General features: G+C 38.5%; 60 protein-coding genes (2 of these 60 running past the window's edge). 29 read left to right on the forward strand and 31 right to left on the reverse strand.

From position 1 onward, the window contains the following. The 6 genes from WBF63_RS09495 to WBF63_RS09520 form a co-directional block, all read right to left on the reverse strand. Window positions 1–631 carry the 5' portion of a mevalonate kinase family protein gene (locus WBF63_RS09495; protein ID WP_424369475.1) on the reverse strand. It extends 284 nt beyond the left edge of the window, so 631 of the gene's 915 nt are visible here — the first part of the coding sequence; its start codon is at window positions 629–631; its stop codon lies beyond the left edge, outside the window. 371 nt (window positions 632–1,002) lie between these two features. Then, window positions 1,003–1,293, reverse strand: coding sequence for a hypothetical protein (locus WBF63_RS09500; protein ID WP_424369476.1), 291 nt, complete (start codon window positions 1,291–1,293; stop codon window positions 1,003–1,005). 8 nt (window positions 1,294–1,301) lie between these two features. Then, window positions 1,302–2,270, reverse strand: coding sequence for a type I phosphomannose isomerase catalytic subunit (locus WBF63_RS09505; RefSeq protein ID WP_424369477.1), 969 nt, complete (start codon window positions 2,268–2,270; stop codon window positions 1,302–1,304). Next, window positions 2,267–2,809: a hypothetical protein gene (locus WBF63_RS09510; RefSeq protein WP_424369478.1), complete on the reverse strand. Its 543-nt coding sequence runs from the start codon at window positions 2,807–2,809 to the stop codon at window positions 2,267–2,269. The genes WBF63_RS09505 and WBF63_RS09510 overlap by 4 nt, the downstream gene beginning before the upstream one ends. Then, entirely contained in the window at window positions 2,806–3,747 is a 942-nt protein-coding gene (gene hutG / locus WBF63_RS09515) for a formimidoylglutamase (protein WP_424369479.1), read from the reverse strand. The genes WBF63_RS09510 and hutG overlap by 4 nt, the downstream gene beginning before the upstream one ends. A gap of 2 nt (window positions 3,748–3,749) precedes the next feature. Continuing rightward, complete coding sequence (locus WBF63_RS09520) at window positions 3,750–4,355, reverse strand: trimeric intracellular cation channel family protein (protein ID WP_424369480.1); 606 nt, start codon at window positions 4,353–4,355, stop codon at window positions 3,750–3,752. A gap of 96 nt (window positions 4,356–4,451) precedes the next feature. Between WBF63_RS09520 and WBF63_RS09525 the strand changes: the two genes are divergently transcribed. From WBF63_RS09525 to WBF63_RS09535, 3 genes are all read left to right on the forward strand, one after another. Beyond that, entirely contained in the window at window positions 4,452–5,411 is a 960-nt protein-coding gene (locus tag WBF63_RS09525; RefSeq protein ID WP_424369481.1) for an endonuclease, read from the forward strand. Window positions 5,412–5,436: 25 nt separating this feature from the next. Next, window positions 5,437–6,180 carry a deoxyribose-phosphate aldolase gene (gene deoC / locus WBF63_RS09530; protein WP_424369482.1) on the forward strand — a complete coding sequence of 248 codons (744 nt, stop codon included), beginning with the start codon at window positions 5,437–5,439 and terminating at the stop codon, window positions 6,178–6,180. A gap of 71 nt (window positions 6,181–6,251) precedes the next feature. After that, on the forward strand, window positions 6,252–7,169 hold the full coding sequence (locus WBF63_RS09535) for a hypothetical protein (RefSeq protein ID WP_424369483.1): 918 nt from the start codon (window positions 6,252–6,254) through the stop codon (window positions 7,167–7,169). A 94-nt stretch (window positions 7,170–7,263) separates the two neighbouring features. Here the strand turns inward: WBF63_RS09535 and WBF63_RS09540 are convergent, their stop codons facing one another. The 3 genes from WBF63_RS09540 to WBF63_RS09550 are packed head-to-tail and all read right to left on the reverse strand — an operon-like array spanning window position 7,264 to window position 9,772. After that, window positions 7,264–7,434 (reverse strand): hypothetical protein, encoded by a 171-nt coding sequence (locus tag WBF63_RS09540; protein ID WP_424369484.1) that lies wholly within the window; start codon window positions 7,432–7,434, stop codon window positions 7,264–7,266. A 14-nt stretch (window positions 7,435–7,448) separates the two neighbouring features. Further along, complete coding sequence (gene feoB / locus WBF63_RS09545) at window positions 7,449–9,533, reverse strand: ferrous iron transport protein B (protein ID WP_424369485.1); 2,085 nt, start codon at window positions 9,531–9,533, stop codon at window positions 7,449–7,451. Next, window positions 9,530–9,772, reverse strand: coding sequence for a FeoA family protein (locus WBF63_RS09550; protein ID WP_424369486.1), 243 nt, complete (start codon window positions 9,770–9,772; stop codon window positions 9,530–9,532). Before WBF63_RS09550 ends, feoB begins: the two co-directional genes overlap by 4 nt. A gap of 118 nt (window positions 9,773–9,890) precedes the next feature. Here WBF63_RS09550 and WBF63_RS09555 point away from each other — a divergent pair, with 118 nt between their 5' ends. After that, window positions 9,891–10,274: a DUF423 domain-containing protein gene (locus WBF63_RS09555; protein WP_424369487.1), complete on the forward strand. Its 384-nt coding sequence runs from the start codon at window positions 9,891–9,893 to the stop codon at window positions 10,272–10,274. Between the two features lie 3 nt (window positions 10,275–10,277). Here WBF63_RS09555 and WBF63_RS09560 read toward each other — a convergent pair whose 3' ends face one another. The 5 genes from WBF63_RS09560 to WBF63_RS09580 form a co-directional block, all read right to left on the reverse strand. After that, on the reverse strand, window positions 10,278–10,862 hold the full coding sequence (locus WBF63_RS09560) for an inorganic diphosphatase (protein ID WP_424369488.1): 585 nt from the start codon (window positions 10,860–10,862) through the stop codon (window positions 10,278–10,280). 53 nt (window positions 10,863–10,915) lie between these two features. Next, window positions 10,916–11,362 carry a GNAT family N-acetyltransferase gene (locus WBF63_RS09565; protein ID WP_424369489.1) on the reverse strand — a complete coding sequence of 149 codons (447 nt, stop codon included), beginning with the start codon at window positions 11,360–11,362 and terminating at the stop codon, window positions 10,916–10,918. Continuing rightward, the gene (locus tag WBF63_RS09570; protein ID WP_424369490.1) at window positions 11,363–12,160 is read right to left on the reverse strand and encodes an SDR family NAD(P)-dependent oxidoreductase; all 798 of its coding nucleotides are present in this window, start codon (window positions 12,158–12,160) and stop codon (window positions 11,363–11,365) included. It lies immediately after the preceding gene. 96 nt (window positions 12,161–12,256) lie between these two features. Continuing rightward, window positions 12,257–12,505, reverse strand: a complete 249-nt coding sequence (locus tag WBF63_RS09575) for a hypothetical protein (RefSeq protein WP_424369491.1) — start codon at window positions 12,503–12,505, stop codon at window positions 12,257–12,259. Window positions 12,506–12,545: 40 nt separating this feature from the next. Further along, window positions 12,546–14,132: an ArnT family glycosyltransferase gene (locus WBF63_RS09580; RefSeq protein ID WP_424369492.1), complete on the reverse strand. Its 1,587-nt coding sequence runs from the start codon at window positions 14,130–14,132 to the stop codon at window positions 12,546–12,548. Window positions 14,133–14,187: 55 nt separating this feature from the next. On the opposite strand from WBF63_RS09580, the gene WBF63_RS09585 reads away from it, so the two are divergent. The 3 genes from WBF63_RS09585 (at window position 14,188) to WBF63_RS09595 (ending at window position 17,151) form a co-directional block, all read left to right on the forward strand. Continuing rightward, window positions 14,188–15,174: a glycosyltransferase family 2 protein gene (locus tag WBF63_RS09585; RefSeq protein WP_424369493.1), complete on the forward strand. Its 987-nt coding sequence runs from the start codon at window positions 14,188–14,190 to the stop codon at window positions 15,172–15,174. Continuing rightward, window positions 15,134–15,994, forward strand: a complete 861-nt coding sequence (locus WBF63_RS09590) for a lysylphosphatidylglycerol synthase transmembrane domain-containing protein (protein ID WP_424369494.1) — start codon at window positions 15,134–15,136, stop codon at window positions 15,992–15,994. Before WBF63_RS09585 ends, WBF63_RS09590 begins: the two co-directional genes overlap by 41 nt. A gap of 245 nt (window positions 15,995–16,239) precedes the next feature. Next, window positions 16,240–17,151, forward strand: a complete 912-nt coding sequence (locus WBF63_RS09595; protein WP_424369495.1) for a DMT family transporter — start codon at window positions 16,240–16,242, stop codon at window positions 17,149–17,151. A gap of 15 nt (window positions 17,152–17,166) precedes the next feature. On the opposite strand, the gene WBF63_RS09600 is transcribed toward WBF63_RS09595, so the two are convergent. Continuing rightward, on the reverse strand, window positions 17,167–18,789 hold the full coding sequence (locus WBF63_RS09600) for an ABC-F family ATP-binding cassette domain-containing protein (protein WP_424369496.1): 1,623 nt from the start codon (window positions 18,787–18,789) through the stop codon (window positions 17,167–17,169). A 57-nt stretch (window positions 18,790–18,846) separates the two neighbouring features. On the opposite strand from WBF63_RS09600, the gene smpB reads away from it, so the two are divergent. Then, entirely contained in the window at window positions 18,847–19,302 is a 456-nt protein-coding gene (gene smpB / locus WBF63_RS09605; RefSeq protein ID WP_424369497.1) for an SsrA-binding protein SmpB, read from the forward strand. Between the two features lie 56 nt (window positions 19,303–19,358). Further along, entirely contained in the window at window positions 19,359–21,152 is a 1,794-nt protein-coding gene (locus WBF63_RS09610) for an OmpA family protein (protein ID WP_424369498.1), read from the forward strand. A 107-nt stretch (window positions 21,153–21,259) separates the two neighbouring features. On the opposite strand, the gene WBF63_RS09615 is transcribed toward WBF63_RS09610, so the two are convergent. Continuing rightward, window positions 21,260–21,904, reverse strand: a complete 645-nt coding sequence (locus tag WBF63_RS09615) for a protein-L-isoaspartate(D-aspartate) O-methyltransferase (protein ID WP_424369499.1) — start codon at window positions 21,902–21,904, stop codon at window positions 21,260–21,262. Window positions 21,905–21,976: 72 nt separating this feature from the next. On the opposite strand from WBF63_RS09615, the gene WBF63_RS09620 reads away from it, so the two are divergent. The 3 genes from WBF63_RS09620 to WBF63_RS09630 all read left to right on the forward strand — a co-directional run bounded on the left by WBF63_RS09620 (window position 21,977) and on the right by WBF63_RS09630 (window position 25,183). Beyond that, window positions 21,977–22,942 carry a Gfo/Idh/MocA family protein gene (locus WBF63_RS09620; protein ID WP_424369500.1) on the forward strand — a complete coding sequence of 322 codons (966 nt, stop codon included), beginning with the start codon at window positions 21,977–21,979 and terminating at the stop codon, window positions 22,940–22,942. A gap of 17 nt (window positions 22,943–22,959) precedes the next feature. After that, window positions 22,960–23,847: a 3-hydroxybutyryl-CoA dehydrogenase gene (locus tag WBF63_RS09625; RefSeq protein WP_424369501.1), complete on the forward strand. Its 888-nt coding sequence runs from the start codon at window positions 22,960–22,962 to the stop codon at window positions 23,845–23,847. Window positions 23,848–23,926: 79 nt separating this feature from the next. Continuing rightward, window positions 23,927–25,183, forward strand: coding sequence for an OmpA family protein (locus WBF63_RS09630; protein ID WP_424369502.1), 1,257 nt, complete (start codon window positions 23,927–23,929; stop codon window positions 25,181–25,183). A 63-nt stretch (window positions 25,184–25,246) separates the two neighbouring features. On the opposite strand, the gene WBF63_RS09635 is transcribed toward WBF63_RS09630, so the two are convergent. Together WBF63_RS09635 and tpx are read right to left on the reverse strand one after the other, a co-directional pair. After that, a complete protein-coding gene (locus WBF63_RS09635) occupies window positions 25,247–26,959 on the reverse strand; it encodes a T9SS type A sorting domain-containing protein (protein WP_424369503.1) in 1,713 nt (570 codons plus the stop codon). Between the two features lie 138 nt (window positions 26,960–27,097). Then, window positions 27,098–27,598, reverse strand: coding sequence for a thiol peroxidase (gene tpx / locus WBF63_RS09640; RefSeq protein ID WP_424369504.1), 501 nt, complete (start codon window positions 27,596–27,598; stop codon window positions 27,098–27,100). A gap of 149 nt (window positions 27,599–27,747) precedes the next feature. Between tpx and WBF63_RS09645 the strand changes: the two genes are divergently transcribed. The 5 genes from WBF63_RS09645 to WBF63_RS09665 all read left to right on the forward strand — a co-directional run bounded on the left by WBF63_RS09645 (window position 27,748) and on the right by WBF63_RS09665 (window position 34,142). Beyond that, window positions 27,748–28,932, forward strand: coding sequence for a pyridoxal phosphate-dependent aminotransferase (locus WBF63_RS09645; protein WP_424369505.1), 1,185 nt, complete (start codon window positions 27,748–27,750; stop codon window positions 28,930–28,932). A 97-nt stretch (window positions 28,933–29,029) separates the two neighbouring features. Beyond that, entirely contained in the window at window positions 29,030–30,082 is a 1,053-nt protein-coding gene (locus tag WBF63_RS09650; protein ID WP_424369506.1) for an NAD(P)/FAD-dependent oxidoreductase, read from the forward strand. A gap of 87 nt (window positions 30,083–30,169) precedes the next feature. Further along, the gene (locus tag WBF63_RS09655; RefSeq protein ID WP_424369507.1) at window positions 30,170–31,093 is read left to right on the forward strand and encodes a PfkB family carbohydrate kinase; all 924 of its coding nucleotides are present in this window, start codon (window positions 30,170–30,172) and stop codon (window positions 31,091–31,093) included. Between the two features lie 205 nt (window positions 31,094–31,298). Then, on the forward strand, window positions 31,299–31,874 hold the full coding sequence (locus tag WBF63_RS09660) for a hypothetical protein (RefSeq protein WP_424369508.1): 576 nt from the start codon (window positions 31,299–31,301) through the stop codon (window positions 31,872–31,874). A gap of 204 nt (window positions 31,875–32,078) precedes the next feature. Beyond that, a complete protein-coding gene (locus tag WBF63_RS09665) occupies window positions 32,079–34,142 on the forward strand; it encodes a T9SS type A sorting domain-containing protein (RefSeq protein WP_424369509.1) in 2,064 nt (687 codons plus the stop codon). Window positions 34,143–34,192: 50 nt separating this feature from the next. Here the strand turns inward: WBF63_RS09665 and WBF63_RS09670 are convergent, their stop codons facing one another. From WBF63_RS09670 to recQ, 6 genes are all read right to left on the reverse strand, one after another. Beyond that, window positions 34,193–34,966, reverse strand: coding sequence for a class I SAM-dependent methyltransferase (locus tag WBF63_RS09670; RefSeq protein WP_424369510.1), 774 nt, complete (start codon window positions 34,964–34,966; stop codon window positions 34,193–34,195). Further along, a complete protein-coding gene (locus WBF63_RS09675) occupies window positions 34,950–35,318 on the reverse strand; it encodes a diacylglycerol kinase (protein ID WP_424369511.1) in 369 nt (122 codons plus the stop codon). The genes WBF63_RS09670 and WBF63_RS09675 overlap by 17 nt, the downstream gene beginning before the upstream one ends. After that, window positions 35,319–36,134, reverse strand: coding sequence for a type I methionyl aminopeptidase (gene map / locus WBF63_RS09680; RefSeq protein WP_424369512.1), 816 nt, complete (start codon window positions 36,132–36,134; stop codon window positions 35,319–35,321). Then, window positions 36,131–36,553: a BT0820 family HAD-type phosphatase gene (locus WBF63_RS09685; protein ID WP_424369513.1), complete on the reverse strand. Its 423-nt coding sequence runs from the start codon at window positions 36,551–36,553 to the stop codon at window positions 36,131–36,133. The genes map and WBF63_RS09685 overlap by 4 nt, the downstream gene beginning before the upstream one ends. 39 nt (window positions 36,554–36,592) lie before the next feature. Beyond that, window positions 36,593–38,113 carry a 2,3-bisphosphoglycerate-independent phosphoglycerate mutase gene (gene gpmI, locus WBF63_RS09690; protein WP_424369514.1) on the reverse strand — a complete coding sequence of 507 codons (1,521 nt, stop codon included), beginning with the start codon at window positions 38,111–38,113 and terminating at the stop codon, window positions 36,593–36,595. 62 nt (window positions 38,114–38,175) lie between these two features. Then, the gene (gene recQ / locus WBF63_RS09695; protein ID WP_424369515.1) at window positions 38,176–40,368 is read right to left on the reverse strand and encodes a DNA helicase RecQ; all 2,193 of its coding nucleotides are present in this window, start codon (window positions 40,366–40,368) and stop codon (window positions 38,176–38,178) included. Between the two features lie 146 nt (window positions 40,369–40,514). On the opposite strand from recQ, the gene WBF63_RS09700 reads away from it, so the two are divergent. The 8 genes from WBF63_RS09700 (at window position 40,515) to WBF63_RS09735 (ending at window position 47,174) form a co-directional block, all read left to right on the forward strand. Then, window positions 40,515–41,483: a KpsF/GutQ family sugar-phosphate isomerase gene (locus WBF63_RS09700; protein WP_424369516.1), complete on the forward strand. Its 969-nt coding sequence runs from the start codon at window positions 40,515–40,517 to the stop codon at window positions 41,481–41,483. Further along, window positions 41,483–42,319, forward strand: coding sequence for a twin-arginine translocase subunit TatC (tatC, locus tag WBF63_RS09705; protein ID WP_424369517.1), 837 nt, complete (start codon window positions 41,483–41,485; stop codon window positions 42,317–42,319). The genes WBF63_RS09700 and tatC overlap by 1 nt, the downstream gene beginning before the upstream one ends. A gap of 82 nt (window positions 42,320–42,401) precedes the next feature. Next, window positions 42,402–43,148: an electron transfer flavoprotein subunit beta/FixA family protein gene (locus tag WBF63_RS09710; protein ID WP_424369518.1), complete on the forward strand. Its 747-nt coding sequence runs from the start codon at window positions 42,402–42,404 to the stop codon at window positions 43,146–43,148. A 23-nt stretch (window positions 43,149–43,171) separates the two neighbouring features. Next, window positions 43,172–44,134, forward strand: coding sequence for an electron transfer flavoprotein subunit alpha/FixB family protein (locus WBF63_RS09715; protein WP_424369519.1), 963 nt, complete (start codon window positions 43,172–43,174; stop codon window positions 44,132–44,134). A gap of 271 nt (window positions 44,135–44,405) precedes the next feature. Then, a complete protein-coding gene (locus WBF63_RS09720; RefSeq protein WP_424369520.1) occupies window positions 44,406–45,014 on the forward strand; it encodes a bifunctional nuclease domain-containing protein in 609 nt (202 codons plus the stop codon). Between the two features lie 17 nt (window positions 45,015–45,031). Further along, window positions 45,032–46,363 (forward strand): MFS transporter, encoded by a 1,332-nt coding sequence (locus tag WBF63_RS09725; protein ID WP_424369521.1) that lies wholly within the window; start codon window positions 45,032–45,034, stop codon window positions 46,361–46,363. Window positions 46,364–46,457: 94 nt separating this feature from the next. Further along, window positions 46,458–46,763: a CD225/dispanin family protein gene (locus WBF63_RS09730; protein ID WP_424369522.1), complete on the forward strand. Its 306-nt coding sequence runs from the start codon at window positions 46,458–46,460 to the stop codon at window positions 46,761–46,763. Window positions 46,764–46,766: 3 nt separating this feature from the next. Next, window positions 46,767–47,174: a DUF2752 domain-containing protein gene (locus tag WBF63_RS09735; RefSeq protein WP_424369523.1), complete on the forward strand. Its 408-nt coding sequence runs from the start codon at window positions 46,767–46,769 to the stop codon at window positions 47,172–47,174. Here WBF63_RS09735 and WBF63_RS09740 read toward each other — a convergent pair. From WBF63_RS09740 to WBF63_RS09765, 6 genes are all read right to left on the reverse strand, one after another. Then, a complete protein-coding gene (locus tag WBF63_RS09740; protein ID WP_424369524.1) occupies window positions 47,171–47,668 on the reverse strand; it encodes a dihydrofolate reductase in 498 nt (165 codons plus the stop codon). The genes WBF63_RS09735 and WBF63_RS09740 overlap by 4 nt on opposite strands. A 75-nt stretch (window positions 47,669–47,743) precedes the next feature. Then, window positions 47,744–50,284: a M1 family aminopeptidase gene (locus tag WBF63_RS09745; protein WP_424369525.1), complete on the reverse strand. Its 2,541-nt coding sequence runs from the start codon at window positions 50,282–50,284 to the stop codon at window positions 47,744–47,746. 123 nt (window positions 50,285–50,407) lie between these two features. Beyond that, window positions 50,408–51,148 (reverse strand): subclass B1 metallo-beta-lactamase, encoded by a 741-nt coding sequence (gene bla, locus WBF63_RS09750; protein ID WP_424369526.1) that lies wholly within the window; start codon window positions 51,146–51,148, stop codon window positions 50,408–50,410. 29 nt (window positions 51,149–51,177) lie between these two features. After that, complete coding sequence (locus WBF63_RS09755) at window positions 51,178–51,972, reverse strand: thymidylate synthase (protein ID WP_424369527.1); 795 nt, start codon at window positions 51,970–51,972, stop codon at window positions 51,178–51,180. 97 nt (window positions 51,973–52,069) lie between these two features. Next, on the reverse strand, window positions 52,070–52,399 hold the full coding sequence (locus WBF63_RS09760) for a toxin (protein WP_424369528.1): 330 nt from the start codon (window positions 52,397–52,399) through the stop codon (window positions 52,070–52,072). Further along, window positions 52,389–52,616, reverse strand: coding sequence for a hypothetical protein (locus WBF63_RS09765; protein ID WP_424369529.1), 228 nt, complete (start codon window positions 52,614–52,616; stop codon window positions 52,389–52,391). Before WBF63_RS09765 ends, WBF63_RS09760 begins: the two co-directional genes overlap by 11 nt. Before the next feature lie 97 nt (window positions 52,617–52,713). On the opposite strand from WBF63_RS09765, the gene rlmB reads away from it, so the two are divergent. The 4 genes from rlmB (at window position 52,714) to WBF63_RS09785 (ending at window position 57,023) form a co-directional block, all read left to right on the forward strand. Further along, a complete protein-coding gene (gene rlmB / locus WBF63_RS09770; RefSeq protein ID WP_424369530.1) occupies window positions 52,714–53,457 on the forward strand; it encodes a 23S rRNA (guanosine(2251)-2'-O)-methyltransferase RlmB in 744 nt (247 codons plus the stop codon). 62 nt (window positions 53,458–53,519) lie between these two features. After that, window positions 53,520–53,903: a hypothetical protein gene (locus WBF63_RS09775; RefSeq protein ID WP_424369531.1), complete on the forward strand. Its 384-nt coding sequence runs from the start codon at window positions 53,520–53,522 to the stop codon at window positions 53,901–53,903. Window positions 53,904–53,983: 80 nt separating this feature from the next. Further along, window positions 53,984–56,644 (forward strand): TonB-dependent receptor domain-containing protein, encoded by a 2,661-nt coding sequence (locus WBF63_RS09780; RefSeq protein ID WP_424369532.1) that lies wholly within the window; start codon window positions 53,984–53,986, stop codon window positions 56,642–56,644. A gap of 142 nt (window positions 56,645–56,786) precedes the next feature. After that, window positions 56,787–57,023 carry a hypothetical protein gene (locus WBF63_RS09785; protein WP_424369533.1) on the forward strand — a complete coding sequence of 79 codons (237 nt, stop codon included), beginning with the start codon at window positions 56,787–56,789 and terminating at the stop codon, window positions 57,021–57,023. Here WBF63_RS09785 and WBF63_RS09790 read toward each other — a convergent pair. Next, on the reverse strand, window positions 57,020–57,247 hold the 3' portion of the coding sequence (locus tag WBF63_RS09790; RefSeq protein WP_424369534.1) for an exosortase F system-associated membrane protein. Its footprint extends 222 nt past the window's final position; the window shows 228 of its 450 coding nt (coding positions 223–450); the start codon falls outside the window, past its right edge; the stop codon is at window positions 57,020–57,022. The genes WBF63_RS09785 and WBF63_RS09790 overlap by 4 nt on opposite strands.

Consider the following 57,247-nt stretch of genomic DNA (forward strand, 5'->3'; position numbering starts at 1 on the left):
ATTCTTCTTTCAATGTTTTGCGGAAACCTTCCTGTTTCAGTTTCTCAAAGAAAATCTGAACCATGGGAGCCGTTTCGCCGGGTGCGCCTGAGTTCACCAAGAAAATAGCGCCTTTTCCTTCTTTTTGCTCCGGAATTCCCACCGTTGAAATATCGGTTTTGGAATTAATCAGCAAAGGTAAGTTGAGGTAACAAATCAAAGGATCAATACCCGAACTTTTGCCGTGAAAGAAAGATTCCATTTTGGAGAACGTTTCTTTCAATTGTGCAATGATTTCTTTGGAGATTCCATCTTCCGTATCGATTTTGTTGAGCGCATAGCGTTCGTAAATCGCCGCTACCAAAGCGCCGGAGCTTCCTACGCCATATCCTTGAGGAATGGTGGAATCAAAATGCATTCCGGCCTCTAAATCGGATTTCATTTGTGTAAAATCAAATTCGTCCTGAAAATTTTCTTCCAGATAAACCGAGAATTTGCGGATGCTTTCGTTGGAAATTTTGCCTTTGGAATTTTTGTCGAAGGTCAAAGTTCCTTTGTAAGAATTATAAGGAATGGTCAATCCTTTGGAATCTTCGATGATACCGTATTCTCCAAACAATAGGATTTTTGCGTAGAACAATGGGTTTCTCATTGGCTTAATTTGCGTTACAAAGATACGAATTATTTGTTTCTCAAGCTTGTGAAAAGCAATTTATGTGCCAAGGGGATTTTGAAGAATGATTATGGCAATAACCAAAATCTCCATCCCAACCAGTATTTTTTATAATTTTCTCGAAAGGACTTTAGCTCATAATTTGAAAGACCAAACTCTAAAAGATAATGTCTGAATTCAATTTCAGATGAAAATAAAATAAGTTTATTATTTTTTAAGTTCCAGAAAAAATATGGAGGTGGTATGTCGACAGGACTGCTATCTGTTTCACCAATAATGAAATGTTTTTGTTTAGAAAAGTTTTTTACTGGAAGACTTCCATAATTATATTCATTCGATTCAATATAGGCTTAGGTTCCGTTAATTTCGGATACTTCTTTACCATATCCCACCGGAATTCTAGCATAATCACCTAGGCCATGATTTCCCCAATAAGAAAACATATAAGTAAAAAGTGAAACTGAAATTAAAAATCCAAATACAACCCAAGTTTTAAATTTACTGTTTAAAATTTTTGTCAGAAATTCATTTGACATTCTTTTATTTAAGAATGATAAAATGCTTACCAAAATTATTGCATATGCTGAACTCAATATAGCAATTTTAAGTAATTCAAACACAAAATGAAATATTGCTTCCATATCAAATTTTAAGGTGACTTCACTTCTATCAATGTGGAATTCGTTTCCGGAATGATTTTGTAGGAATCAATTTCTGCCGGCATCAACAAAGTCTGGTGTTTTTCCAATTGGGTTCCGCCGTTTTGGGTTTGAAATTTACAACTTCCTTCGGTACAAATATAAATCCGCATTTCGTCATTTTCTGTGATGGAAACTTCTTGGTTTCCGGTAAAAATTTCCGTTGTGAAATAAGGCGATTTGATTAATGCATTCAATTGGTTATCAGTTGAATCGTATTTTGTTTTGATTTCTTCAATCGGATTAAAATCAATAGCATTCAGTGCTAAATTAGTATGGAGTTCGCGCTTTTTACCGTCTTTATCAATTCGATTGTAATCATAAATCCGATAGGTAACATCTGAAGTCTGCTGGATTTCTGCCAATACAATTCCCGCTCCGATGGCATGAACTCTTCCTGCCGGAATATAAACCGCATCGCCTTTCTCAACTGGAATTTTGCCCAATATTTCTTCCAAAGTTTCAGTTTTCAAATGCTTTTCGTAATCCGATTTTCCAATTCCTTCTTTAAATCCGATTATTAATTCTGAATCTTTTTCGGCCTCCATGATGTACCACATTTCCGATTTTCCAAAGGAATTATGCAATTTCTTGGCTTGTTCATCATTGGGATGAACTTGAACCGAAAGCGGTTGGGCAGCATCGATGAATTTTATCAGCAATGGAAATTCATTTCCGAATTTTTTCCAAACTTTCTTTCCAACTAATTTTTCTTGATAAATTTCGATGAGTTCCTGCAAATTTTTTCCGGTCAATACACCGTTTTCAACGATGCTTATGTTTTCCGCAACCCCCGAAATGCTCCATATTTCGCCTAAATTATCCATTTGAAGTTCCGCCGAAACAGCCTGATTGAGTTTGTTTCCACCCCAAATTCGGTAGTGTGCAATGGGTCTGAATTTTAATGGGTATAAATTCATGGCTGGATAAATTTAGAGTTCAACAAGGCATTTTCCAGTGCAAATCCGTCTTCGTCGTTGTCGTACAAGATCATAAGATTGAATTCTCTGTCATCAATTTCAGCAATGTAAACACTCGCCATAAAGCGCTCTTCATTGTGGGGATCTAATACATCGGAATGAATCACAAAAAATGAAACTCCATCAATTTCTATTTTGTCAAGGTAGACATCGGCTTCCAGATTTTCATTTCGGAAGTTGTTTTTCATGGAATTCAACAAAGAATTTGCATAAACGCCTGCCGTCATGGATTTGAGATTGAAATTGGAATAAGTCGTGACACTCATGATATTCATTTCAGGCGAATTTGGTTTGGAGACTTCCAAAAAAAATGCCGAATCTCCTTCAAATTCAGAACTTTCGACTACGTCATTCCGAACGAAATTTTCGGGCAGTTCAAATTCCCAAAGCGTGGAATTTATCTCAAACTTTTCTTGGCTAAAAGTCTGAAAACAGCTGAATACGAAAGTAAATGCGAAGAATATTTTTCGGTTAATCATAAATTTATTTCCTGAATAAAATAAGCGGCTAATTTAGCGGTTCTATTGTCCTGATCAAAGTTAGGATTGAGTTCAACAACATCAAATAATTTAAGTTTTTTAGTTTGAACGACTTTTTGAATGATGGATTTTACCTGAAAAGGAGTCAATCCATTGACCGAAGGAGCGCTCACGCCTGGTGCAAATGCTCCGTCAAGTACATCCAGATCGAGACTTAAGTAAATGGCATCAAATTCTTTTGCGAAATCTTCTATGCGACGTAAAACATGATTTAGGTCGATATGAACTTCATCGGCGCGAATGATTTCTGTGTTTAATTCATTTGCCCTTTTGAACAAGGCTTGGGTATTTCCATTTTCCTGAATTCCGATGGTGAAATAATGAAATTCACGTCCGATTTCGGCAGAAAAATGCGCCATTTCAAAAAAGGGCGTTCCTGATGTGCTATTTTCCACCGGAATTCGCAAATCAAAATGCGCATCGATATTGATAATTCCGATTTTTTCAAATTTTTGCGTCAGACCTAAATAATTCCCCAGTGCCGTTTCATGTCCACCACCCAAAACAATGGGTAAATAATGGTGTTTTAAAAGGTCGGAAACGCATTCTATTTGAAGTTTTCGTGCGGCTTCCAAATCATCGTTTTCCAATAAAATGTCTCCAAAATCAAATATTTTTTTTTGTTTTTCTTTGTCAAAGGGAAGATTGGCCAATGCTTTTCGGATTTGATCGGGAGCCTCTTTGGCACCGATTCTTCCTTTGTTTCTTCGGACTCCTTCGTCAGAACAAAATCCAAGCAATGCGATTTTTTCGTCAGAATTTGCACTTAGTTCAGAAAATATACCTGTTTTAACTACTTGGTGCCATCGAAGCCCCAATTCGCCGTCTTCGTCGTCCAGCCTTCCGCTCCAAATATTTTTATCGGGAAACTTTAACATAATTATTTAAATTTTGGAATGCTCCATTTGTAGTAAACCGCCAACAATCGGATGGTGATAATCAATGCCCCCGAAATGATGAAATTGAGGGTTCTATGTACATCAAAACTATACAAAATCAAAAACAAAATCGCTCCTGCCAGACAGGCCGTAGCATAAATTTCTTTTCGGAAAATCACCGGTGTTTCGTTGGTGAGTGTATCGCGAATCACACCGCCCATCACGGCAGAAAACATGCCCATGATGGCCGCAATTACCGGATGAAAGCCGAGTTCGATGGTTTTTTCTGTTCCAAGAACCGTGAAAAGTGCAATTCCCATGGTATCAAAAAGCGATAATTCTCTTCGGTATTTGTCGAGTGAATTATAGGAAAACCGCATAATCAGAATTCCGGTGATGATGGCGTAAATGAAATTTACATCATTGACCCAAACGAGCGGATAGCTTCCCAACAACATATCGCGCAGACTACCGCCACCGATCGCGGTGATAAATCCAACAAAAGTTACTCCAAACCAATCTTTCCCCGAATTGTGGTCAGCCGCTAAAGCTCCCGATATTGCAAATACCACGGTTCCAAGGATTTCAAAAATATACTGAATGGCCATAATCAGCAGTAAAATTCGAATGTAAAAGTAAAGAAAGAAAACGAAACCTGATTTTCTAAAAGGTTTTTTCTATTTTTAAATTTTTTATATCTGATTATGAATTCTGCAGCGATAGCTTTTTACAATACCGAGAATTTTTTTGATACGATTGATGATCCTGAAAAATACGAAAACGAATATACGCCCGAGGGAAGTCGGAAATGGACGCAAAAACGATACGAGAACAAAGTTTGGAAAATCAGCAGTGTTATCAGTGAAATCGGGATGAAGGAAACCGGAGCGCCACCATTGTTCATCGGTTTGGCTGAAATTGAAAACGATACGGTTTTGAAAGATTTGATCAATTCGGAGCATCTGGCAGAATACAATTATGATTTTATTCATTTTGATTCGCTGGACGAAAGAGGAATTGACAATGCACTTTTGTACAGAAAAGATTTGATTCAAGAGATAAAATCAGAACCCATTCGGCTTACATACCTCAAACCGCCCGATTTTTTAGCAACTGATTTTTCAAGGGACATACTTTACACAAAATTTCAGGCAGGGAATCAGCAGCTTCATGTTTTTGTGGTTCATCTTCCTTCGCGTAGAGATGTTGATGTAAACCGAGAGTTTAGAAATAATTTTCTGGCTGAAATCAGAATGAAAGTAAATGAAATTCTGGTGGTCAATCCGGATGCTCAGATTTTGGTAATGGGTGATTTCAACGGAAATCCGAACGATGTGGATGCTCAGGAAATTTTGAAAACGACTTTGGACAAAGAGTTTTATAATGACGAATTGTTTAATCCAATGCTGGGAATGCTTTATAAAACGGGAAGTCTGAAGCACGAAGGAAGGTGGATTTTGTTTGACCAGTTATTATTTTCGAAATCTTTTTTGGGAGAAAAAGAAGGTAATTTCCGTTTTCAATCGGCGCATATTTACAATGACCATTCTGTGCAAGAATGGAATAGGAGGTTTAAAGGTTCACCATTCCGAACTTATGCCGGCACAAAATACCTTGGCGGATATAGTGATCATTTTCCCGTTTATGCCATTTTAAATTATTAATTTTGGGGGCTAAAATTAACTTAAAATGAAGTTAGGAGATTATTTAGATTCAACTTATTTAAAAACATCCAAACAAAGCGGTCTTTCTGATTCACAGACACTTGAAGAAGTGCATAAATTGACTCGTGAAGCAATTGAGAACGATTTCTTTGCGGTTATGGTTCGCCCTGATTATCTTCATTCGCTGCGTATGTTGATCAATGAATTGAAATCTGATGTAAAACTAGGAACAGTTATAGATTTCCCGGAAGGAAATGGTGGGCTGAACGCCAAAATTTTTGAAGCACAGAAGGCAATTGCAGATGGTGCTGATGAACTTGATTTTGTAGTAGATTATCGGGCATATAAAACTGGAAATCTTGAAAAAGTTTCGGAAGAAATCGAAACCTGTTCTAGAATTTGTCTGAAAAATGAAAAAATTGTCAAATGGATTATTGAAACTGTAGCTTTGACTGATGAGGAAATAATAGGGCTTACAAGTTTGATCCGTGAGATAGTTGAAAATAAATTGTCGGAATATCCTTCTGAAAATGTATTTGTGAAATCTTCAACCGGATTTTTTGAAACGCCCAATGGCGAACCCAATGGTGCCAATGAGCATGTCATTGGATTGATGGTGAAAAACGCAGGTTCTTTATCGGTGAAAGCTTCGGGTGGAGTTCGAACAAAAGAAGAGGCCGAGAAAATGATTGAATTGGGTGTGAAAAGAATTGGAACTTCCTCAGCCAAGCAAATTGTTTCAGGAAAGATTGGAGAAGGCGGTTATTGATACAATACTTTTTTCTAATTTGCGTTGATTTTAATTGAAGTTATTTCTCTAATTTTATCAAAAATTATAAAATGAATAAATATTTTTTGCTCTCGTTTCTGTTGCTGGGATTTTTCTGGAGTTGTTCAGACAGCGAGTTGATTACTCCAGGCGATGAGTTTTCCATACCCACTGAAGCAGGAACTTATACTATGGAACTTAACGGAGTTTTTACAGATTTCAGTGATATAACATCTGCCACTTCTTCGGCTGAAAACAGTCAGGTCAGAGGTCAGAATGCTTCCAATCAATCTAGTGTAATTACCATACAGGAAGCATTGTCGGTCGGTGTTTTCACTCAGGAACAAGGAGCTACAATTATAATCAATCTTGGAACTTCAGGCGTATTTACCAATGTTGATGCAAATAATCAATTATTGCCGTTTAATGTGACCATTACTTCCGTTAATTCAGCTCAGGGACTTGTTACCGGTGTTTTTTCCGGGACAGTTTACAACCCGGTATCAGATGAAACGCGTACTTTGACCAACGGTAAATTTGTGCAGATTCAGTTTCAGCCGACACCTCAGTCTGATGCCTTGCTAAAGGCAAATTTCAACGATACGGCTTTTGATTTCAGTAATGGTGCAAATGCAATGGGAATTCAGACTGCAGCGGTAATTCAGGGAGAAAACATAGATCAGATTCAGACTTTATCTATTACTGTTCCGGGCGGAATAGGAATTGGTAGTTATACAGAAGAAAACAATGTGATTTTCCAAGTAAATCTGGGAACTTCAAACAATCCTACTGATGTCTACACAAACTACAATGCTGTTACGGATACATATCTCCCCGTAACACTAAATATTACAGCGGTAACGACGGGAGAAAATGCGAGAGTATTGGGAACTTTCAGCGGCACCATTACCAAATTTACAAATGGTGTTCCGGGTGAAGAAATTACAGTTTCTCAGGGACAAATAAATGTTCCCGTGGTAATTCCTTAAGTTTAAATGAAAATAAATTAAGATAGAAAGGACGACTTTGGGGTCGTCCTTTTTTATCGGGTAAAATTATTTAGAATTAATTCTGAAGTGTAAATTATTTTTTCTTTTCCAGAGAAGTTTCTGCGGTCGAAGGTTCGTCACATCCGCAACCTTTGGCACAGGATTTTTTGGAACCCAACGAATCCCTTGTCATTTTTATGATGTAGGCAATCGCAACTACAAATACGATAGCGATAAATAAATATTGAATAATGGTCCAGAACATACTGCAAAGTTAAGTTATTTCAAAAACTGATAAGCAATCAGCGCCGCAAAATACGCCAGGCCGGTCATGAAAATCATTTGAATAAACGTCCATTTCCATGAATCGGTTTCTTTTCTTACAATCGCAATTGTTGCCATACATTGCATAGCAAAGGCATAGAAAAGCAAAAGTGAAATTCCCGAAGCAAAATTATAGGAAGACTCTCCTGTATTGGGATTTACCTCTTTTGCCATCCGTTCTCTGATGGTTAGTTCGTCGTCGGTTTCGCCCAGTGAATAAACCGTGGCCATGGTACTTACGAAAACTTCTCTTGCCGCAAAAGATGAAATCAGCCCGATTCCCATTTTCCAGTCATAACCCAATGGCTTTATCACGGGTTCAATCGCTTGTCCCATATACCCTAGGAAAGAATATTCGAGTTTATAAGCCGTTATTTCGTTTTTTAGTTCATCTTCGCTCAGACCGGGATTTTCTGTCATTACGATTTCTTCCGCATTATTGAATTTTTCTCCAACCCCAAAAGTTCCCAAAACCCAAAGAACGACACTCATGGCAAGAATGATTTTTCCTGCACCAATCAGGAATCCCGATGATTTCTCCCATACTGTCAACAGTACATTTCGCCAAACCGGCATTTTATAAGTCGGAAGTTCCAGAACCAAATAACTTTTGAATGAGGATTTTATAATTTTTTTCAAAACCCATGCACTTCCCAAAGCACCAAAAATTCCAAGTAGGTACATTCCAAAAAGTACAATGCCCTGAAGATTGAATCCTAAAAATTTCTGTTCGGGAATAATCAGCCCGATGATGACCACATAAATCGGTAGGCGGGCAGAACAAGTCATAAAAGGCGTTACCAAAATGGTAATCAGACGTTCTTTATCGTTTTCAATATTTCTAGCCGACATCACCGCTGGAATGGCACATGCGGCACCGGACATCAAAGGCACAGCGCTTTTTCCGCTTAAACCAAATGGTTTCAGCCACCGATCCATCAGATACACAACACGGCTCATATAGCCTGATTCTTCCATAATTGAAATGAAGAAAAAAAGAATCAGAATCTGCGGTATAAAAATCACGATTCCACCGATTCCGGCGATGATTCCGTCGGTGAGCAAACCGTTGATAGGACCGTCAGGGAGCCAAGTGCCCACCTTTTTGGAAATCCAGAGAAACCCTTCTTCAATATAATCCATAAAAGGACCTGACCAGGCAAAAATCGCTTGAAAAATCAACAGTAAAAGGGCAAAGAAAATCAGATAGCCCAAAACCGGGTGAATCAGAATTTTGTCCAGTTTTTCGGTAAATGAAGTCTTTTCAGGTTTTGCTTGTGTCACTGTTTTATCGAGAATTTCATCGATGGTTTCGTATCGGCTGAGAATTTCTTTTACCTGAAGTCTTCTCGAAATGATTTTATGTTCCGTTTTTAACTTTTCAATCTCAGATTTTTGTTGTTCGCTCAGGTGTTTTAGGCCTTTCTGGCTGAGGTATTGCCAGTTTTGGTAATCGTTTTGGACACCCGAAATCTCCTTGATTTTTTCCAAGGATTGAACGAATTCGCGTGGCGTTTCAAAATATTTAAATTCGTCAGAAATCACAAATTCCAACGCATCTTTCAACTCCCTGATTCCTTTTCCGCTTCGCGCATCGGTCTGAATAATTTGGGTCTGAAGTTTTTCTTCTAATTTTTTAATGTTGATTTTAATACCGAGTTTCTCGGATTCATCCATCATATTTATCACCAAAATGCCCGGAATTCCCAAATCCCGAACTTGTTGGAACAGCAAAATGGCTCTTTTCAAAGTTCCGGGTTCGGCTACTACAACGGCAAGAGACGGATGTTGAGGATGATTGGGATTGGTGAGAATGTCGGTTACCACTTGTTCGTCTAGGGAATTGGCGTAAATGCCATACGTGCCCGGTAAGTCGGTTATTTCATATTTGATTTCGTTATGGGAAAAAAAACCTGATTTTTTCTCGACAGTCATTCCCGGATAATTCCCGATTTTCTGCCTGAGCCCTGTCAGCAAATTAAACAAAGTGGATTTTCCCACATTTGGATTCCCAATTAAGGCAATTTTCTTTGGATTCATAGGAATTTATCGATTAATATGGAACGTGCTTCTGTATTGCGCAGCGCAATCATATTGGAAGATTCCAAAAGCTGAATACAAACGGGACCGCCAAAAGGGAGGCGTTTTTTTAAAGTTACAAAAGAACCGGGAATCAATCCCAGCTCATAAAATTTCATAGGAACTTCTTCCGAAGAAAAACCGGAAATTCTTCCCGAATCGCCCGGTTTCAAATCAAAAATCGTTTGTATGCTTTTCATCCGTTTTCTTTATCGTAATTTTGCAAATATATTTAATTAAATTAAATCTAAATAAGCGTGATAATGGTCAGGGATTATTTCCTGAAACCGCATTATATTTCGGAATAAAACTAAAAAGATGAAACAACTTGTATTGATTTTCGGGACTTTGTACGGCGCCACTTCTGTGATTTTAGGAGCTTTTGGCGCGCATGCTTTCAAGAAGATTCTGCCTGCAGAAAAACTGATGAGTTTTGAAACCGGCGTTAAGTATCAGATGTATCACGCATTGCTTTTGGTGGGAATCGGTTTGTTCCTCGAATTCCAGTCGGGATTGGAGAAAGGAGCTGCCTGGAGTATAATTCTGGGAACTTTTATTTTTTCGGTAAGTATTTACTTTTTATCCTTTGCCGACCATTGGGGCATCAACCTGAAATGGTTAGGTCCCATCACGCCGATTGGTGGATTGCTGATGATTGTGGGTTGGTTTCTTTTGCTATTTTATTTCCTGAAAAGAAATTAATTTTCAAATCGAATTCTCCAAAATATATTTTTCAGTCTCAACTTCATTGAGCCAACCTTCTATTTCAAGGGAGTCTGAATCATAATTCGTAAGCCAGATTTCCATGATTTGGATAACGCTAGGGTATTTTGATTTTAACTCATTCAGCGTTTTTACTTTCAAAACATTTAGCTGTTCATCCGCCGGAACGGCTATGATCTTATAATCCAATTCTCCGTTGTCCATTAACTTGATTGTTCCCAATATAATCACCTGAATTATAGTTCCCTGCGGAACAGATTCGCTCAAAACAATGATGTCCAAAGGATCGCCGTCGCCACCTTTTGTTTCTGCTGAGAGTGTAGAAGGAATAAATCCGTAGTTGCCAAAATAGGGCAGATACTGAATGATGCGGTCTTTACCGTTGCGCTGATCAATTTCGTAAGTAATTGTTTCAGCATCAAATTCATATTTGGTATTGGTTCCGGCCGGAATTTCAATTACCGCATGGTAAAATCCGTCTTCCGATTTCATGGGATAAGTTTCCACATTTTTACTTTCGCAAGAAATCAGAATGATAAATAAAAAAAGAATGGAGATAAATTTCATACGCAGGATTTTGCTTCTGTAAATTTACATAAATCTTTATTTCTGATGAATTTCTAAGTTCGGCTCATTTCCATATGCGGTAGATTGTCTTCCAAATATTCTTCTGAAGTCTGCACAAATCCATACTGAGCATAAAAATTTTTCAAATACGACTGCGCACTGATTTTGATGGAATTGGTTTTGAAATGGTTTTCGATGATTTGAATGGCGTGTCTCATCAGGCTATGTCCGAGTTTTAAATGTCGGAATTCGGGATGGCTGACTACGCGACCGATAGAGGGTTCTTCATAGGAAACGCCCGGCGGAACGATGCGGCAATACGCGAGAATTTTCCCGTCCGCTTCACACCACAAATGCGAACATTTCACATCCTTTCCGTCCACTTCGTTGTAAACGCAATTTTGTTCCACCACAAAAACCATCATCCGAAGGTGGAAAATAGCATAAAGCTCCTGTGGATTTAACTCGTCAAATTCTTTATAGTGCCAAGTGAGGTTCATTTACTCCAATTTAGAATACCTTGCCAGCATTCGTTCAAACATTCTTTGTCCGATGACCCTTTTCAGGGTTACCGAAAATTTCTGAATTCCTTTCCCGATGTTGTAATGCGGTTTCAGGTTTTTCTTGTTCATCAGTCTTTCAATGATGGGGATTAATTTTTCAGGCGTTAATCCGTGATCTACTTCTTCGTCGATGATTTGCACCAGTTTTTCATAACTTTTTTTGTAAAAAGGCGAAACCGTGCTTTGGATCCGGCTTTCGGCAATCGGTGTTTTGATGTCGCCAAAGTTTACGGTTATAATTTCAATTCCCATATTCAGATTTTCCAAACGAGCCGACTCGGTAATCCGGTCAATGGCACTTTTGGAAGCCGAATAATAGCCACGGAACGGTAATCCGTGGTTACTTGCTATGGAAGAAACGTTTAAAATATGCCCCGATTTTTGTCCGCGCATAAGTGGCAAAACGGCCTGCATCATATAAATCACACCATAAATATTGACGTTGATCAATTTGTCGAAATCTTCTTTGGTCACGTCTTCAATAGCGCCGAGCATTCCCACTCCGGCATTGTTGATCAGCACGTCAATTCGTCCGGCTTCGTTGATGATTTGTTGCACCGATTGCAAAACGTTTTCCTTGTTTGTAACATCGGTGGCGATATGTTGAAATCGGCCTTTTTCTTTTCTGGAACGGGAAAGCCCGTAAACTGTATGTCCTTTATCGACGAAATGATTGGCAAGCGTTTCTCCGATTCCGGAAGAGCTACCCGTGATGACGATTACTTTTTTGTTCATTTTAAAATGGATGTGAAGATCGGTTGTCTGTTAGTGTGACTATAAAAATTGATTGAGAGTCGAAGTTTCTTTTTGCGGTAGCAGACCAAATAATTTTCATTTCTTTTTGGACTTGATATATTGAGACATTTCTTCCATAACGAAATCCTGCGTGTAAGTTTTTCCGTCTTTAATGTCTTGCATACCTTGCTCAATGGATTTTTTCTGGTTCGAGTCCAAAGAGTCGTACCAATCTTTATCTTTTTTGTAAAGAAGAAAATCAATATATTCAGAAAGTTCTTCCATCAGGAAATCAGGAAGTTGACTTATTTTTTCTTTTATTTCTTTATGAATAATTGTTTCCATAAACCATTATTTAATTCAAACAAAATTACGAAAATAAAGCTCATTTCAATTTAAAAATCACAATTGTATAATTTTCAAAAATAGCTTTTTGCTTTAAAACAACTTCAGACTGAAACTCATTCCAATCCGACTCATAAAACTTTTCTTTGGTAATAATCGTAGCATCGGGATTTTCTTTTACAAAATTTAAAACCTGCTCTTTATTGTCTGCAAAAGGAAAAATCCGCTGGAAATTAAACAAAAAAGCCGGATCGTATCCTTTGTATAAAATAGTCGGAGAATCCTGACTGATAATGCCTTTGGAAAGCGTAACCGGACTTTGTGAGACAATCGCCGGATACACAAATTGGAACAATTGCAAAGTTAACAACATTGCACTCAGTCCAATTGCAATGATGCTTTCCTTGAGTTTTCCACGATATAAATAAAAAAGTCCCAGAAAAGTTCCGCAAGGTAAAATCGCCAGCATAATGCTTGAAAATCTGGTGCTGTAAAGTTGAGGTTCGGCATAAGCCAATGCAATATAACCCGCAATCGGCATCAAAATCGTGATGACTAGCAAAACCCAAAGACTGATTTTAAAACCTTTCAAAGGAATTGATTTTCTGATAATTCCATCGAAATAAACCGCAATCAAGACAGCTATGAAAGCATAAGAGGGCATCGGATAATTGGGAAGTTTGGTCATCGAAATGCTGAAAAATCCCACAAAAACCGTTGAGACAATGAATGAAAATAAAATGAAATCATTGGTTTTTCTCTGCTTCCAACCCTGAATAAATCCCTGAATGATAAAAAAGGAAAAAGGCAATAAGCCCAATAAAACGAAAGCCCAAGTGACGAAAGGCAATCCGCCGTGGCCTTCCATTTCTCCGCTGAATCTTTGAATGTTGTGCTGAAGAAAAAAACCTTCGGTATAAGCACCGTTTGTGGTTTTATGAACCAAATAAAACCAAGGAACTGAGATGGCCAAAGTTAAAATTCCACCTAAAAAAGGATTGATTTTTTTGATGGTTTGCCAATTGAAATCTTTTTTCATCAAAAGGAAAATCAGAACGATCAATCCCGGTAAAGCAATTGCCACCGGCCCTTTTGACAGAACGCCCAATCCCAGCGAAATATAAAAAAGTAACCAACTACTTTTCTTTTGGTTTTTATAAAAATCGTAAAAGATGAATAATGCAAATGTGATAAAGAAAATCAGGTAAGGATCGGGAACGGCCAGGTGAAATTCCTGCATAAAAAATATGGCTGCGCAAAGCACGAAAACTGTAATCGCGGCAATTCTTTTATGGATGAATTTCTTGGTGAAATGATAAGTTGAAATGATGGTAAGAACGCCAAAAAATGCTGAGAAAAACCTTGCGGCAAATGCGCTGACGCCAAATAATTTGTAAGCAATCATCATAAACCAATAATGAAGCGGTGGTTTGTCGGTGCGTAATTCTCCATTAAAAGTCGGAACGATCCAGTTATTCGCAACAAACATTTCACGTGCTGCTTCGGCGTTTTTGGCTTCGTCCAAAATGTAAATCGGATGAGTTCCCAGATTGGCGAAGCATAAAAATCCACCCGCAATTAAAATCAGGACGTAATAGAAATATTCGTTTTGGGAATACGGGTTCATTGATTTTATTTATATTCGCTTTGGTATTTGCTTCTGGCGAAATTAAGAATTAAAAATGATTCAAAATCCGGTTTCTGAAAAGTTATCAGTAGTTGTTCCCGTTTACAACGAAGAGGAAAATGTAGGGCTTTTAGTTAGCCGAATTGAAAATGCCTTGGCAGGAAAATTTTTTGAAATCATTTTGGTGGATGATGGTTCAACTGATCTTACACGACAGGAAATTAAAAAGCTTAATAATCCGAAGGTCGCCTTGGTCGAACTGAAAAAAAATTACGGCCAAAGCCTAGCGTTGGCTGCGGGAATTGACTATGCTTCAGGTGATTACATAATCACAATGGATGGTGATTTGCAAAATGATCCAGATGATGTTTTGATGATGTACAATAAAGCTAAATCAGAAGATTGGGATGTGGTGACTGGGATTCGGCAGAAAAGACAAGATAATCTTGTACGAACTTTTCCTTCCAAAATTGCCAATTGGATCATCAGAAAAACCACAAAACTTGACATCAAAGATCATGGCTGCGCGCTGAAAGTCTTCAACCGCGAAACCGCAAAAAGCCTGAATTTATATGGTGAAATGCATCGGTACATTACGTTGTTGGCATTTTTGAATGGTGCGAGAATTACAGAAGTAAATGTCAAACACCATCAACGACAGTTCGGGAAATCAAAATATGGTTTGGGAAGAACAACCAAAGTGGTTAACGATTTGATTTTGTTGCTTTTCCAGCGAAAATATCTGCAGAGGCCGATTCACCTTTTTGGAAATATAGGCGCACTTTCCTTTACCATTGGCGGACTGATTTTACTGTATTTGATAATTGTTAAAATAGGATTTGGAGAAGATATCGGAAACCGGCCTTTGTTGATTTTGGGTATTATGCTGTTGTTTGTGGGGGTTCAGTTTTTTACCACGGGAATTATCATAGATTTGCAGATGCGGACTTATTTTGAATCTCAGCAAAAACGTCCGTACAACATCAGAAAAATTTTTATCGGTGAAACCGAAACTCAAAAAGCAGTTCGTTACAACAATTAAAATCCTTGTAAGTCTTGGATTGATAGCCTTGGTTTTCAGTAAACTGGACTGGTCGGGCGTCAGATTAATTCTGAAATCAGCCAATCCTATTTATTTTGCAGGAGCTGTTATCTTTTTTCTTATTTCTCAGTTAATTTCCATTTTTAGATTTAATATTTTCATGCGAAAAGTAGGAGTTCGGCTGAGTTTTGAGGCCAATTCCAAATTGTATTTATTGGGTATGTTTTATAATTTTTTCCTTCCGGGAGGCGTTGGAGGAGATGCATACAAAGCTTTTGCATTGAGCAAATCGCATAAAAAATCACTTAAAAAAATAGGGCAAGTAGTTTTTGTGGAAAGATTTCTGGGAATTGTCGCAATCGGATTCGTATTAGGTCTGCTGATTCTTTTTCTCAAAACCGAATATTCCTATTTCTGGAACCTCGGAATTGCATTTTGTGGAATTATTTCAACAATTATTATTCTGAAATTAATTATCCGCTTCCTTCATACCTATAAAAAGCGAGTTTACATTGGTTTTTTTTACTCTGTCCTAATTCAAATTGCACAATTAATCTGTATTTTTTGTATTCTAAAATCATTTGGAATTGATGATAATTATCTGATTTACATATTGTTGTTTTTGACATCAAGTATTCTTTCTGTAATTTCTTTTGCCGGATTAGGGATCAGAGAAGCCGTGTTTTTCTATGGGGCACATTTGTTTAATTTCGATCCGGATATTTCGGCAACGGTAGCATTGGCTTTCTCAATTATTACGGCGATTGTTTCGTTTGTGGGGATTATTTATCTTTTTAAACCGATAAAAATGAAGAAATAATTCAGCCTATTAAGAATCACGGAAACTTGAGATTTTATTTTTTTTTTGATTTTTTTTCATTCCTCACGCAACCTTTTCATTTTTATTCATCTATTAATTAAATCAAGAAATCCTTCATTTAAATTGGATAATTGTTTTGATTAGTTTTTCGCTTTTTGCTACCCTTTATTAGAAAGTTGCTTCTTCCCAAATACGGAGCAACTTTTTTTTATGAATTATTTTGAAATCTTTCTCACATTTGCGTGATGAAATTTCTCTCAAATAAATGGGTTTTATTGGCGGTCTTATCGCTCACTTGGGGCAGTTCTTTTATACTCATAAAACAAAGTCTGGTGGCTTATTCGCCCATGGAAGTTGGAGCGCTTCGCCTTACCATAGCGGGTTTGGTGCTTGTCGGATTTGGAGTGAGAAATTTTAAACACATCCCTAAAAAGCTTATGCCATGGGTAATTGTGGGCGGATGTATGGGTAATTTTATCCCAATGTTTTTGTTTCCGATTGCGCAGCAAAAAGTCAGTAGTTCTATGGCGGGAATATTGGATTCCCTTGTCCCGATTTTTGTATTGATTTTTGGGTATTTGCTGTTTGGGATCAAAAGTCGAGGAACTCAGGTTTTGGGTGCGTTGGTCGGGTTTGCAGGTGCGGCAATTCTCATCAGCGATGATGGAAACGGTGCGTCCAGTGATTTGTTTAATTCGCTTTTAATCGTTTTGGCCACTATTTTATATGGTATGAACGGACTGATAGTCAGTCGTTATTTGTCCGGAATTCCTTCCTTTAAACTTTCTTCTGTAGTTTTCAGTATTTGGTTGGCGCCGGCGCTGATTATATTGGGAACTACCGGTTTTTTTACAAAATTTCAGGGAACTCCCGAACAGCTAAAAGGACTGGGGTTTGTAGCTATTTTAGGTTTATTCGGTACGGCTCTCGCTATGATTTTATTTTATAAACTGATTCAGCAGACGTCTGCGATTTTTGCCTCTGTAGTAACCTATTTAATGCCTGTCGTTGCGGTTTTTTGGGGAATTCTTGATGGCGAAAAATTGGCTTTGGTTCATGTTTTTGGCGGTTTGTTGATTTTGTTTGGAGTTTATCTGATTCAGAAAAAGCCAAATCCAGTTAAACAAAAAGGGCACAATACTGCGCCCTCCGTATAAATTTATCAGGAAATCTTAAGCATACATTTCTGCTTTTAGTTCTTTAACCTTTTTGTCTTCCAAAAATTCGTCATAAGTCATATAGCGGTCGATGATTCCTTTTGGTGTTAGTTCGATGATTCGGTTACATACCGTTTCGATCAATTCATGGTCATGGGAAGCCATCAATACAGTCCCTTTGAAATTCTGTAAAGAATTGTTCAATGCTGTAATTGATTCCAAATCCAGGTGACCCGTTGGTTCGTCCATCAAAAGAACATTGGCTCTCAATAACATCATTCGTGAAAACATACAACGCATTTTTTCTCCTCCGGAAAGAACTGAAGACTTTTTCAAGGCTTCTTCACCGGAGAACAGCATTTTCCCTAAGAATCCGCGCATGTATTCCTCATGACGTTCTTCATCATTTTCAGTATATTGACGTAACCAATCCACTAAATTAATGTCATCTTTAAAAAATTCGGTATTATCCAAAGGCAAATAAGCTTGGGTTGTTGTAATTCCCCAATTGTATTCACCTGAATCCGGTTGGGCATTTCCCGATATAATTTCAAAGAATTGGGAAACGGCTTTGGAGTTTTTAGAGAACACCCCGATTTTGTCTCCTTTTTTCAAGTTCAAGTTTACGTCTTTGAACAAAACTTCTCCATCAACAGAAGCTGACAAATCAGTAATATCCAAAATTTGATCTCCTGCTTCACGGGATTGTTCCCAGATGATAGCCGGGTAACGACGTGATGAGGGTTTGATTTCTTCAATGTTCAATTTGTCAATCATCTTTTTACGTGCCGTAGCCTGTTTTGCTTTAGCGACGTTGGAAGAGAATCTTGCGATAAATTCTTGTAATTCTTTCTTTTTCTCTTCAGCTTTCTTATTTTGCTGTGCTCTTTGTTTTGCTGCCAGTTGGGAAGATTGGTACCAGAAAGTATAGTTTCCTGAATAAAGATTAATTTTTCCAAAATCCAAATCGGCAATATTTGTACAAACCGCATCTAAAAAGTGACGGTCGTGTGATACAACTATAACTGTGTTTTCATAATCGGCCAGGAAATCTTCCAGCCATGAAATGGTATAAACGTCCAATTCGTTGGTAGGCTCATCAAGAATCAGTACATCTGGATTTCCAAACAAGGCTTGCGCAAGTAAGATCCTCACTTTTGCTTTGTTGTCCAAATCACCCATTAAGGTATAATGCATGTCAGGCTCGATTCCCACATTGGACAATAAGGTAGAAGCGTCTGACTCGGCATTCCATCCGCCCATTTCTTCATATAAAACGCCTAGTTCTCCCGCTTTAATTCCGTCCTCTTCAGAAAAGTCAGGTTTAGCATAAAGCGCATCCATTTTTTCTTTGATGTCATACAGTACTTTATTTCCGCGCAAAACGGTATCTAAAACTGTGAATTCATCAAATTTAAAGTGATTTTGTTCCAGGAATGACATACGTTTACCTTTTTCAAGGGAAACTTGTCCGGAAGTTGGCTCAATTTCACCGGTTAAAATCTTTAAAAAAGTAGATTTTCCGGCCCCGTTGGCACCAATTATACCATAACAGTTGCCGTTTGTAAATTTTATATTAACTTCGTCGAATAAAACTCGTTTTCCGAATTGCAACGATAGGTTTGAAACTGTTAACATTATTGCGTGTATTAAATTTATAAAAATCGGTGCAAAGGTAGGAATTTTAATCGGTTTATGCAGCAAAGAGAAATCAACATAAAAAACAAAAAAGCTCGTTATGAATATGAGTTGATGGATGATTATGATGCAGGAATTCAATTGTTTGGAACCGAGATTAAATCAATCCGGATGGGTAAGGCGAGTATAACGGAAAGCTTCTGTCAGTTCAAGGATGGCGAACTTTACATCATCAATATGTTTATAGATGAATATGATTGGGGGACGTACTTTAACCATAAAACAAGGAGGGACAGAAAATTATTATTAAAAAAAAATGAGCTCAAAAAATTGGAACGAAAGACCAAAGAAACGGGCAATACAATTGTAGCTACAAACCTGTATATCAACAAGAAAGGTCTGGCTAAGTTAAAGATTCATTTGGCAAAAGGGAAGAAGTTATATGATAAAAGAGAAACGATTAAAGGAAAAGATTTAAAAAGAGATTTGGATAGAATCATAAAGAATTCTTAAATTTGCATTTGGATTGTGTTACATATAAATAAAAGTAAAACACTAAATATTTGATAATGAAAAAGTTTAATCTATTATTAACCGCTCTAATGGTGCTGTTTTTGAGCAGTACTGTTTTGAATGCTCAAAATCAGAGAGATCCTTGGGCAGTTACGGTAGGTGCTCACGCAGTTGACTATACGTCAGTTCGTGGAGTTGGTAACGAGTTTTTTAACTACAACAACTACAGCATTGTACCTCCTTTATCTAAATTATCGATCATCAGAAACGTTGGACGTTTCTTCGATGTGGATTTAACCGCTTCTGTTGGGGAAATCGACAACGACCGTCTACGTATTCAAGATGAGTTTTTCGTAAACGCAGGTTTAGGTTTGCGTTTCAAAATTTTGCAAGGTGAAGGTTGGTTTGACCCATACTTACGTATCGGTGCCAACTATAACCGTTACGACTTTACAAGCATAGCTGATGCAGATGGAAACATTCCTGCAGGTTATCCTGTTTATGGAAACCACGAAGGTGATGCTACTGATGAAGTACTTGACTTATTGTGGCAACAGCCGGAAGCTACTAAAGATCACTTTGGTCTTTCAGGGGGTGCCGGTATCAACTTTTGGTTCACTAAAAACTTCGGTTTGAATATTGCGTCTGATTATAACTGGATTCCAGCGACAAAAACAGACTATTTTGACTTCTTCCAGCACACAGTTGGGGTTACTTTCCGTTTTGGAAACAAAGACCGTGATGGTGACGGAATCGAAGATGACGTAGATGCATGTCCTGACACTCCTGGTGTTCCTTCAGACAACCCAGACTGCCACGGATGTCCTGATACTGACGGTGATGGAATCTGTGACAACCAAGATGCTTGTCCTGAAGAAGCTGGTCCAGCTGAAAACAACGGATGTCCTATTCTTGACAGAGACGGTGACGGTATCCTTGACGTAGATGATGACTGTCCTGATACTCCAGGTGTTGCTTCTTCGATTGAAGGATGTAACGGTTGTCCTGACAGAGACGGTGACGGTGTATGTGACGGAAAAGATCAGTGTCCAGATGAATTCGGAACTGTTGAAAACAACGGATGTCCTGAAATTGCTGACAACTGTACAGATATCCAGGCTATTAAAGATGCATTGAAAAACGTATTGTTCGAGTACAACTCTGACAAATTAACTGCAACTTCAATGACTACTCTTGACGGTATCGCTCCAATTCTGGTTTCTGACAAAATCAAAAACGCTTACTGGTTGGTAGAAGGTCATACTGATAACAAAGGTAGCCAGAATTACAACCTGCCATTGTCTGAAAGACGTGCAGCTTCTGTAAAAGCTTACTTGGAAAGCAAAGGTGTTCCTGCTGCAAGAATGAAATCTGTAGGTTATGGATTGTCATTACCTATCACTACAAATGATACGGATGAGGGTAGAGCAAGAAACAGACGTGTTGAATTGAAATTTGCTGACGCTAACTTCCAGCCTGCGGCTATTGAAGTTACTGGAGACTGTGCAAACGTTCAAATCGCTGACCTTGCAAAAATGATTTACTTCCAGACAGGTAAAGATGTATTAGTTGAAGCTTCTAAACAAAGCTTGGATGTAATTGCTCAATACCTGAACGCTACAGAAGGCAACTATGAAATTCAAGGTCATACTGACGATGTTGGTAGCGACGCAAACAACTTGGTACTTTCTCAAAAACGTGCACAAACTGTATTTGACTACTTAGTTGCTAAGGGAGTTAATGGAAGCAGATTGAAAGCTGTTGGATATGGAGAATCTCAACCGAAATACGACAACAAAACTGCTGACGGTAGAGCTCAGAACAGAAGAATTGAAATTGTAAAACAATAATTTCATATTCAAATATTTAATAAGAAAGCCGCTCAATGAGCGGCTTTCCTTTTTTTAGTCTCTAAATAAAAAATGCCCGTAACTTCGGGCATAATCAATGAGTATTGTCATTTTTCTGTCCTTTCCAACATCGGCACAAATTGGCAATCTCCAAATTCCATCCTCTCAAAATCACGCTCACCGACTCTCAGAAAAGTTGTCATCATCTGATTTTTGGCACCAATCGGAATTACCATAATGCCCCCTATTTTTAATTGTTTTAATAAAGTTTTGGGGATAGTAGAGGATCCGGCAGTCACAATAATTCTGTCAAACGGAGCAAATGAGGGTAAGCCTTTGTAGCCGTCACCATAAGTGGCGTATTTAGGGCGAATTTTAATTTTTTTGAAAATACGTTGTGAAAAATCAAAAAGTTCCTTTTGACGTTCAACCGTATAAACATCTGCTCCCATTTCAACTAAAACCGCCGCTTGGTAACCACTGCCTGTGCCAACTTCCAGTACTTTATCACCATGGTTAATATGTAATAAGGAAGATTGTTTGGCTACTGTAAATGGATGTGAAATGGTTTGACCCGCCGCAATCGGAAATGCCTGGTCTTTATAGGCAAATTCTTCAAAAGCACTGTCCATAAATAAATGCCTTGGGACTTTGTTTATGGCTTGTAATACGTTTTCATCTTCAATACCTTTTTGTCTTAATAATTTTACTAACTGTTCTCTTTTACCTTTGTGTTTAAATTCGTCTATCACATCTACAAGTTTTTTACAAAATTGAGCAATTTTAAAGGTATTCTATGTATTTTTAAACTCAAATTTGAAAGCATGATGAAAATAGGTGTGTTAGGGGCAGGACACTTAGGTAAAATTCATTTAAAATTAGCTCACCAATCAGAAAAGTTAGATTTGGTAGGCTTTTTTGACCCCAATGAAGAAAATGCAAAAAAGATAGAATCTGAATTAGGTTATAAATCATTTTCCAATATCAAAGAACTTATCGAGCATTCCGATATCGTGGACATAGTAACTCCCACTCTTTCACACTATGAGTGCGCAAAAATGGCTATTGAAGCGGGAAAACATATATTTCTGGAAAAGCCTATAGCAAACTCCGTAGAGGAAGCGGAAGAAATCATTGAACTGGCCAAAAAGTACAATGTTAAAGGACAGGTGGGACATGTTGAGCGGTTTAACCCGGCTTTTAAAGCGGTTAAAGATATAATTGTTAATCCCATGTTTATCGAAACTCATCGACTGGCGGAGTTTAATCCCCGCGGAACTGATGTTCCGGTTGTACTGGATCTGATGATTCATGACATTGATGCCATTTTAAGTGTTGTGAAGTCTGAAGTGAAGGAAGTTTACGCAAGTGGGGTAGCGGTCATCAGTGATTCACCCGACATTGCAAACGCAAGGCTTGTTTTTGAAAACGGATGTGTGGCTAACATCACATCCAGCAGAATTTCATTAAAAAATATGCGCAAATCAAGGTTCTTCCAAAAAGATGCCTATATTTCGGTCGATTATCTGGAAAAAACATGTGAAGTCGTAAAAATGAAAGAAGCACCGGAAAATCCGGGTGAGTGGGATATGATTCTTCAAAATGCAGAAGGGGTAAAAAAACAAATTTATTTTGACAATCCCGATGTGAAAACCAGTAATGCTATTTTGGATGAACTGGAAAGCTTCGCTGATGCAATTGAAAATAATACAGAACCGCCGGTCTCACTTCAAGACGGAACCAATGCTTTGAGAATTGCTTATCAGATTATTGAGGCATTTAATAAATAATAAAACACATTAATTGAATGAAAAATATTGCAGTTATAGGTGCAGGCACAATGGGAAATGGAATTGCCCATGTATTTGCTCAAAATGGTTTTAATGTTAATCTAATCGATTTATCTGAAAAATCCTTGGAAAGAGGGGTTCATACAATTTCCTCAAATCTCGATCGGATGGTTTCCAAACAAACCATTACCGAAGAAGATAAAAATTCAACTTTAAATAATATTTCGACTTTTACAGACACTGCTGAGGGTGTAAAAAACGTGGATTTGGTGGTGGAAGCTGCTACAGAAAACACAGATTTAAAGTTGAAAATTTTTAAACAGTTGGACGAAATCACTTCGCCGGAAACAATTTTGGCAACCAATACTTCGTCTATTTCTATTACCCAAATCGCAGCTTCAACAAATCGCCCTGACAAGGTAATCGGGATGCATTTTATGAATCCGGTTCCTATTATGAAACTGGTTGAGATCATCAAAGGTTACAGCACCTCTGAACAAGTAACGAAAACCATCATGGATCTTTCAGTTACGCTGGGTAAAGTTCCGGTGGAAGTAAATGATTATCCCGGATTTGTGGCCAACAGAATTTTGATGCCGATGATCAATGAATCAATCGAAACACTTTACAATGGAGTAGCCGGAGTTCAGGAAATTGATACGGTAATGAAACTGGGAATGGCTCATCCGATGGGACCTTTACAGTTAGCCGATTTCATTGGTTTAGATGTTTGTTTATCCATTCTGAATGTAATGTATGATGGATTTAAAAATCCAAAATACGCACCTTGTCCTTTACTTGTAAATATGGTAAGGGCCGGAAAACTTGGTGTTAAATCCGGAGAAGGTTTTTATGATTATTCTGAAAGTAAAAAGGCTGAAAAAGTTTCCCTTTTCTTTCAATAAATAATATAATTGTTAATAATTTTAAGATTTAATAAAATTGTTTATATATTAGTGAGTCAAATTTATCTAATAACTATTTATGAAAAAACTTTCTATATTCTTTACCCTTCTCTTTTTACTGCTCTCGGCTGAATCTTACGCCCAGAATACGTTAAAAAAATGGTACATAAGCGGAGGTGTACATGCCGTAAACCACCCAAGTGCCAGAGGATTTGGGGAAGGTCTTTTTGAAGGAGATAACTGGTCTTTTGTGCCGCCTCTTTCTCAAATATCAGTCGCCAGAACTTTAAACCGTTCATTTGCAGTAGATTTGCAGGCTTCTGTAGGAGAGATAGACAATAAACGACTGATGATCGACAATGAATACATGGTTTTAATCGGAATGGGATTGAGATATCGTTTTGCAAACGGTTACATCCTGAAAGAAACTTCATGGTTTGATCCCTACATTCGTTTTGGCGCAAATTATCACAGAATGCCTTACCGCGGACTTGAATTTGCGCCTGCAGAATACGATAATGCAGGAAATATGATCAGTGGAATCGTTGACAATGATGGAGATGTTCTGGAAAACGGTGCTATTGTTGACAATGACCATTTTGCCTTATCGGGCGGGTTGGGTATGAATTTCTGGATATGGTCAAAAATAGGTTTGAATCTGGAAGCCCAGTATGTTGCTGTCCCTGCAGTGAAATCTGATTATATTGATTTCTTTCAGGCTAAAGCAGGGCTTGCATTCCGATTTGGGAAAAGCGATCGTGATAAAGACGGAATTCCTGATGAGGAAGACGAATGCCCGGATGTGCCAGGTTTAAAAGAATACAACGGATGTCCTGACACTGATGGTGATAAAATCGAAGATCGCTTGGATGAATGCCCTCTTGAGCCATGTCCGAATGGAGAAAGTACAGACGAATATGACTGTGTGAACGGATGTAAGGTAATGAAGGAAATTCCGGTAGAAGAAGAACCTGTAGAACCAGTTACACCAGATCCGGTGAAAGAAATATCTTTCGAAGATGTGTTATTTGAGTTTGATAGTTATACACTTACTGCAGATGGAGCCCAGAAAGTGAAAGACGCAGCGGAAATAATTAATTCACAGGAAGGTAACTATTTCGTTGACGGATTTGCAGACAGTGTAGGATCTGATGCCTACAACCTCAAGCTTTCTAAAAACCGTGCACAAGCTGTAAAAGATGGACTTGTTGCAGAAGGTGTTGACGGAAACCGATTGGAAGTAAGAGGATTTGGAGAGCAATATCCGAAATGTACAAATGATACACCTGAAGGTAGAGCTTGCAACAGAAGAGTTGTGGTTCTGGAACGATACTAATAATTATACTTTAATAATAAAAAAGGCGGGAAGTCCCGCCTTTTTTATTTTCAGATACTTGAATTATCTTACCATAAGCTTTTTGCTTACCCATGAATTACCTATTTGGATTTTCAATACGTAAACACCACTAGGAAGTTGCTTCACATTGATTTGATCATGATTCAATTCTAAATTCAAACGCTGACCATTGACATTATAAATTTCTACAGAATCAATTTTTTTACTTGTTTTAATGTAAACAAAGTCCTTTGCCGGATTTGGATAGATTTGAACTTCTTCCGCAAAATTTACTTCAGAACTAGATAATTCACCTTCTTCAGAAGCATCTGAATATAATTTTGAAGCATCTATAGATTTTACACTCCAATAAAGATTGGCAGGAACCTCATCAAAATCCAAAAACCAAAATGGAGTTGTCACGACATACTTGGCAATATCTCCTTCTCCGCTATTGGAACCAACAGTGATTTCATATCGTAAAGACTCAGTTGGAGTTTTGTCATCAGAAGCACCACTCCATGAAAAAATCAGACGATTATCCTCTTGTTGCAATGATAATTCTGTTGGAGCCGTCGGTTTGAGGTTGGCATCAGTTGATAAATTGCGGAATAATTTGGTCAACGAAGGCATATCAGGATCCGCCCAGTCAAAACCGGAAATCAAAATGTCAAGCTGGCTGTCATTATCATAATCAAACAATTTCAGGGTTCCCTGACTTCCTAAATTATAAATTCCGGTATCAAGAGCTAATTCAAAGTTTTCTTCTGCGGGCTTATACAAAAAGACCTTCACTTGTCCGTCATAATTATCATCATCACCATTTATAATAAAATCATAATATCCATCATTGTTAAGGTCGCCAACCTCAACATTGCCTCCTTCGAGTCCTTCATTTTCAATTTGATTTACTTCAAAATTCCCATTACCATCATTGATGTAATAAGCCAGATAAACTTCATAATCAGAATCCTGACCTACCGCCACCATGTCCAGAAATCCATCTGCGTTGAAATCTGCGAAATTTATTTTCCCGCTGTTCACAGCCGGAAGTTCTTGCGTCAGTTCAAAAACTCCGTCATTATTCATGTAAATATGAAAAACAGCTTCCATATCTGAATTGAATCCGGTGATAATCGCATCCAGATGCGCATCATTATTTAAATCGATAATTTTAAAACTCCCGTTTTGTGTACCAGGCAGCCAGGCTGTTTGGGCTTCGAAACCATTTCCCGTATTTTGATAAAAATCAAGATCATAAGTGAATCCCACACCCTCAACATATTGGGTTCCGTTTAGCGCATAATCAACCTTTCCATCATGGTTGAAGTCAAAAACTTCCATAGAGCCAAAAATTTTTCCTGCTAAATTACCGTCTAGTTCAAAACCGGTTCCTGTATTCTTGAACCGATATTGCTGATAATTCACGATGTCATTGTAACTCAGTCCGGTTGAGATTATGTCGGCCAAACCATCATTATTGTAATCAATAAATTTAATGTCGCCCAAATGCGTTGAGTTTGATCCAAGGTCAGCATAAAATTCAAGCGTTCCGTTGTTGTTTTTATAAATTTCATTGTGCGTTAGATAAACATTTCCATCGCCGTTATTGTCAATCGCACCATTCATTACCACATCGGTGAAACCATCGCCGTCAAAATCAGCCAAATCACCGGCGGAATAATAAAATCCTTTCATCACGGTTTCGACCTCCTCAAAATTTTGAGCATTTAATACGAAGGGAATTAATCCCAACAAAAAAGTAATCTTTTTCATATTATTTTTATTTAGTCTAAATTAAATAGCAAATTAAAAGGTATTAATTGGCTGCTAAAAATTTATTTGGCTAATTTTTATCATAAAAAAATCCCGCTTTTTCAAGCAGGATTCAATTTAGAAAGTAATATGATCTAATTATCTCAAACTCGCAAGCGCAGCTTCATAATCGGGTTCCTGTCCGATTTCCGGAACCTGCTCTGTATATTTGACATTTCCGTCTTCTCCGATAACTACCACTGCACGGCTCATCAATCCTGCAAGCGGACCATCTGTCATTCCCACCTGATAGGTATCTGAAAATTCAGAATTTTTAAATTCAGACAAACTCACCACATTTTCCAAACCTTCTGCTGCGCAAAAGCGATTGTGAGCAAAAGGAAGATCTTTAGAAATACATAGAACTTTGGTGTTTTCCAAACCGGAAGCAGACTCATTGAAATGTCTTACAGAAGCAGCGCAGACACCGGTGTCCACACTTGGAAATATATTCAATACAAGCTTTTTTCCTTGGTAATCCGACAAGCTTTTTTCAGATAAATCAGTTGCCGTCAGTTTAAAATCAGGAGCTTTGGAACCAACAGAAGGTAAATTTCCTTTTGTGTTTACAGGACTTCCTTTAAATGTAATTGTAGCCATAATTTTTTATTTGCAATTTACTACATAAATCCCTGAAATCCGTCCTTAGTACTCGAAAATCCTTATCGGTTTATTTAATCAATTGATAGATAAAACACTGTAAAAAATCAAAATTAACTATCTTCGCACCGAAATTTAATTTCATTATTATGGTACTTTCTTCGAAGCTTCAAATGCTTCAGCCGCCTGCGACGATTGCGATGACGCAAAAAGCAAGGGATCTAAAACAACAGGGAAATGATGTTATCAGTCTGAGTATTGGTGAACCCGATTTTGATACCCCCGATTTTATAAAAGAAGCAGCCAAACAGGCCATTGATCAGAATTATTCTCATTATCCACCGATCGCTGGCTATCCCGAACTCAGAGAAGCAATTGCCAGAAAGTTCAAAAGAGACAATAATATTGAATATAAACCATCGCAGATTGTTGTTTCCACCGGAGCAAAACAATCTATTTACAATGTATTTCAATGTATTTTGAACGAAGGTGATGAAGTCCTGATTCCGGTTCCATATTGGGTAACTTATGCAGATATTGTTCGCCTCGCCGGCGGAACTCCGGTTATAATCCAGACAACAATTGAAGAGGATTTCAAAGCAAACGCTGCGAAACTAGAAAGTTATATCACGGCAAAAACCAAAGCACTTATTTACAGTTCTCCTTGTAACCCGAGCGGAAGTGTATATTTGAATACTGAGCTAAAAGAAATCGCCGCCATTGCACAGAAACATGATTTGATCATTATTTCAGATGAAATTTACGAGCATATTGTGTATGGAGAGAAGGCAGTCAGTATTGCATCTTTTCCTGAAGCCTATGACCGTACCGTAACCATCAACGGACTATCAAAAGCTTATGCAATGACCGGATGGCGAATCGGCTACATCGGCGCACCGGAGTGGATTGCAAAAGCCTGCGAAACCCTTCAAAGTCAAATTACATCAGGAGCAAATTCCATTGCCCAAAGAGCTGCGATTGTTGCTTTGGATGCCGACTTATCTGAAACACATTATATGGTCGAAGCTTTTGAAAAAAGAAAAAACCTGATGATGGAAAAAGCAGCTGAAATTCCCGCTTTTAAAGTAAGCGAACCCAAAGGTGCTTTTTATTTATTTCCAGATGTTTCTGCTACTTTCGGTAAGACCTATCGTGGGAAATTAATCAAAGACGCTGATGACCTTGCCATGTTCCTGCTGGAAGAAGTGCATGTTTCAACGGTTTCGGGTACTGCTTTCGGAATGGATAATTGTTTGAGAATTTCCTTTGCTGCATCGGAAAAACAACTCGAAGAAGCAATGAACCGAATCAAAGATGTACTTCAGGAAGCTTAATTCATACTGACAGAAATCACGGAAAAATTAAGGTTTCGGTCGTACTTTTGTAGAACAACTTGAATTTCAATTTGATTCAAGTCAATTATTTAATCAAATGATTCAAACAGACATACTTATCATTGGAGCCGGACCAACCGGATTATTCATGGTTTTTGAAGCGGGATTGCTCAAAATGCGTTGTCACATTATCGACGCTTTACCACAACCGGGCGGTCAGCTGGCTGAACTCTATCCCAAAAAACCGATTTTTGATATTCCGGGATTTCCCTCAATTCTTGCAGGAGAACTGGTGGATAATTTGATGGAACAAACCAAACAATTTGAACCCGGATTCACACTCAATGAAGTGGCCGAAACCATTGAAAAACAAGAAGACGGTTCGTTCATTGTAACAGGAAGCCGTGGGACGAAACATCATGCAAAAGCCATCGCCATTGCAGGCGGACTGGGAAGTTTTGAGCCTCGCAAACCTGAACTGGAAAACCTTGGGCAATTTGAAGAAAAAGGAATCGAATATTTCATCAGAGACCCTGAATTATTCCGCGACAAAAGAGTCGTGATTGCAGGTGGTGGGGATTCAGCACTTGACTGGTCGATTTTTCTGACCGATGTCGCTTCTGAAGTAAGTTTAATTCACCGCAGAAATGAGTTTCGAGGGGCGCTGGATTCGGTAGAAAAAGTCAGAGAATTAAAAAATCTTGGTAAAATCAATCTGATTACGCCGGCCGAAGTAGTAGAACTTCATGGTGATGAAAATCTGTCTGCCATTACGGTAGAAAGAGAAGGCGAGCAACAGATTATTGAAACAGATTATTTTGTTCCATTATTCGGACTTTCTCCAAAACTCGGCCCGATTGGAAATTGGGGACTTGAAATTGAGAAAAACGCCATCAAAGTAAACAATGCGCTGGACTATCAGACCAATATTCCGGGGATTTATGCGGTGGGTGACATCAACACATATCCTGGAAAACTAAAACTGATTCTTTGCGGATTTCATGAAGCAACTATGGCTTGTCAAAGCATTTATCAGCGCTTGAACCCGGGTAAAAAATTCATTCTGAAATACACCACAGTTTCCGGTGTGGACGGATTTGACGGAACACGAAAAGAAGCAGAAAAAGCGGTTGTGAAATCAATCGATTAATTTTCAAATCATTCAGAAATATTTAATTGCCCCGTTGTCAGTTTTGACTTCGGGCAAAAAACATATCTTTGCCAAAAATTTTAAAACATGAGTTTATTAGTTGTCGGAACTGTCGCATTTGATCAAATCGAAACACCTTTTGGAAAGACCGATAAAATCCTCGGAGGAGCTGCCACATTTATAGGAATGGCCGCTTCCATGCTGGATGTCAGAGCCGGAATTGTTTCGGTAATCGGAGATGATTTTCCACAAGAATATATGGATTTGATGTCTTCCAAAAACATCGATTTATCGGGAATTGAAAAAGTAGAAGGCGGAAAAACCTTTTTCTGGGCCGGACGTTACCGCAACGATATGAACACCCGCGATACTTTGACGACTGAACTTAACGTATTGGAAAACTTTCAACCGGCTGTCCCGACAGGTTGGAAAAATCCCGATGTGCTGATGCTGGGGAACCTTCATCCGCTGGTTCAGAAATCCGTTCTGAATCAATTGGACGCACGTCCAAAACTGGTAATTCTTGACACCATGAATTTCTGGATGGATCATACCTGGAACGAACTCATGGACGTTTTAAAAGATGTTGACGTTTTGACGATCAATGACGAAGAAGCACGACAAATGAGTAAAGAATACAGTTTGGTAAAGGCAGCCAAGAAAATTCTGGAAATGGGGCCACACACGCTGATTATCAAAAAAGGTGAACACGGAGCTTTGTTATTCCATGAAAACAATGTGTTTTTCGCGCCTGCACTGCCTTTGGAAGATGTATTTGACCCTACGGGAGCAGGCGATACTTTCGCGGGTGGATTTTCCGGATTCCTTGCCAAAACACAGAACTATTCGTTTGAAAATATGAAACGCGCCATTATATACGGAAGCGCATTAGCTTCTTTTACAGTAGAAAAATTCGGAACCGACAGACTTTCAGAACTTACCGAAGAAGAGATGGTGGAGCGTCTGGATGTTTTTAAAAGCCTGACAAATTTTGACATTGAACTGGATTAAATTTTAATCCACATGATATAGAAAGGTGCAGTATTGCGCCTTTTTTAATTTGGTCGCTTCCCGATGCGATTCAAAATAATAAAAAATAAAAATGAAGATGTGACTCCTCTGGAGTCGAACAAAAAAAGAATGGATTTTTCTATAAATATTTGACCTTTCCAAGGTCAGTCGAACCTCTCTGTCGGATTTTTAATAACTTTAGTTTATGAAAAATATTTTCCTTTATATTTTACTGATTTTTCTTTTGCTTCAATGTCAAAGTAAACCCTATGCAGAAAAAGAAATTTCACCCAAACGAATTCATAATTCAACTTTAATCAATACACTCCCGGAATTGGTGAAATTAAGAAATGAAACAATCGAAGATCGGGAATTCAACAAAGGTTCTTTATACATTTATGTTCTTACGACGGAAAATCATGTGTATGTTCATACTTCTGTGATGGATTGTGTGGAGGCTTCATTTTATTCTATCTCAGAAAATATTGAAAATAAAAATTATGAAATATGGGTTGACGCAAGAAGCATTCGCCCCGAAAGATATTTTGATTTGAAAGATGCGAAATTGATTGAAAGAGATAATGAAGCACAGATTTGTGATGATTGGTATTGGGTGAAAGGGAAATATAAAGTTGTAAATGACGAATTAAAATTGATTAAAATTTCCAGTTTCTATGATAATTCTTATTCTAGAAAATCATTCTACGATAAAGAGGACTCAATCTTTCTTCATCAAACCGAAGTTTTAATGGTCGAACCCAGTCCGGAACCGGAACCGTAACCTACTCCCTCCAATTAAAGTATGAAATGACAATAGGGTGATTATCCCCTGAATTAAAAGTTGAAATCACTTGCTCCAAAAGGGTTTAAATACGCATGATGGGGTGGGTGATGTTTTAGAGATTTGTGATGTTCAAAACTGTATTGGACAGGAAGATGCTGAAAATCCAACATCAGAGTAAGCAAATTTTTAAAACAAATTATCATGAAAATCAAATTTACTTTATTTCAATTCTTAATTCTATTTTGTGCTACACTATATGCGCAATCAGAGAGATGTGGAAGTCCCAATCCGGAATTTTGTCCCGGAAATTATTTCCAAAATGGAAATTTTGAAACTGTTACCGGTGATCCGGAAGCTGTTTTAGATAATGATATAGATTTGGCAACAGGCTGGTTTCGTATATGGGGCGGTTTTAACAGTTTGGCCGATATTTATTGTAATAACTCTACGGCTTTGGCCAATCATCCGGTATTGATTAACCCAACAAATCCTGATGGTATTTTTTCGGGAATGTGGATTCAAAATTCAGACAATACATCCCCGGCATTTAGAGAAGGTATGTACAATCAATTAAGTACGCCGGTGCCTTCAAATTCAGGTATTTATACATTTAATTTTGATGCTGCCGACCTTACGCGATCTTCCAATGGCGATATGGATGTAGTAGTAGGAATATTTGGTGTTTATAATCCCGGAAATATTTTATCCAACCCTCCGATTCAAATGTTTTTACCGACAGATTTTAACCTTTGGCCTACGGGAAATGGAGTTGTGGTTTATAAATTGGGTTCTGTTACCATACCTCAAAATGTAGTCAATACATTTCAACCATTTTCTTTGACATTTGATTCAAATCTTATCAATGCAAGTCCGAATATTTCGCATATTATGATTACTCGAGATGATGTGCCAATCCCAGGTGCTTATAGAAGAAGGTACATCGGTTTTGATAATTTCTGTATGCGGTTTGAAGAGCCTTCCACTTCAACAGCCGGCGCTTATTGTTGTGAAAAAAATGAAAACCTGTTGGAAAATGCCAATTTCGAAGCGGGTAATACAGGATTCACCAGTGATTATGATCAAAATTCTGCGACTTTGCCAGGACAATACCATGTGACGAATTCGGCTGCCAATTTCGGAGCAACTATCACTGATCATTCGTATTGTGTGGATTCCGATTTGTATTCGGACAATGAAAATTATTTGTTGGTCAATGGATTAACGAACCAACCGGCCGGTTCAAGCTCAGTAATTTATTCGCAAACACTTGGGTTAACTCAAGGAAAAGAATATAATTTCTGTGTAAATTTAAAAAATATGCCACAATGTACTTTTGACGTACTGCCGGAAATTCAAATCGAAATTAATGGAACCATAGTCGTGCCTTATACTCAAATCAATACAGATCCAAACGATCCTTGTGACTGGATGTTACTTTCCGGCTGTTTTACGGCGACAGGTCAAAAGAACAGAATTTCCATTCGTCTGAAAGAAGATGGTTTGGGCGATGGAAATGATATTGCCATTGATGATATCTCCCTTCAGGAAAAACAAGATCCTGACTATAATCTGACGGTTACACACAATGGTGGAAACAATACCATTTCAGCTACCATAGATCCTTATCCTTTTCTAAATGAAAACTGCGGAATGGAATCAGATTATGCTTGGTTTGTTTACGAAACGACCAATCCTACCGGACCGCTATTTGGTTCTATGGTTCCGGGAACATTTGCTTGGAGTGATGATAGCGGAAGCTATGGAGCGGTAACTTCAGGAGCATCTTGGGGCGTTCCTTCTACCAATTTTGCTACCTATAACGGTTTCCAAAACAATAAGTTTTATGTAATCGGGATGTATGTTCCAAGTTGTTGTGAGAGCTGTTTTTCAGATGGTTGGGCGTATCAGATTACTTATAATTATCAAGGAAAAACAGATTTGAATTTTGAATTGACATACGAAATGAAAGAAGAAATTAAAGCTTTATTTATCAAAACACGTCCATCAGACATTGCAGAAACGATTGCCGATAAATTACAGGTTTACCCCAATCCATCCACCGGAATTTTTGAAATTAAAACAGAAAATTTCGATTCGGGGCAACTCAAAGTTTATTCGGTCAATGGAGAACTTGTTTATGAGGATGAATTCAATCAAAAAAATCAATTACAAATCAATTTGATAAATCAACCAAAAGGAGTATATATTTTGAAAATCCAAATGGAAGACGGAGCGGTTCAAACCAAAAAATTAGTATTAAAATAAATTGAAATCTTTAATCATGAATCTGCAATTGTTTTACAGTTGCAGATTTTTTATTTTCCGACTTTCCTCACCACCGGTAAAATCTCATTTTTTTCTAAAGCGAAACGTTTGACTTCCTCGTCTGATAATTTTTGCGAAAGATTTACTTTTTCTACTTCAAATCCAGCGTTTTCAAGCGTTCGATAATAATCCATTCCATAAACACGAACGTGATCATATTGCCCGAATTTTTCAATCCGTTCTTTTCGGTCGGTAATCGTCGGATCTTCAAAAGTTTTGTCCAATTGATAACGAATCGGAACCTGGAAAATTCCCCAACCGCCCGGTTTCATCACGCGGAATAATTCCGACAAAGCTTTTTGATCATCTTCCACATGTTCCAAAACATGGTTGCAAAAAATCACATCAAAAGAATTTTCCTCAAATGGTAAATCTTGAATATCCGCTTTCACATCGGCAATCGGTGAATCCAAATCACAAGTGGTATAATCCAAATTCTTCATCGCCCGAAATCGTTTGTAGAAAGATTGTTCCGGTGCCATGTGCAAAACTTTTAAATTCGAAGTGAAAAAATCGGTTTCCTTCTGAAGATATAACCACATCAACCGATGTCTTTCCAACGATAAAGTTCCCGGTGAAAGCACATTTTGACGTTGTTTTTCATAACCGTAGGGAAGAAAACTTTTATAATTCTTTCCGTCAATCGGATCGGTAAAATTATCGCCGTGATACATCCAAACCAAAATAGGTCTTGCCCAAATGCTCAGCCGAATGAGCCATGGACGCGGAATGATATTGATGATTTTTTTAAAGATGGATTTCAAATTTTTCCAGAATTTTCGGAACAAAGATAATCAACCCCGAAATAATCGCGCCGATGGATGCCACAAAAGTCGCACCGGCCGCAATGTCTTTTACATGCTTGATTTGTTCGTCATGTTCGAGTGTTATGCGATCCGATAATTTTTCAATTGCGGTGTTCAGGTATTCAGAAGTTCCGATAATGGACATCCAAAGGATAATGATTAATAATTCGGTTTTTGAAACTTTCATCCAAATTGAAAACACCAAAGTCAGAACGGCAATGCCAAACCAGATCTGAACGTTTCTTTCCGTTCGAAGTGCATAAAACAATCCGTTTAAGGCAAATCTGATCGAACGGAAATAACGGAACATTTAGGCGTATGTTTTATAAAGAAAAGGTGCTTCTTCGTCAGATTCGATGCCCAATGCTTCATAGATAAATTGATAAGTGGAAAGCAGAGTAGGTTTTCCATCGATGATTGCGGCATCATGTTCGAAATGCGCGGAAACTTTGTTGTCCCGGGTTGTTACGGTCCATCCGTCTTTATGAAAACGAACTTTATCGGTTCCCAAATTGATCATCGGTTCGATTGCAAGTGTAATTCCTTCTTTCAACACTTTTCCGGTTCCTTTTCGACCATAATTTGGCACCTGAGGATCTTCGTGCATCGTTCTTCCGACACCATGTCCGACCAATTCCTTTACCACACCGTAACCTTCTTTTTCACAATAGGTTTGAATGGCATTTGAAATGTCACCTACACGATTTCCGGGCAGCATTTGCTCAATTCCTTTGTACAAAGATTCTTTGGTGATTTTTAATAATTTTTTGATTTCGGGAGCGACCTCGCCGATTTCAAATGTATAAGCATGATCCCCTACAAATCCATTCATGAAAACACCACAATCTACAGAAAGTACATCTCCTTCTTCCAGATAATCTTCATTTGGAAAACCATGTACGACTTGTTCATTGGGCGAAATACAAAGCGAATAAGGAAATCCTCCATAACCCAAAAATGCCGGTTCGGCTCCATGATCTTTGATGAATTCATGGGCGAGTTTGTCCAGCTTTATCGTTTGGATGCCGGGTTTGATTTCTTTGGCCAACATACCCAGTGTTTTGGAAACCAATTGGGCGCTTTGGCGCATTAATTCTAATTCTTCTTTGTTTTTATAATGAATCATAATCTAAAAAATCCTCGTTTTTTCTTTTTTCTTTCTTTCGTTCTTCCATGTTCACCTATGGTAAATTCAATTCGTTTTTCAATGATTTGAACGACTTCACCCCAACCCGGAAAACCACCTAAATTTCTGTCGTCAATAAATACATCGGCATGAATTTTCCTGCTTTGTTTCTCCATTTCGTAGGTTTCTTCTTCAAAACTGGAGTTGACTGCATAAAATTCAATTCCGTTTTCACGACAAAATTCAACCGCTTCTTCCAGTGCTTTTCCGTGGCGATACGTCCAAAGAACCAATCGGTGTCCCTGGGCTTGTAATTGTTTGAGAGAATCAAATGCAAAAAGCATAGGTTTCCCTATTTTTGGATAGGCATCTTCTACGATGGTGCCGTCAAAATCCACTGCAATTATGTAACTTTTCATCTTATCTTTTTCATTTGTCTGAAAAGAGTTGCAAAGGTATTAATTATTTCGCAGTAATACATTTCCGGTCATTTCTTCCGGAATGCCAACGCCCATTAAATTCAAAATGGTGGGCGCAATATCACCCAGTTTTCCATTGGTTATTTCAAATTTTCTTTCGTTTTGAACCAAAATAACCGGAACCAAATTCGTGCTGTGTTGGGTATTGGGACTTCCATCCGGATTGATCATGATATCTGCATTTCCGTGGTCTGCCAAAATAATCACCGAATAATCATTTTCCAATGCGGTTTTCACGATGGATTCCGCGCATTGATCTACGGTTTCTGCAGCTTTAACAGCGGCTTGAAAAACGCCCGTGTGCCCGACCATGTCAGTATTGGCAAAATTTAGACAAATAAAATCGGCTGATTGGTTTTGGATTTCGGGAATGATGTTTTTTGTGATTTCGTAAGCGGACATTTCCGGTTTTAAATCATAAGTCGGAACTTCTTTGGGCGAGGGGCAGAGAATTCGTTTTTCCCCTTCAAAAGGTTTTTCGCGTCCACCGGAAAAGAAAAATGTAACGTGCGGATATTTTTCTGTTTCGGCAATCCGAATCTGAGTTTTTCCGGCTTTTTCCAAAACTTCTCCCAACGTATTGGGGATTTCATTTTCATCATAAACGACCTGAATGCCTTTGAAAGTTTTATCATAATTGGTCAACGTGATATATCGCAAGGACAACTTCCGCATTCCAAATTCAGGAAAGTCATTTTGGGTCAGAACTTCTGTAATTTCGCGTCCGCGATCTGTTCGGAAATTAAAATTAATCACCACATCTCCTTCTTCAATCAAACCGTTTTTATCCAGAATAATTGGATTTAAAAATTCGTCGGTGATGCCTTCTTCATAAGATTCTTCAATCGATTTGATCGGATCAATAGTGTTTTTTCCAACTCCTTTGACCAATAAATCATAGGCCAATTTTACTCTTTCCCAGCGTTTGTCGCGATCCATGGCATAATACCGGCCAATGATAGAAGCCAGTTTTCCGGTGCTGTGCTGCATATGTTCCTGCAATTCGCTGATGAATTTTTTTCCGCTGTGCGGATCGCAATCCCGACCGTCAGTAAAAGCATGAACATAAACATTTTCCTTTAATCCGTATTCGGAAGCGGCTTCCAATAAACCGTACAAATGGTTGATATGGGAATGAACACCGCCGTTGGAAGTGAGCCCGATGAAATGTACTTTTTTATTGTTATCACGCGCAAATTGGAATTGTGAATTTAAAACATTTTCTTTCAGAAAAGATTTGTCCTGAACGGCCATATTAATCCGAACCAAATTCTGATAAACCACGCGTCCTGCTCCTAAATTCATATGCCCGACTTCGGAATTTCCCATTTGTCCTTCGGGCAGCCCTACATCCAGGCCATAAGTGATAAGCGTCGCATTTGGATAATTTCTGAAACAAGAATCGATAAACGGGGTTTTGGCTGCTGCAATAGCTGAAACATTGGGATCGGGATTGATTCCCCATCCGTCCAAAATCATCAGCATGACTTTTTGGTTCATTTATTAATTTTTTCTTCTATTAAAGATTATAAATTTCTCCCCAATGGGGGAGGTTAGGAGGGTTAATTCGCAATATCATTAATGAATTTAATTCGCATCAATCTTAATTCTTCTTCATCATAATCATCCCCGAATTCTTTCAGAAGATTGGACATGGAGTCGTTTTCTGCTTCCATCAGGAAATCATGAATTTCTTCCTGCTGATCTTCATCGAGAATATCATTTATATAATAGGTAATATCCAATTTGGTTCCTTGGTAAACGATGCTTTCCATTTCGGATAATAAATCGTCCATGGACAAACTTTTTGCGTCTGCCATATCTTCCAGATCCAGTTTCCGATCTACACTCTGAATGATGTAAACTTTGTGGCTTGACTTATCGGCAACACCTTTGAAAATCATTTCATCGGGGCGTTCAATGTCATTTTCTTCTACGTAATTCGCGATGAATTCAACAAATGGTTTCCCGAATTTATTGGCTTTTCCTTCGCCCACACCAAAAACATTGGTCAGTTCTTTAATCGTGGTCGGATATTGCATTGTCATATCGTCCAAACTTGGATCCTGAAAAACTGCAAAGGGCGGAATTCCGTGTTGTTTGGCGATTTTTTTCCTTAGATCTTTCAGGTGTTTCAATAAAGTGTCGTCAAAAGCGGTAGGCGCTTGCTGAGCCGGTTCGGACGAAGCTTCGGATAATAACTTTTTCAAATCTACATCCTCTGCAATCAGGAATTCTTCCGGTTTTTTGAGGAATTTGTTTGCTTTTTCAGTTAGTTTAATGATTCCGTAAGTTTCGATTTCTTTTTCTAGGTAATCCCGCACAATCAACTGACGAATGATACTTTTCCAGTAATAATCCTCGTGGTCTTTTCCTTTTCCGAAGAAACCTTCTGATTGTAAGTTATAAGATTTGGTAATGGAGCTTTCTTTGCCCGTCAGTATATTTACCAAATCGTTAAGTTTTAAAATTTCTTTGGTTTTCAGAACGACTTCCAGTACGAGTTTCGCATCGTCTCTTACGTCAATCATCTTTTTCGGATTGCGCATATTATCGTCCATATTGGCGCCCAATCCATTGATTTCGTCAAATTCTTCTCCGAAATAATGAAGAAGGAATTTTCTTCTTGACATAGACGTTTCGGCATAAGCCACTACTTCTCCCAGAAGCTGCAATCCTACTTCTCGTTCCGCAACTGGTTTGGCTGCAAGGAATTTCTCGAGCTTTTCAATGTCTTTGTAATCATAGAATGCGAGGCAATATCCTTCGCCCCCATCACGTCCTGCGCGACCGGTTTCCTGGTAATAGCTTTCCAAACTTTTCGGCATATCGTAATGAATGACAAAACGAACATCGGGTTTGTCAATTCCCATTCCGAACGCAATGGTTGCGACTACAACATCGGCTTCTTCCATCAAAAACATATCCTGATGTTTTGAACGGGTTTTGGTGTCGAGTCCGGCGTGATAAGGAATGGCTTTTATTCCGTTTACCTGTAGCAATTGAGCGAAATCTTCTACTTTTTTTCGACTCAGGCAATATATAACGCCTGATTTGCCTGCATATTTGTGAATGAATTTCACGATTTCTTTGTCCTGATTAATTTTTGGACGTACCTCATAAAAAAGATTCGGGCGGTTGAACGAAGCTTTGAAAACCTTTGCATTTTGCATTCCCAAAGTTTTTTGAATGTCTTCCTGAACTTTCGGGGTTGCTGTAGCGGTAAGTGCAATTACAGGTGCATCACCTATTTTGTTAATGATGTTTTTCAGATTTCGGTATTCGGGTCGGAAGTCATGACCCCATTCAGAAATACAGTGAGCTTCGTCAATGGCGAAAAATGAAATTTTCACCGTTTTGAAAAAGTCGGTGTATTCATCTTTGGTAAGGGATTCCGGCGCGACATACAGCATTTTTGTAGTGCCGTTTCGTATATCGTCCATCACCTTTTTGGTCTGGGTTTTATTGAGAGACGAATTCAATACATGCGCTACGTCGTTGTCCGAAGAAATACCTCGCACTGCATCTACTTGATTTTTCATTAAAGCAATCAAAGGAGAAACGATGATTGCTACTCCGTCTGATATCAAAGCAGGTAACTGATAACAAAGTGATTTTCCACCACCTGTTGGCATCAATACAAACACATCCTCTCCTGCCAGAAGGCTTTTTATGATCTCTTCCTGTTCGCCTTTAAATTGGCTGAAGCCAAAATGTTTTTTTAAATGGGAAGATAATTCTGTTAAACTACTCATCTTAACAAAAAGACTATTTATAAATTTTTTCTACTTTTCAAAGTTCCTATATTTGACCAATCAATTCAAAAGAATTGAAAAACCAGTTTTTATGGTCGAATGACCTAAGATACAAATAAAAATATTACACGCAAAATCTTTTAGATTTGAAAAATCAAGACATTATAGAAACAGCCAAAGTAGTTTTTCTAGACGAAATTACAGAACTTTCCCGTATTGCTCAAAATTTAGGAGATGAGTTTGCTCAGTCCGTCAAAATTCTTGATGAGGTAAAAGGAAAGGTGGTAGTTGTGGGCATAGGGAAAAGTGCTCATATTGCCAATAAAATGGTCGCTACTTTTAATTCAACCGGAACAAAAAGTCAGTTTTTGCATGCGGCGGAAGCTATTCATGGTGATCTGGGGCTTCTGGATAAAGAAGATGTGGTAATTTGTGTTTCCAAAAGTGGAAACAGTCAGGAAATTAAAGATTTGGCACCGATTCTTAAAAAAAATGCTTCAGCATTGATTGCAATGACGGGAAATACAGAATCGGACTTGGCAAAGCATGCCGACTTAATCCTGAATTTAACAATTAGTCGAGAGGCTTGTCCTAACAATCTTGCCCCAACTTCCAGTACAACAGCTCAATTGGTAATGGGCGACGCACTTGCAGTGGCACTCATGAAAATGAAAAACTTCACAAGTGAGAATTTTGCGCAATTTCATCCGGGAGGAGCTCTGGGTAAAAGACTTCTTTGGAGTGTAGAAGATGTGATGGATACCTATCAGCGACCTTTTGTAAATCCGCATTCGTCAGTTTATGAAGTGATAGATTCGCTTACTTCAGGACGAAATGGTATCACAGTAGTTTTGGATGATGAAAGAATTCTGGGTGTGATTACGGACGGAGACTTACGTAGAATGCTTCAGAAACACAAGGAATATCAGCACCTTAAGGCAATTGATATGCTGACGGCCAATCCAAAAATGGTTTATAAAGACGAAAAGGCGGTAGATGCCTTCTATAAATTAAGAGATTACAACATAGGTCAGCTGTTGGTAATTGACCGGAATAATAAATATTTCGGGATTTTGGATCTACATGCTTTAATCAAACACGGAATAGAAGCATAATGGCAGAGCAGAAAGAAGAAAGAGAAATGTCCTTTTTGGGGCATATTTTTGAGTTAAGAGGGCATTTAATAAGATCTTTTATTGCTATTTTGGTGGGAGCGGTTTTATGTGCTGTTTTTTGGAATTATATTACCGATAATTTTATCATGGCGCCTTTGAAATCTGATTTTTTTACGTATCAGCTTTTAAATTCACTTGCAGATTCGCTCGGGCTCGATCCAATTTATGCGGAATCGTTTAATTATACAAAAGAACTGAAAAATCTGGATCCGTCGGGGCAGATTACTTCGCAGATTTATACTATTTTACTTTGCGGATTAATTGTCGCAGTGCCGTATGTGGTCTGGGAAATCTGGCGATTCATTAAACCCGGTTTGACTGAAAACGAAAGAAAACATGCCAATGGAACTGTTTTGGCCGTTACCCTTTTCTTTCTCATTGGAATTCTTTTTAGCTATTTTTTCATGCTGCCTTTTTCGGTTCAGTTTCTTTATTCATATAACCCTTTTGGAATTTCAAACGAATGGCGTTTGTCCGGTTATACGTCTATGTTTGTTCAGACCCTATTAGGCATGGGGCTTGTGTTTCTATTTCCGATATTTGCTTATTTCCTGGCGAAAGTAGGGATTCTGACACCACATTTTCTTAAAACTTACCGGAAGCATGCATTAGTAGTAATTTTGGTTATCGCAGCAGTGATTACACCTTCCGATGTGATGAGTATGCTGATTGCTGCAATTCCTTTGGTTTTGCTTTATGAATTGAGTATTTATATAACTAAGTATGTATTCAATAAACAAATTCAACAGGAAAAGCGTGATTTAATAAAAAAGTGATAAAAATCTGGTAGATGTTATGCGTGCATAATATATTTTTTTCACTATATTTACGGGCATTTAAAAACTTAAATTATATCAAATGAAAATATTAGTATGTATCAGTAGTGTTCCCGATACTACTGCAAAGATAAATTTCACAGGCGACGGAAAGGCGTTTGATAAAAACGGAGTTCAGTTTGTGATCAATCCGCACGATGAGTTCAGTCTAACCCGTGCAGTTCAGTTACAGGAAACACAAGGTGCAAAACTTACTGTTTTGACAGTGGGTGATGCGACGGTCGAACCTGTAATGAGAAAGGCTTTGGCGATTGGAGCAGACGATGCCATTCGTGTGAATGCTGACGCAAGAGACGGACTTTTTGTGGCAACTCAGATTGCAAAAGTAGCCAAAGAAGGTGGATACGACATCGTTTTGACCGGACGTGAATCCATTGATTACAATGGTGGTGAAGTTCCGGGGTTTGTAGCAGGAATTCTGGATTATGCATTTGTAAACGGATGTGTAGGACTGAAAGTGGAAGGAAATGCGGTGGAAGCCGTTCGTGAAATCGACGGAGGAAAAGAAACCATTTCAGCGCAGTTTCCGGTGGTGATTGCCGGACAAAAAGGTTTGGTGGATGAAACCGAATTGAGAATTCCCAATATGCGTGGGATTATGGCGGCACGTACAAAACCACTAAATGTAGTGGAAGCTGAGCAAACTTCTTCGAAATTGAATGTGGTAGGTTATACAAAACCAGCAGAACGTGGAAATGTAACTTTGATTGACAAAGACAATGTGGGCGAGTTAGTACGACTTTTACACGAAGAAGCAAAGGTTATTTAATCAAATTTTAAACAAAATTTAAAATGGCAATTTTAGTTTACGCAGAATCCGCAGCAGACGGAAAATATAAAAAAGCGGCATTTGAAGCAGTTTCTTATGCCAAATCCATTGCAACCCAATCGGGTGATACTGTAACGGCTGTCGCAATCAACGCAAGTGAATCTTCCGATTCATTATATAAATACGGTGCAGACAAAGTTTTGAAAGTTTCAAACGACGCTTTGAAGAATTTCTCTCCAAATGCTTATGCAAAAGTATTGGCCGATTTAAAGGATGGCGACACCATCGTACTTCCGGCTACAAACGATGCCTCGAGTTTTGCGCCACTTCTGGCGTTGAAAACCGATGCGACTTTGGTAACAAATTTAATTTCAGCTCCTGAAAATGTTTCGCCTTTCACGGCCGAAAGAAGAGCTTTTTCCGGAAAAGGAATTGAAAAAGTTGAAGTCAGTGAAGGTGCAAAAGTTTTGACCGTATTACAAAATGCTTTTGGATTAAAAGAAAACCCAACTTCAGGAACGGAAGAAACAGCCAATGTTTCCGTGAGCGAAGCGGACTCCAAAGTGAAAGTAGTAAAAGTAGAACAAGCTTCTACCGATAAAATCGATTTGAAAGAAGCGGAAATCGTGGTTTCCGGTGGACGTGGATTGAAAGGTCCGGAAAACTGGGGAATGATTGAAGAGTTAGCATCTCTATTGGGCGCAGCAACGGCTTCTTCCAAACCGGTGGCCGACATCGGGTGGAGACCTCACAGTGAACATGTGGGACAAACCGGGAAAGCCATCGCACCGAAATTGTACATTGCCATCGGGATTTCCGGAGCCATTCAGCATTTGGCAGGAGTGAATTCATCCAAAACGATTGTGGTTATCAATTCAGACGCCGAAGCACCTTTCTTCAAAGCAGCCGATTATGGAATTGTGGGCGATGCTTTTGAAGTAGTTCCCAAACTGATTGAAGAAGTAAAGAAGTTCAAAGGAGCTTAACTTGATTTGAAAATTTGAAAATGAGTTGATTTGAAAATTCATTATTAATTAAATCTCAAACCTTCCGGTTTTTATAAATCGGGAGGTTTTTTTGTGAAATATTTTGAATGAATTAGAATAATAGAGAAAAGAAAATAGAGGATAGAGAAGAGAAGTTGGGTATGTATATATTGAAAAGCTGAAGGGTGGAAAGCTGAATGATTTAAGAAAATTGATTTTATTGACTAAAATAATTTCCCTAAATTGTAGATTTTATTAGATTTACAGCCTGATGGAGAATTTGGTGAAACTAAACATAAAAGGCATTTCTTACAGCCAAACCCAAACGGGTGCTTATGCTTTGATTTTAGAGGAAGAATTGGGTCAGCGAAAATTGCCCATCATCATAGGAAGCTTTGAAGCTCAGTCAATTGCGCTGGCGCTTGAAAAGGACATTCGTACACCGCGGCCTTTGACACATGATTTATTTGTTTCGATGGGCAGGGCTTTTCATTTTTTTGTGAAAGGGGTTTTCATTCACAAGCTGGAGGACGGTGTTTTTTATTCAAATATTTTAATGGAAGACAAGGACGGAAGAGAAGAGGAAATTGATTCCAGGACTTCTGATGCCATTGCGTTAGCCATTCGATTTGATGCGCCAATTTATGCTTTGGAAAAAGTGATGGAAAAAGCCGGAATTCATCTGGAAGTGCAGGAAAAAGAAGAAAAAAGCATTGCAAGTGCCATCAGAGAAATTGAAAAAGAAGTCGCCAAACAAGAAAAACGATTTGATTTTTCTTCCAAAACAAAAGAAGAACTTGAAATAGAAATGAAAGAAGCGGTCAAAAATGAGGACTACGAACTGGCTGCACGTCTGCGTGACGAACTGGATAAACGTTAATTAACACTACACTTTATATGTCGATAAATTTACGATTGGTCATTATGAACTTCCTGCAGTTTGCTGTTTGGGGTGCATATCTGACTTCCATGGGGAATTATTTGGGTTCGATCGGTCTGGGACCGAAAATCGGACTTTTTTATGCAATGCAGGGAATTGTTTCGATTTTCATGCCGGCCATACTGGGAATTGTTGCCGATCGCTGGATCCCGGCGCAAAGACTTTTGGGAATCTGCCATGCCATCGCGGCGATTTTCATTATATCAGCCGGATATTATGGAATGAATAAGGGCGCTGAAGCGGAATTCGGGACTTTATTTTCTCTGTATTCGATAAGTGTTGCGTTCTATATGCCCACGATTGCACTTTCGAATTCGGTTGCCTATGGTGTTTTGACCAATAATGGATATGATACAATCAAGGCGTTTCCGCCAATTCGTACATTGGGAACGGTCGGGTTTATTTGCGCGATGCTTTTTGTGAATTTCGCAGGTATGCCTGACGGACAATTTGGATTTAATTTCTCCAATGAAAACAATTTCCCGAGCTTCCAAAACAGTTATGGTCAGTTTTTTGTGTCGGGAGTTTTAGGGCTGACGCTCTTCTTTTATTCGTTTACACTTCCAAAAGTTGCCGTGGATAATTCGGGTGAAAAACGAACTTTGTACGATGCGCTAGGGTTAAAAGCCTTCAGTCTTTTCAAAGATAAAAAAATGGCGATTTTCTTTATCTTTTCTATGTTTTTGGGTGTTTCACTTCAAATTACAAACGGATATGCCAATCCGTTTATCACGAGTTTTAAAGAAATTCCCGAATATGCAAATACTTGGGGGGCTAACAATGCCAATGCTTTGATTTCACTATCACAGGTTTCGGAGACGCTTTGTATTTTGCTGATTCCTTTTTTCCTGAAGAGATTCGGAATTAAAAAAGTAATGTTACTGGCGATGTTTGCGTGGTTCCTGCGTTTTGCACTTTTTGGTGTCGGGAATCCGGGAACGGGTGTTTGGATGTTTGTTTTGTCGATGATCGTGTATGGGATTGCCTTTGATTTCTTCAATGTATCGGGTTCACTTTTTGTGGATAAGGAAACCGATAAAAGTATACGTTCAAGTGCGCAAGGTGTGTTTATGATGATGACCAATGGATTTGGTGCCACAATCGGGATGCTTGCCGCAGGAGAAGTAGTAAATCACTATGTTTATACGCAAACCGATCCAGTTGCTCAATTGGAAGGCTGGACGACTTCTTGGTATATTTTTGCGGTTTATGCATTGATTATCACGATTTTATTTGCGATTGTGTTTAAATACAAGCATAACCCAAATGAAATTAAAACTACACATTAGTCTTTGAATTTTATCAAATAAGTTGTTCAAAATCCGATTACTAAAGAGGAATTTATTAAATTCGTGAGAATAAAAACCTTTAACTATTTATTTTATGGAAAATCAGGACAACATCAAACCGGGCGATGTACAATCACCACCGGAAAATTATTTAGTTTGGGCAATTTTAAGTACAATATTGTGCTGTCTGCCACTTGGAATAGTATCAATTATCAAATCAACCGAGGTAAACAAAAAGTGGGCAGAAGGTGATTACCAAGGGGCTCACAAGGCTTCTGCCGATGCCAAGAAATTTGCAACATGGGCAGCAATCGCAGGATTGGTAATAGCAGTGATTTATGGAATTCTTATGGCTGTAGGCGTTTTAGGCGCAGCCAGTAGTGGTGCTTATGGATATTAAAAAATGAAATATTTCAAAATAGGCCTCATCCTACTTATAGGTGGGGCTTTTTTCTTTTATTTTTACAACTTTGATCCGTCAGATAAATCAGAACCCTTTATCAGTTGTCCATCCAAAACTTTATTGGGACTGAATTGTCCCGGATGCGGTTCTCAGCGGTTGATTCACAATTTACTCCATTTGAATTTCGGAGAAGCTTTCCGATATAATCCCTTGCTGTTTATCCTTTCTCCTTTCGTTCTTTATATTTTAGGAACAATAGTTTCCAATCTGTTTTTCGGAACAAAGATTCGTATGAAAATCCTTTACCAGAACTGGTTTGTGTATTTGCTTTTTGGAACGATTATTTTATATGGAATCCTCCGAAATCTCCCTTGGTATCCGTTTACGCTTTTGGCACCGCCGGCCTAATGTATTCGCTCGTAACGGACAAATGAATATTCAAATAAATGTTTCTCATCTTTCCCGAATTTTTCTCTTGAAGTTTCTTTCCAGACACTAAGATCGATTTCCGGAAACTTCGTATCGCCTTCAAACGAATGATGAACTTCTGTGACTTCTAATGCGTCTGCCCAATCCATCGCTTGTTCGTAAATATTTCCACCGCCAATTATGAAAACTTCAGGATCCAATTCTTTTGCTTTTTCAATGGCTTCTTCCAAAGAATTTGCAGTTAAAACACCATCAGCATTCCAATTTGAATTTCTTGTGATGACAATGTTTGTTCGGTTGGGAAGTGGTTTTCCGATGGACTCAAAGGTTTTTCTGCCCATGATAATCGGATGGCCGGACGTCAGGTTTTTGAAATGTTTTAAATCATTCGGCAAATGCCAAATCAACTGATTTTCATTGCCGATGACGTTGTTTTCCGCTTTGGCGACTATGATGATAAGTTTGAGGTTCAAAGTATTATTTTTTAAGTTTTTATAGAAAATTAAATCAGAGAACGAAATATCATCCTCTGAATTAAACCTTCAAAATTATTTAATTGATTCTTTTGCATCGGACAGAATTTTAATTTGCTCTTCCAAGCTTTTAGAAGGAGCATTCTGATTTGTTTTCACTTTCAAACTGATGGCCTGATCTAATAAATTTCTGAACATCATACCCAGTTGCGGATTGTCTTTTCCGTAATATTTGTGAACTTGTTTGTAAGTTGAAGCTACTTTTTTGGTTGAATTCATATCGTCTGCACTCAAAACCCATTTGAATCCTTCTTCAAGTTTGCCTCCCAAAACAGGATCTTCATATTTGGTAAACAAAAAGAAAGCAACCGATTCAGCAGCGACTTTGAGTTTGGATTTATCGTTGTTGGCAATCCAGGTTGGAAGTAATTCGCCAATTAATTTTGGATTTGTAGCCAAAACCTCGTCTTCAAGTGAAGCAAGTTCAGCAGTTTTGGATGGATCGATTCGCAGGATTCCGGCTGCAGAAGCCGCTTGAACACTGAAAGATTTGGATTTTAATCCATTTTGAAATATTGCCAAATCGGTTTCACCCATTTCGTCTAATTTATTCAAAGCTGCTGCCTGAACCGGAGTTCGTGGATCGGATGCTGCCAATTTTTTCAAAACCGAAATGGTTTTGGACTTGACTTTGGCGTCATTTGCATCCAAGAAATTTATGGTTCGTTCGCGAATTCCTTCGTACGGATCATTCAGTGCAGTGACCAAAGTATTCAGCGCTGTTTCGTTGGTGGATTGAGCGTCTTTCAGTTTTTCAAGAGCCAATAATCTCGAAGTAAATTCGTCTTTTGCCGCTTTGTATTGAGCCGCAAAAGCTTCAAGTGGTTTTGTTTCATTCAAGTCGCATAAGATATCCTGATCGGCATTTGGAATCACTACCTCAGGTGCCTTGGAGGCATCGAACTGAAATGAATTTTCTTTCTTTTTTGCAACCCAAACATGATGTCGTGTCGATTTTCCATCGATTACCACATCAAAAGCAAACGGAAATTCAAATAAATTGCTTTGGGTTTGAACGACGGTAACTTTTACTTTTTTGGAAGAAGAATTGTAATCATAAGCCACATTTAACTGCGGATGCCCGTTGGCAAAATACCATTGGTCAAAAAACCAGTTCAAATCACGTCCGCTTACCGCTTCCATTGCCAGACGGATTTGGACTGCTTCGGCTGTTCCGTATTCGTAATCGTGAAGGTATTTGCTAAGTCCGCCAAAGAAAGCTTCATCGCCGAGGAAACTTCTCAACATGTGTAAAACGCCTTTTCCGCCTTTGTTGTACGAAACGCCGTCAAACATATCTTCGCGGGCATCATAATGAGCACGAACTAAATTTTTATTGAAGTTGGCCGGATCCATTTTATAACCTTGAAGGTCGTCATATCGGTCTTCTTCAGCGCGGTCTTTTCCATATTTGTGTTCGAACCAAAGAAATTCAGAATAATTCGCCAATGATTCGTTTACTGTAAGATTTCCCCAGCTTTCGGTAGTAACCAAATCCCCGAACCAATGGTGAAAAAGTTCGTGAGCAATGGTTCCCTCCCAGCGGTTTTTATCGATTAGCTGACCAGGTTTTTGCTGAACATCTTCTGCAAAAAGCACGGCGGTTGTGTTTTCCATCGCACCGCTTATGTAATCACGACCTGCAATCTGATGGTATTTGTTCCAAGGATATTCGTACTTCAGCAAATCGGAAAAGAAACCGATCATTTCCGGTGTATTTCCGAAAATATCTTTGGCATAAGGCGCATATTCATGTTCGACATAATAGTTCACGTCGATGTTTTTCCATTTGTCTTTCACGATGGCATAATCACCAACGCCTACAAAGAACAAATAAGGCGCATGTTTTTCTTTGAAATTCCAATAATCGGTTCGGGTTCCGTCTGAGTTTTTGGTTTGTTTTTCCAGTTCTCCATTGGAAAGTGTCACGAATTTATCGGGAACAGTCAGGTAAATTTCTTGTGAAGTTTTCTGATTGGGTTTGTCAATTGTCGGGAACCAGCAAGAAGAAGATTCAGTTTCGCCTTGCGTCCAGATCTGCGTCGGTTTGTCAGGATCGGTTCCTTGGGCATTGATGAAATACAATCCCTTTGCATCGGCAATGGCAGCGCTTCCTTCCTGTTTTACTTCGTTGGGACGAGCGGTGTATTTGATGTAAACGGTGTATTCTTGATTTCGTTTGTAGGATTTATCCAGATCGATGAACAATTGCCATTCGTCATTGGTGAAATTCAATTTCTTTTTGGTGTTGCCCGTAACCAATGAAACTTCGTGGATCAGCATGGCTTTGGCATCGAGGATCAATTTATTTGTATCGTAGAAATAAGGCCTTGCGGTAATCCAGGCCTCGCCGTTTACATGTTCTTTTTCCCAGTCAAATTTCAAATCGAGTTTGGTATGAACCAAAGCAGTTAGACGTTCGGCTTCGGCGCGAAAGATTTCCATTTTATTGGATTGATTTTCCCGATAACTCGGGGGAAGAGTTTCTGTAACTTGGGAATAGGCACTGATGGAAATACAAAAAGCAAATGCTATGCTGAATAATTCTTTTCTCATTTTGAACTGAATTTTAACCAAAATTGGTCGAAAGATAAAGAAAAATCTTACTTCGGTTTGTAAATGTGATGTTAAAGATCTTACTGGCCCTATCACGGTTCCGAACCCTGACAGGGCTGATGGTTATTGAAACAGAGCAATCGTATAATCCACCAATTCCATTCCACCGCGTTTGCCATGCCCCGGGATTACGGTTTGGATATCGGGGTATTTTTCTTTGAGTTTTGTGACGGTTTCTGACCAGGCATCTTCATTGGCATCTTCCAAATTTCCTTTTCCGGCGCCGTTTTCTTTGAGTAAACATCCGCCAAATAAAGTTTTTTCGTCAGGATAATAAGCTACGATATTGTCTTTTGTATGGCCTTCTCCAAAATAATTCAGATAAACATTTTTGTTTCTGATATTTAACGTCAATTCTTTCTCAAAACCAATTTGAGGAATGTTTTTTTCTTTATTTTTCAATAAATCAATGGTCAAATGATTGGCATAAGAAGGAACTCCTATTTTATGAAATTCATCCAATCCGCCGACGCAATCGGCATGAAAATGCGTGGCAACCACAGAATTGATTTTTGCATTTAATTTGGCTGAAATAAATTGAATTAATTCGGCAGAACTTTCCGCTTCGGCCGGCGTATCCAAAACAACTGCTTCGTTTTGATGAACCACAATCATCCCGTTGCAACCCACTTTCCCAAAGTCATTGGTTTGTAAATAGGAAATGTGCTGATAAACGTTTTCTGAAAGTTTTTCTATAATCAGGTTTTCGGATTGATAAACTATAATAGAATTCTTATTGACCTGAATTGGTTTCGAACAAGAAAAAATAGTGAAAAGCAATAATAAGAACGAAATTGATTTCATTTATAATTCAAAATTTAAAATAGAAAAAACTAAACCGCCACAGCACCCTTGATATGCGGATGCGGATCATAATTCTCCAAAGTGAAATCCTCAAATTTGAAATCGAAAATATCTTTCACATCGGGATTGATTTTCATCGTTGGAAGCGGTTTCGGGTCGCGCGACAATTGCAATTCGATCTGTTCAAAATGGTTCGAATAAATATGCGCATCCCCAAAAGTATGGATGAAATCACCTTCTTTCAAATCACAAACCTGCGCCATCATTTTCAGTAAAAGCGCATAAGAAGCAATGTTGAAAGGCACACCCAGAAAGATATCGGCACTTCTTTGGTACAATTGCAAGGACAATTTGCCGTCGGCCACATAGAACTGGAAAAAAGCATGACAAGGCGCCAGCGCCATTTGATCCAATTCGCCTACGTTCCAGGCCGAAACGATCATTCGTCTCGAGTCAGGATTGGTTTTGATTTGGTGAATGACTTCTTTGATCTGGTCGATCGTTTCGCCGTTCGGTTTTCCCCAACTTCTCCATTGGTGGCCATAAACCGGACCAAGATTCCCGTTTTCATCAGCCCATTCGTTCCAAATTCGTACGCCGTTATCGGTCAAATATTGAATATTGGTATCGCCTTTTAAAAACCAGATCAATTCATGGATGATGGATTTTAAATGTAATTTTTTGGTGGTGACCATGGGGAATCCGTCCCGCATATCAAATCGCATTTGATATCCGAAAACACTTTTGGTTCCTGTTCCGGTACGGTCTTCCTTCGTAGTTCCGTTTTCCATTACATGTTTGGCCAAATCCAGATATTGCTGCATAATTTCTTCTTTCTTGATTAAAATTCCACGGTAGTGAAGGCAAATTTCGGATAAAATATAGGATTTACCTAATTGAGATATTCACAACTGTTGAAACTTAAACACCTAATGCATCACGTAGTTTTTGTATATCAATGCTTTCAAATTCAGACTTATCGTAAATGGAAGCCAGAACAACATTTGTTTCATGTGTAGAAAGTAGAATTTCATAAGAAATGATGCGTGCACCGCCTTTTTTTCCTTTTCTTTTGGATTTAATGTTGAGTCTTATTTTTCGAAAACCGCCACCTAAATCGTCTGCAAGTGCAAGTTCTTTCCCGAAGTTATCCAAAAGGAATTGTAAATCTTCCTTAAGAGATGGATATTTTTTAGCAATCGGCTTGAGTTCTTTTTTGAAATTATCGTGATATTCAACATTATAATTCATCAATCAAAGATTGTAGAGATTTATTTTTGTTTTTGGTCAATGCTTGCTTTTTAACGCTGGGCAGAATCTGTTTCAGATTGTCCAAATATTCTTTTTCTGTTGTTATCTTATAATCACCATTCTCAGCTTTTTTGAAAACACCAATTGAAAGCAAAAATGCCAAAGTTTTTTCAGCTATTGGATTATCCTTATCGTATTGTAATGTGATTTTGGCCATAAGAATTTGTTTCAAACAAATTTACGAAATAAATTATCTTTCATTTGAAATCAATTATTTAAAATGAATTCGAATTCTAAATTCGTATTTTCGCAGGATGAAAGAAAAAGAATCGGGGATTTTTGGATTGCGACCCGTGATGGAAGCCATCGAAGCGGGTAAAACCATTGATAAATTATTTGTTCAAAAAGGATTGCAGGGCGAAATTTTTTCGGAACTGAGAAAGTTGATTTCCGAATATGAAATTCCGACCCAATATGTTCCGATTGAAAAATTAAACCGATTGACGCGGAAAAACCATCAGGGCGTGTTTGCTTTTCTTTCTCCGATTGAATTTGATTCCATCGAAAATGTATTGCCACAGATTTATGAACAAGGTCGAAATCCTTTTCTTTTGATTTTGGATCGCGTCAGCGACGTCCGAAATTTCGGTGCGATTGCACGAACGGCCGAATGCGTAGGTGTGGACGCCATCATCATTCCGCAAAAAGGCTCGGCTTCTGTAAATGCCGATGCGGTCAAAACTTCCACCGGCGCTTTGTACAATATTCCGGTTTGTAAAGAACCCAATCTTCGGAAGGTTTTTCAGTATTTGAAACAATCGGGAATTCAGGTTGTTTCAGCTACCGAAAAAGCAAGTGATTTTATTTACGAAGCGGATTATGCGGTTCCCACAGCGATTGTGATGGGAAGCGAAGAAGACGGGATTTCCGATGATCTCATTAAGATTTCAGACCATATTGTGAAATTGCCCATGTTCGGTAAAACCTCATCGCTCAATGTTTCGGTTGCCTGCGGTGTGTTTTTATACGAAGTCGTTCGACAAAGAGCGGAGTTTTAAAGGTCATGCTGAGTTTGTCAAAGCATTAGTTTAGATTAAATAAAATCCGTAATTTCGCATCAGTGAAAAAACCATTTCAGATACTAACCCTTTTATTGGCGATGCTCGTTTTTCTGTCGCCGGTGCTTTCTTTTGCATCGGTTTTGACCGTGGAAGAGCATACTTCTGAAATGAGTTGTTGCGCAATGGATGATTCGGAAGAGTCCCATGATTGCTGCCATTCCGACGAGCCGATGACTGAAAATAAATGTGGTGACAATGGTTGTCCGACCCACGATTGTCATTTGCATCAGGCAAGTTCATTTCACGTTTATATTCCGGTCAATTCTTTTGAAAAGGAAACCGAAATTATTTCTTCCGAAAAATTAAAATCCGATAATTATTCTTCTTTGGCGATCAAAGATTTAAGCTATTCCTTTTGGAATCCTCCCAAGTACATTTCTTGATTTTTGCGAATCTCGAACTTCGATCCCGATAGCTATCGGAACGAACTTCTAAAATTTAATATAAATTTTAATCAAATGAAATGTATAAAAACATCCTATTTATATTCCTGATGACCCTGGGGACAATGCTTTGGTCACAGGAAAAAACAGCTAATTTAAAAGTAAGTGGAAACTGCGGAATGTGCAAAGACCGCATCGAAAACGCCGTCAAAGAAATCCCATCAGCCAACGGAAACTGGGATATGAGCTCTCAAATCTTGACCGTTCAATTTGATGAATCCAAAACCAATCTGGACGAAATTGCCAAGAACATTGCCAAAGTTGGACACGACAATGCGCTTCATCGTGCCGAAGATTCGGTTTATGAAAATCTTCACGGCTGTTGTCTTTACGACCGAATGGAGCCTTCTAATTCAATTCAGATTACCGAAACGATCAAGGTGCGTGGAAATTGTATTTCCTGTAAAAACCGGATTGAAAATGCCGTGAAAACTTTTCCTTCCGCAAATGGAACTTGGGACGTTTTAACCAAGGTTCTGACCTTGATTTATGATCCAAATCAAACTTCCAAAGAAGCGATTATGCGAAAAATTGCGGAAGTTGGGCACGACAACGAACTTTTCACTTCCGAAAATACCATTTATGAAAACCTTCCCGCTTGTTGTCTTTATGACCGTGAAATAGATTGGGAAAATATCGAAAATAGTCCCGGAACTCATTTGCAGGAAAATGGTGTTTCGCATCATGATTTACACGATGGACACGACCATGGATTGGAAGAGGAAGATGATTTAGTGGGGCTCACCGCCGTGACGATTACCGGCAACAAACCGGCACATGCTTTTGATAAAAAAGCGGCCGGATTGATGGAAAACATCAGTGACAGAGAATTGTTGAAAGCAGCTTGCTGTAATTTGTCAGAAAGTTTTGAAACCAATGCCACGGTCGATGTTTCTTATTCGAATGCCGTTTCAGGAACCAAACAATTGAAAATGTTGGGTCTGGATCAGAAGTATATTTTATTGACCAAAGAATTATTGCCCGAAATCCGCGGGATTTCATCGGCTTACGGCATGAATTTCATTCCGGGTCGATGGATTCAAGGAATTCAATTGGTCAAAGGCGGAGGTTCGGTTACGAACGGATACGAAGCCATTGCCGGACACATCAATACCGAATTGTACAAATCACACGACAAAGCCAAAACTTCAATTAACTTTTTTGGCGATACCAATACCCGTTTTGAAGCAAATTTCGTACACAATGATGCGGTAAATGATAAATGGACGCAATCGGTTTTGTTACATGGAAATGCAACTTTGGATCGTCAGGATCACAATGACGACGGATTTATGGATCAACCCATTGGCCGGAACATCAATTTGGGTTATTTGCTGAATTATGAAGATTTGTCAAAGTCCGGTTTGATGGCGCATTTCGGAGTGAATTATGTGAATGATCATCGTTTGGGCGGTCAAATGGATTTTCGTGAAGATTCCGACAAAGGAACCGAAAATACCTATGGAATCGGAGTGGATATTCAGCGATTTCAAGTATGGAACAAAACCGGCTATATTTTTCCGGCAAAGCCTTATCAGAGCATCGGTTGGATGAATCAATTCAATTACAATGAACAAAAATCTTATTTTGGATTGCGGAATTATGATGCCGAACAACGAACTTTTTATTCGAATTTAATTTTTGAAAGCATTTTCAGTAATACCGCGCACAAATACAAAACAGGATTGAGTTTCTTGTATGATCATTACGATGAAATCTATAATCTGACGAATTTCAAACGCGACGAAACCGTTCCGGGAGCGTTTTTCGAATATACTTATTCGGGAGACAAACTCACTGTGGTTGCGGGCGCGAGAGTCGATTTGCATAATCTGGCCGGAACGCAATTTACGCCGAGATTGAATTTGAAATACGACATCACACCGAAAACCATCCTTCGTGCATCGGCCGGAAAAGGATTCCGAACAGCCAATATTTTTGCGGAATCTCAGGCTTATCTGGCTTCCAACCGCCAAATTAAAATTCTCCAAAACGGAGGAGATATTTATGGATTGGATGCGGAAATTGCCTGGAATTATGGAATCAGTTTGCAGCAGGAATTCAGACTATTTGGACGAAAATCTACAGTTGTAGCCGATTTATTCCGTACCGATTTTGAAAATCAGGTTGTGATGGATTTGGACAATTCGCCACAAAGTATTTTGTTTTATAATCTGGATGGAAAATCCTATGCCAATAGTTTTCAGGTTCAATGGGATTTTCAGCCCGTTCGCAGGCTGGAAGCGAGATTGGCATACAAATATTACGATACAAAAACGGATTATTTGTCCGGCTCTAAAGAATTGCCTTTTACACCACAGCACAGAGGTTTTTTCAATTTGGCTTATGGAACAATGAAAAAATCCAACGGTGCACAATGGAATTTTGATACGACATTGCAATGGGTGGGGGAACAGCGTTTGCCCGATACTTCTTCCAATCCGCAAGAATTTCAGATGCCGGAATATGGAGAATCTTATTTCTTGCTGAATGCGCAGGTTTCAAGAAATTTCAATAAAAACATTCGGGTTTATCTGGGAGGTGAAAACCTGACCGGATTTACGCAGGATCATGCCATCATTGATGCGCAAAATCCCTTTGGAAATTATTTCGACGGCGGAATGGTCTATGCACCCGTGATGCCGGCGAGTTTCTACATCGGAGTGGATATTGATTTTTAAAAAGCAACTCTGGATTGTAGAAGAATAATAAGCTCAGTGGCTGAGGTTCTCGAAGCCACAAACCTCCAAAGTTTCAAAACCTTGGAGTTTTTTTTATTGCGTTAATTTCGAATTAACTAAATTTGAATTAAAATCTTAGTTTATGAGATACACAACTATTATCGGAATTTTACTAATCGCCATCGGTTTAGTAGCTTCATTTGTAGGGAAATTTGTCTTTGGAGATTTGATTACCGAGCCTGAATTTGCGCTTGGATTACTTTACGGAGGCGGATTGGGTGTTTTGATTGGCGGATTTTTGGGTTGGTTGTATAAAAAACCTTATGCTTCAAAAACCAATGAAAAATCAAATCCGATCAATAAAGATTCTCAGAATTAATTGTCTTTCGAGTTCTGATTTTTCAGAAATTTCTGGTAATAAAAAGCAGGAATCAAAATCAATAATACCATCGGTTGGATTAAAAACCTTCGGATGTAGAACCCTAAATTTTCTCCGATTGAAAATTCAGATTCAATCATAAATAAATAAAGCGGAAGCAGGATTAGCAGAAATCCCAATAAAACCAAAGCCGTAAATTTCACATATTTCCAACTCCAAAAAAG

It is taken from the genome of Moheibacter sp. (assembly GCF_049672845.1).
Lineage (GTDB): Bacteria > Bacteroidota > Bacteroidia > Flavobacteriales > Weeksellaceae > Moheibacter.

Bases quoted from the DNA above. Each gene is read 5' to 3' on its own strand.
- WBF63_RS09500 (WP_424369476.1), bottom strand. From the start codon at position 1,293: ATGGAAGCAATATTTCATTTTGTGTTTGAATTACTTAAAATTGCTATA.
- WBF63_RS09505 (WP_424369477.1), bottom strand. From the start codon at position 2,270: ATGAATTTATACCCATTAAAATTCAGACCCATTGCACACTACCGAATT.
- WBF63_RS09510 (WP_424369478.1), bottom strand. From the start codon at position 2,809: ATGATTAACCGAAAAATATTCTTCGCATTTACTTTCGTATTCAGCTGT.
- hutG (WP_424369479.1), bottom strand. From the start codon at position 3,747: ATGTTAAAGTTTCCCGATAAAAATATTTGGAGCGGAAGGCTGGACGAC.
- WBF63_RS09520 (WP_424369480.1), bottom strand. From the start codon at position 4,355: ATGGCCATTCAGTATATTTTTGAAATCCTTGGAACCGTGGTATTTGCA.
- WBF63_RS09525 (WP_424369481.1), top strand. From the start codon at position 4,452: ATGAATTCTGCAGCGATAGCTTTTTACAATACCGAGAATTTTTTTGAT.
- deoC (WP_424369482.1), top strand. From the start codon at position 5,437: ATGAAGTTAGGAGATTATTTAGATTCAACTTATTTAAAAACATCCAAA.
- WBF63_RS09535 (WP_424369483.1), top strand. From the start codon at position 6,252: ATGAATAAATATTTTTTGCTCTCGTTTCTGTTGCTGGGATTTTTCTGG.
- WBF63_RS09540 (WP_424369484.1), bottom strand. From the start codon at position 7,434: ATGTTCTGGACCATTATTCAATATTTATTTATCGCTATCGTATTTGTA.
- feoB (WP_424369485.1), bottom strand. From the start codon at position 9,533: ATGAATCCAAAGAAAATTGCCTTAATTGGGAATCCAAATGTGGGAAAA.
- WBF63_RS09550 (WP_424369486.1), bottom strand. From the start codon at position 9,772: ATGAAAAGCATACAAACGATTTTTGATTTGAAACCGGGCGATTCGGGA.
- WBF63_RS09555 (WP_424369487.1), top strand. From the start codon at position 9,891: ATGAAACAACTTGTATTGATTTTCGGGACTTTGTACGGCGCCACTTCT.
- WBF63_RS09560 (WP_424369488.1), bottom strand. From the start codon at position 10,862: ATGAAATTTATCTCCATTCTTTTTTTATTTATCATTCTGATTTCTTGC.
- WBF63_RS09565 (WP_424369489.1), bottom strand. From the start codon at position 11,362: ATGAACCTCACTTGGCACTATAAAGAATTTGACGAGTTAAATCCACAG.
- WBF63_RS09570 (WP_424369490.1), bottom strand. From the start codon at position 12,160: ATGAACAAAAAAGTAATCGTCATCACGGGTAGCTCTTCCGGAATCGGA.
- WBF63_RS09575 (WP_424369491.1), bottom strand. From the start codon at position 12,505: ATGGAAACAATTATTCATAAAGAAATAAAAGAAAAAATAAGTCAACTT.
- WBF63_RS09580 (WP_424369492.1), bottom strand. From the start codon at position 14,132: ATGAACCCGTATTCCCAAAACGAATATTTCTATTACGTCCTGATTTTA.
- WBF63_RS09585 (WP_424369493.1), top strand. From the start codon at position 14,188: ATGATTCAAAATCCGGTTTCTGAAAAGTTATCAGTAGTTGTTCCCGTT.
- WBF63_RS09595 (WP_424369495.1), top strand. From the start codon at position 16,240: ATGAAATTTCTCTCAAATAAATGGGTTTTATTGGCGGTCTTATCGCTC.
- WBF63_RS09600 (WP_424369496.1), bottom strand. From the start codon at position 18,789: ATGTTAACAGTTTCAAACCTATCGTTGCAATTCGGAAAACGAGTTTTA.
- smpB (WP_424369497.1), top strand. From the start codon at position 18,847: ATGCAGCAAAGAGAAATCAACATAAAAAACAAAAAAGCTCGTTATGAA.
- WBF63_RS09610 (WP_424369498.1), top strand. From the start codon at position 19,359: ATGAAAAAGTTTAATCTATTATTAACCGCTCTAATGGTGCTGTTTTTG.
- WBF63_RS09620 (WP_424369500.1), top strand. From the start codon at position 21,977: ATGATGAAAATAGGTGTGTTAGGGGCAGGACACTTAGGTAAAATTCAT.
- WBF63_RS09625 (WP_424369501.1), top strand. From the start codon at position 22,960: ATGAAAAATATTGCAGTTATAGGTGCAGGCACAATGGGAAATGGAATT.
- WBF63_RS09630 (WP_424369502.1), top strand. From the start codon at position 23,927: ATGAAAAAACTTTCTATATTCTTTACCCTTCTCTTTTTACTGCTCTCG.
- WBF63_RS09635 (WP_424369503.1), bottom strand. From the start codon at position 26,959: ATGAAAAAGATTACTTTTTTGTTGGGATTAATTCCCTTCGTATTAAAT.
- tpx (WP_424369504.1), bottom strand. From the start codon at position 27,598: ATGGCTACAATTACATTTAAAGGAAGTCCTGTAAACACAAAAGGAAAT.
- WBF63_RS09645 (WP_424369505.1), top strand. From the start codon at position 27,748: ATGGTACTTTCTTCGAAGCTTCAAATGCTTCAGCCGCCTGCGACGATT.
- WBF63_RS09650 (WP_424369506.1), top strand. From the start codon at position 29,030: ATGATTCAAACAGACATACTTATCATTGGAGCCGGACCAACCGGATTA.
- WBF63_RS09655 (WP_424369507.1), top strand. From the start codon at position 30,170: ATGAGTTTATTAGTTGTCGGAACTGTCGCATTTGATCAAATCGAAACA.
- WBF63_RS09660 (WP_424369508.1), top strand. From the start codon at position 31,299: ATGAAAAATATTTTCCTTTATATTTTACTGATTTTTCTTTTGCTTCAA.
- WBF63_RS09665 (WP_424369509.1), top strand. From the start codon at position 32,079: ATGAAAATCAAATTTACTTTATTTCAATTCTTAATTCTATTTTGTGCT.
- WBF63_RS09675 (WP_424369511.1), bottom strand. From the start codon at position 35,318: ATGTTCCGTTATTTCCGTTCGATCAGATTTGCCTTAAACGGATTGTTT.
- map (WP_424369512.1), bottom strand. From the start codon at position 36,134: ATGATTCATTATAAAAACAAAGAAGAATTAGAATTAATGCGCCAAAGC.
- WBF63_RS09685 (WP_424369513.1), bottom strand. From the start codon at position 36,553: ATGAAAAGTTACATAATTGCAGTGGATTTTGACGGCACCATCGTAGAA.
- gpmI (WP_424369514.1), bottom strand. From the start codon at position 38,113: ATGAACCAAAAAGTCATGCTGATGATTTTGGACGGATGGGGAATCAAT.
- recQ (WP_424369515.1), bottom strand. From the start codon at position 40,368: ATGAGTAGTTTAACAGAATTATCTTCCCATTTAAAAAAACATTTTGGC.
- tatC (WP_424369517.1), top strand. From the start codon at position 41,483: ATGGCAGAGCAGAAAGAAGAAAGAGAAATGTCCTTTTTGGGGCATATT.
- WBF63_RS09710 (WP_424369518.1), top strand. From the start codon at position 42,402: ATGAAAATATTAGTATGTATCAGTAGTGTTCCCGATACTACTGCAAAG.
- WBF63_RS09715 (WP_424369519.1), top strand. From the start codon at position 43,172: ATGGCAATTTTAGTTTACGCAGAATCCGCAGCAGACGGAAAATATAAA.
- WBF63_RS09720 (WP_424369520.1), top strand. From the start codon at position 44,406: ATGGAGAATTTGGTGAAACTAAACATAAAAGGCATTTCTTACAGCCAA.
- WBF63_RS09725 (WP_424369521.1), top strand. From the start codon at position 45,032: ATGTCGATAAATTTACGATTGGTCATTATGAACTTCCTGCAGTTTGCT.
- WBF63_RS09730 (WP_424369522.1), top strand. From the start codon at position 46,458: ATGGAAAATCAGGACAACATCAAACCGGGCGATGTACAATCACCACCG.
- WBF63_RS09735 (WP_424369523.1), top strand. From the start codon at position 46,767: ATGAAATATTTCAAAATAGGCCTCATCCTACTTATAGGTGGGGCTTTT.
- WBF63_RS09745 (WP_424369525.1), bottom strand. From the start codon at position 50,284: ATGAGAAAAGAATTATTCAGCATAGCATTTGCTTTTTGTATTTCCATC.
- bla (WP_424369526.1), bottom strand. From the start codon at position 51,148: ATGAAATCAATTTCGTTCTTATTATTGCTTTTCACTATTTTTTCTTGT.
- WBF63_RS09755 (WP_424369527.1), bottom strand. From the start codon at position 51,972: ATGCAGCAATATCTGGATTTGGCCAAACATGTAATGGAAAACGGAACT.
- WBF63_RS09760 (WP_424369528.1), bottom strand. From the start codon at position 52,399: ATGAATTATAATGTTGAATATCACGATAATTTCAAAAAAGAACTCAAG.
- WBF63_RS09765 (WP_424369529.1), bottom strand. From the start codon at position 52,616: ATGGCCAAAATCACATTACAATACGATAAGGATAATCCAATAGCTGAA.
- rlmB (WP_424369530.1), top strand. From the start codon at position 52,714: ATGAAAGAAAAAGAATCGGGGATTTTTGGATTGCGACCCGTGATGGAA.
- WBF63_RS09780 (WP_424369532.1), top strand. From the start codon at position 53,984: ATGTATAAAAACATCCTATTTATATTCCTGATGACCCTGGGGACAATG.
- WBF63_RS09785 (WP_424369533.1), top strand. From the start codon at position 56,787: ATGAGATACACAACTATTATCGGAATTTTACTAATCGCCATCGGTTTA.